40 protein-coding genes, 15 tRNA genes and 1 pseudogene are annotated in these 41,851 nt (G+C 38.5%); 7 read left to right on the top strand and 49 right to left on the bottom strand.

Annotated elements, in window-relative coordinates:
- Positions 1-49: 49 nt before the first annotated feature.
- From CVD27_RS27680 to CVD27_RS27655, 6 genes are all read right to left on the bottom strand, one after another.
- Positions 50-1,264, bottom strand: a complete 1,215-nt coding sequence (locus CVD27_RS27680) for an aminotransferase-like domain-containing protein (RefSeq protein WP_101652519.1) — start codon at positions 1,262-1,264, stop codon at positions 50-52.
- A 69-nt stretch (positions 1,265-1,333) separates the two neighbouring features.
- Complete coding sequence (locus CVD27_RS27675; protein ID WP_374703113.1) at positions 1,334-2,164, bottom strand: ABC transporter ATP-binding protein; 831 nt, start codon at positions 2,162-2,164, stop codon at positions 1,334-1,336.
- Between the two features lies 1 nt (position 2,165).
- Positions 2,166-2,963, bottom strand: a complete 798-nt coding sequence (locus CVD27_RS27670) for an ABC transporter permease (RefSeq protein ID WP_101652517.1) — start codon at positions 2,961-2,963, stop codon at positions 2,166-2,168.
- Between the two features lie 84 nt (positions 2,964-3,047).
- Complete coding sequence (locus CVD27_RS27665) at positions 3,048-4,037, bottom strand: ABC transporter substrate-binding protein (RefSeq protein WP_101652515.1); 990 nt, start codon at positions 4,035-4,037, stop codon at positions 3,048-3,050.
- A 32-nt stretch (positions 4,038-4,069) separates the two neighbouring features.
- Positions 4,070-5,167 (bottom strand): iron-containing alcohol dehydrogenase family protein, encoded by a 1,098-nt coding sequence (locus CVD27_RS27660; RefSeq protein ID WP_101652512.1) that lies wholly within the window; start codon positions 5,165-5,167, stop codon positions 4,070-4,072.
- 303 nt (positions 5,168-5,470) lie between these two features.
- Positions 5,471-6,115 (bottom strand): SDR family oxidoreductase, encoded by a 645-nt coding sequence (locus tag CVD27_RS27655; RefSeq protein ID WP_101652511.1) that lies wholly within the window; start codon positions 6,113-6,115, stop codon positions 5,471-5,473.
- Between the two features lie 380 nt (positions 6,116-6,495).
- Here CVD27_RS27655 and serC point away from each other — a divergent pair, with 380 nt between their 5' ends.
- Complete coding sequence (serC, locus tag CVD27_RS27650) at positions 6,496-7,593, top strand: 3-phosphoserine/phosphohydroxythreonine transaminase (RefSeq protein ID WP_101652509.1); 1,098 nt, start codon at positions 6,496-6,498, stop codon at positions 7,591-7,593.
- A 55-nt stretch (positions 7,594-7,648) separates the two neighbouring features.
- Here the strand turns inward: serC and CVD27_RS27645 are convergent, their stop codons facing one another.
- From CVD27_RS27645 to CVD27_RS27640, 4 genes are all read right to left on the bottom strand, one after another.
- Positions 7,649-8,650 carry an LLM class flavin-dependent oxidoreductase gene (locus CVD27_RS27645; RefSeq protein WP_101652508.1) on the bottom strand — a complete coding sequence of 334 codons (1,002 nt, stop codon included), beginning with the start codon at positions 8,648-8,650 and terminating at the stop codon, positions 7,649-7,651.
- A gap of 150 nt (positions 8,651-8,800) precedes the next feature.
- The gene (locus tag CVD27_RS28465) at positions 8,801-8,944 is read right to left on the bottom strand and encodes a hypothetical protein (protein ID WP_180960479.1); all 144 of its coding nucleotides are present in this window, start codon (positions 8,942-8,944) and stop codon (positions 8,801-8,803) included.
- A 40-nt stretch (positions 8,945-8,984) separates the two neighbouring features.
- Entirely contained in the window at positions 8,985-9,125 is a 141-nt protein-coding gene (locus CVD27_RS28460) for a hypothetical protein (protein WP_180960478.1), read from the bottom strand.
- Between the two features lie 126 nt (positions 9,126-9,251).
- On the bottom strand, positions 9,252-9,911 hold the full coding sequence (locus CVD27_RS27640) for a carbonate dehydratase (protein ID WP_308301842.1): 660 nt from the start codon (positions 9,909-9,911) through the stop codon (positions 9,252-9,254).
- Positions 9,912-10,647: 736 nt separating this feature from the next.
- Here CVD27_RS27640 and CVD27_RS27635 point away from each other — a divergent pair.
- A complete protein-coding gene (locus tag CVD27_RS27635; protein ID WP_101652503.1) occupies positions 10,648-11,088 on the top strand; it encodes a S1 domain-containing RNA-binding protein in 441 nt (146 codons plus the stop codon).
- 105 nt (positions 11,089-11,193) lie between these two features.
- Here the strand turns inward: CVD27_RS27635 and CVD27_RS27630 are convergent, their stop codons facing one another.
- Positions 11,194-12,306, bottom strand: coding sequence for a threonine aldolase family protein (locus CVD27_RS27630; protein ID WP_101652501.1), 1,113 nt, complete (start codon positions 12,304-12,306; stop codon positions 11,194-11,196).
- Positions 12,307-12,479: 173 nt separating this feature from the next.
- Here CVD27_RS27630 and CVD27_RS27625 point away from each other — a divergent pair, with 173 nt between their 5' ends.
- Complete coding sequence (locus CVD27_RS27625; protein WP_101652499.1) at positions 12,480-13,283, top strand: HAD family hydrolase; 804 nt, start codon at positions 12,480-12,482, stop codon at positions 13,281-13,283.
- Positions 13,284-13,369: 86 nt separating this feature from the next.
- Here the strand turns inward: CVD27_RS27625 and CVD27_RS28455 are convergent, their stop codons facing one another.
- The 6 genes from CVD27_RS28455 to CVD27_RS27600 form a co-directional block, all read right to left on the bottom strand.
- The gene (locus tag CVD27_RS28455; RefSeq protein WP_180960477.1) at positions 13,370-13,537 is read right to left on the bottom strand and encodes a hypothetical protein; all 168 of its coding nucleotides are present in this window, start codon (positions 13,535-13,537) and stop codon (positions 13,370-13,372) included.
- Positions 13,538-13,702: 165 nt separating this feature from the next.
- Positions 13,703-14,395, bottom strand: coding sequence for an LrgB family protein (locus tag CVD27_RS27620; RefSeq protein WP_308301843.1), 693 nt, complete (start codon positions 14,393-14,395; stop codon positions 13,703-13,705).
- The gene (locus tag CVD27_RS27615; protein WP_308301841.1) at positions 14,395-14,769 is read right to left on the bottom strand and encodes a CidA/LrgA family protein; all 375 of its coding nucleotides are present in this window, start codon (positions 14,767-14,769) and stop codon (positions 14,395-14,397) included. The genes CVD27_RS27620 and CVD27_RS27615 overlap by 1 nt, the downstream gene beginning before the upstream one ends.
- Before the next feature lie 127 nt (positions 14,770-14,896).
- Positions 14,897-15,775 carry a LysR family transcriptional regulator gene (locus CVD27_RS27610; protein WP_101652495.1) on the bottom strand — a complete coding sequence of 293 codons (879 nt, stop codon included), beginning with the start codon at positions 15,773-15,775 and terminating at the stop codon, positions 14,897-14,899.
- A 188-nt stretch (positions 15,776-15,963) separates the two neighbouring features.
- On the bottom strand, positions 15,964-16,758 hold the full coding sequence (locus CVD27_RS27605) for an HAD family hydrolase (protein WP_101652493.1): 795 nt from the start codon (positions 16,756-16,758) through the stop codon (positions 15,964-15,966).
- Between the two features lie 129 nt (positions 16,759-16,887).
- Positions 16,888-18,081, bottom strand: coding sequence for a glucose-1-phosphate adenylyltransferase (locus CVD27_RS27600; RefSeq protein ID WP_101652491.1), 1,194 nt, complete (start codon positions 18,079-18,081; stop codon positions 16,888-16,890).
- Positions 18,082-18,534: 453 nt separating this feature from the next.
- Here CVD27_RS27600 and CVD27_RS27595 point away from each other — a divergent pair, with 453 nt between their 5' ends.
- The gene (locus tag CVD27_RS27595) at positions 18,535-19,512 is read left to right on the top strand and encodes a ring-cleaving dioxygenase (RefSeq protein ID WP_101652490.1); all 978 of its coding nucleotides are present in this window, start codon (positions 18,535-18,537) and stop codon (positions 19,510-19,512) included.
- 388 nt (positions 19,513-19,900) lie between these two features.
- Here CVD27_RS27595 and CVD27_RS27590 read toward each other — a convergent pair.
- The 6 genes and pseudogenes from CVD27_RS27590 to CVD27_RS27565 all read right to left on the bottom strand — a co-directional run.
- Positions 19,901-20,153, bottom strand: a pseudogene (locus CVD27_RS27590) (AMP-binding protein); the annotation flags it as partial.
- Between the two features lie 105 nt (positions 20,154-20,258).
- Entirely contained in the window at positions 20,259-21,209 is a 951-nt protein-coding gene (locus CVD27_RS27585) for an alpha/beta hydrolase (protein ID WP_101652488.1), read from the bottom strand.
- A gap of 150 nt (positions 21,210-21,359) precedes the next feature.
- The gene (locus CVD27_RS27580) at positions 21,360-22,112 is read right to left on the bottom strand and encodes a GTP cyclohydrolase II (RefSeq protein ID WP_180960476.1); all 753 of its coding nucleotides are present in this window, start codon (positions 22,110-22,112) and stop codon (positions 21,360-21,362) included.
- Positions 22,113-22,263: 151 nt separating this feature from the next.
- Positions 22,264-22,806, bottom strand: coding sequence for an ABC transporter permease subunit (locus CVD27_RS27575; protein ID WP_101652484.1), 543 nt, complete (start codon positions 22,804-22,806; stop codon positions 22,264-22,266).
- A gap of 164 nt (positions 22,807-22,970) precedes the next feature.
- Positions 22,971-23,921 carry a peptide ABC transporter permease gene (locus CVD27_RS27570; protein WP_101652482.1) on the bottom strand — a complete coding sequence of 317 codons (951 nt, stop codon included), beginning with the start codon at positions 23,919-23,921 and terminating at the stop codon, positions 22,971-22,973.
- Position 23,922: 1 nt separating this feature from the next.
- Positions 23,923-24,780: an ABC transporter permease subunit gene (locus tag CVD27_RS27565; protein WP_101652480.1), complete on the bottom strand. Its 858-nt coding sequence runs from the start codon at positions 24,778-24,780 to the stop codon at positions 23,923-23,925.
- A gap of 315 nt (positions 24,781-25,095) precedes the next feature.
- On the opposite strand from CVD27_RS27565, the gene CVD27_RS27560 reads away from it, so the two are divergent.
- The gene (locus CVD27_RS27560; RefSeq protein WP_101652478.1) at positions 25,096-25,383 is read left to right on the top strand and encodes a hypothetical protein; all 288 of its coding nucleotides are present in this window, start codon (positions 25,096-25,098) and stop codon (positions 25,381-25,383) included.
- A gap of 76 nt (positions 25,384-25,459) precedes the next feature.
- On the opposite strand, the gene CVD27_RS27555 is transcribed toward CVD27_RS27560, so the two are convergent.
- The gene (locus CVD27_RS27555; RefSeq protein WP_101652523.1) at positions 25,460-26,182 is read right to left on the bottom strand and encodes a DsbA family oxidoreductase; all 723 of its coding nucleotides are present in this window, start codon (positions 26,180-26,182) and stop codon (positions 25,460-25,462) included.
- A 418-nt stretch (positions 26,183-26,600) separates the two neighbouring features.
- Here CVD27_RS27555 and CVD27_RS27550 point away from each other — a divergent pair, with 418 nt between their 5' ends.
- Entirely contained in the window at positions 26,601-27,314 is a 714-nt protein-coding gene (locus CVD27_RS27550; protein ID WP_101652476.1) for a hypothetical protein, read from the top strand.
- A 123-nt stretch (positions 27,315-27,437) separates the two neighbouring features.
- Here the strand turns inward: CVD27_RS27550 and CVD27_RS27545 are convergent, their stop codons facing one another.
- From CVD27_RS27545 to dacB, 3 genes are all read right to left on the bottom strand, one after another.
- Positions 27,438-28,160 carry a CBS domain-containing protein gene (locus tag CVD27_RS27545; RefSeq protein ID WP_101652474.1) on the bottom strand — a complete coding sequence of 241 codons (723 nt, stop codon included), beginning with the start codon at positions 28,158-28,160 and terminating at the stop codon, positions 27,438-27,440.
- Positions 28,161-28,249: 89 nt separating this feature from the next.
- The gene (locus tag CVD27_RS27540) at positions 28,250-29,089 is read right to left on the bottom strand and encodes a deoxyribonuclease IV (protein WP_101652472.1); all 840 of its coding nucleotides are present in this window, start codon (positions 29,087-29,089) and stop codon (positions 28,250-28,252) included.
- An 81-nt stretch (positions 29,090-29,170) separates the two neighbouring features.
- On the bottom strand, positions 29,171-30,559 hold the full coding sequence (dacB, locus tag CVD27_RS27535; protein WP_101652470.1) for a D-alanyl-D-alanine carboxypeptidase/D-alanyl-D-alanine endopeptidase: 1,389 nt from the start codon (positions 30,557-30,559) through the stop codon (positions 29,171-29,173).
- A 58-nt stretch (positions 30,560-30,617) separates the two neighbouring features.
- Between dacB and CVD27_RS28450 the strand changes: the two genes are divergently transcribed.
- A complete protein-coding gene (locus tag CVD27_RS28450) occupies positions 30,618-30,779 on the top strand; it encodes a hypothetical protein (RefSeq protein WP_180960475.1) in 162 nt (53 codons plus the stop codon).
- Between the two features lie 72 nt (positions 30,780-30,851).
- On the opposite strand, the gene CVD27_RS27530 is transcribed toward CVD27_RS28450, so the two are convergent.
- From CVD27_RS27530 to CVD27_RS27425, 22 genes are all read right to left on the bottom strand, one after another.
- Complete coding sequence (locus tag CVD27_RS27530; RefSeq protein WP_101652468.1) at positions 30,852-33,428, bottom strand: helicase-related protein; 2,577 nt, start codon at positions 33,426-33,428, stop codon at positions 30,852-30,854.
- A 382-nt stretch (positions 33,429-33,810) separates the two neighbouring features.
- On the bottom strand, positions 33,811-34,002 hold the full coding sequence (locus CVD27_RS27525) for a YbxH family protein (protein WP_101652466.1): 192 nt from the start codon (positions 34,000-34,002) through the stop codon (positions 33,811-33,813).
- 113 nt (positions 34,003-34,115) lie between these two features.
- A complete protein-coding gene (gene ppdK, locus CVD27_RS27520) occupies positions 34,116-36,785 on the bottom strand; it encodes a pyruvate, phosphate dikinase (RefSeq protein ID WP_101652464.1) in 2,670 nt (889 codons plus the stop codon).
- A gap of 3 nt (positions 36,786-36,788) precedes the next feature.
- Entirely contained in the window at positions 36,789-37,637 is an 849-nt protein-coding gene (locus CVD27_RS27515; RefSeq protein ID WP_374703112.1) for a pyruvate, water dikinase regulatory protein, read from the bottom strand.
- On the bottom strand, positions 37,621-38,262 hold the full coding sequence (locus tag CVD27_RS27510; protein WP_101652520.1) for a helix-turn-helix transcriptional regulator: 642 nt from the start codon (positions 38,260-38,262) through the stop codon (positions 37,621-37,623). The genes CVD27_RS27515 and CVD27_RS27510 overlap by 17 nt, the downstream gene beginning before the upstream one ends.
- A gap of 213 nt (positions 38,263-38,475) precedes the next feature.
- Positions 38,476-39,285, bottom strand: coding sequence for an Fpg/Nei family DNA glycosylase (locus CVD27_RS27505; RefSeq protein WP_101652460.1), 810 nt, complete (start codon positions 39,283-39,285; stop codon positions 38,476-38,478).
- Between the two features lie 105 nt (positions 39,286-39,390).
- Positions 39,391-39,464 (bottom strand) — tRNA-Ile (locus CVD27_RS27500).
- A gap of 5 nt (positions 39,465-39,469) precedes the next feature.
- A tRNA-Gly gene (locus tag CVD27_RS27495) sits at positions 39,470-39,543 on the bottom strand.
- 80 nt (positions 39,544-39,623) lie between these two features.
- The gene (locus tag CVD27_RS27490; protein WP_101652458.1) at positions 39,624-40,391 is read right to left on the bottom strand and encodes an NUDIX domain-containing protein; all 768 of its coding nucleotides are present in this window, start codon (positions 40,389-40,391) and stop codon (positions 39,624-39,626) included.
- Between the two features lie 133 nt (positions 40,392-40,524).
- Positions 40,525-40,606: transfer RNA gene (locus CVD27_RS27485), tRNA-Leu, on the bottom strand.
- Positions 40,607-40,624: 18 nt separating this feature from the next.
- A tRNA-Trp gene (locus CVD27_RS27480) sits at positions 40,625-40,698 on the bottom strand.
- A gap of 7 nt (positions 40,699-40,705) precedes the next feature.
- Positions 40,706-40,790: transfer RNA gene (locus CVD27_RS27475), tRNA-Tyr, on the bottom strand.
- Positions 40,791-40,817: 27 nt separating this feature from the next.
- Positions 40,818-40,894: transfer RNA gene (locus tag CVD27_RS27470), tRNA-Asp, on the bottom strand.
- 19 nt (positions 40,895-40,913) lie between these two features.
- A tRNA-Ser gene (locus CVD27_RS27465) sits at positions 40,914-41,006 on the bottom strand.
- A 25-nt stretch (positions 41,007-41,031) separates the two neighbouring features.
- A tRNA-Met gene (locus tag CVD27_RS27460) sits at positions 41,032-41,108 on the bottom strand.
- Positions 41,109-41,123: 15 nt separating this feature from the next.
- Positions 41,124-41,199, bottom strand: a tRNA-Ala gene (locus tag CVD27_RS27455).
- A 17-nt stretch (positions 41,200-41,216) separates the two neighbouring features.
- Positions 41,217-41,293 (bottom strand) — tRNA-Pro (locus CVD27_RS27450).
- An 8-nt stretch (positions 41,294-41,301) separates the two neighbouring features.
- Positions 41,302-41,390, bottom strand: a tRNA-Leu gene (locus tag CVD27_RS27445).
- A gap of 4 nt (positions 41,391-41,394) precedes the next feature.
- Positions 41,395-41,469 (bottom strand) — tRNA-Gly (locus CVD27_RS27440).
- A 36-nt stretch (positions 41,470-41,505) separates the two neighbouring features.
- Positions 41,506-41,590, bottom strand: a tRNA-Leu gene (locus CVD27_RS27435).
- Positions 41,591-41,636: 46 nt separating this feature from the next.
- Positions 41,637-41,712, bottom strand: a tRNA-Thr gene (locus CVD27_RS27430).
- A gap of 36 nt (positions 41,713-41,748) precedes the next feature.
- Positions 41,749-41,824: transfer RNA gene (locus CVD27_RS27425), tRNA-Val, on the bottom strand.
- Positions 41,825-41,851 lie beyond the last annotated feature (27 nt).

Genomic DNA, 41,851 nt, shown 5'->3' with positions numbered 1-41,851 from the left:
AATCCACTGCTTTTTTGTTTACGCGCTCGAAAGGAGTCGAACCCATAACCTATTTTAATAATGAAGAAGTAAATTTTAATTGCTCCATAATAATCTGTCCCAAGCGTTTTATCCCTTCGATAATTTCAGCCTCGCCTTCATAACAAAATGAGAGACGGAGAAATTCTGTTCCATCCTGTTGGTTTAAGAAGAAATATTTTCCCGGAATAAATGAAACGCCCTTGCCCAGGGAATGTTCTAAGAGTTCTAAAGTATCTATTCCAGAAATACGCACCCAAACAAAGTAACCTCCGCTCGGCACATACCAGGTAACCGATTCAGGAAAATGATCCCTTAATGCCTTAATTAAAGTATCACACTTCTTATGATATAGCTCTTTTAACATCTTAAGACGTTCTTCAAAAGCAATTCCCTCTAAATACGAGGCCATTGTTGCCTGAGCAAATGGATGATCTAAATCTTTTTTAAACCATGTAAATGCCGATATAAACTCCCGATTTCCAGCAATCCATCCGATACGCATTCCCGGAGCCACTACTTTTGATAATGAACCTACATGAAGCACTCTTCCAGAAGAATCGATTGCTTTTAGTGACTGCGGATCATCTTCAAAAGAGAGCTCACCATATGCATCATCTTCTACGATAAGAAAATTAAATTCTTCAGCTAATTTAACAAGATGCTTCCGACGGTTCCATTCAAGAGTCGTTCCGGTTGGATTCTGTGCAGTTGGAATGGTATATAAAATCCTTGGAAGCGAAAGATTTTTTCGTCTTCTATCCTTTAATATTTCTTCTAATACATTCGTTTGAAGCCCGTTTTCATCAATTGGTATGTTAATAATTTGTTTCGTATAGTTTTGAAATATCTCTAATGCTTCCATATAGGTTGGAGCTTCTACCACAACTAAAGAGCTCTCATCAATCAAGACTCGGGCAATTAAATCAATTGCTTGGCAGGCACCAGAAGTTATTAACAGCTCTTCATCCTGAACATTCATTTTACGCTCTGCCAATCGCTTCTGTATTTGTTGATGTAGTTTTTTAATACGTGGACTTCCGAGATAGTGAAGAGGCAAATCCTGTTCCTCGTCAAGAAGTTTAGATACAGCTTCCTTAATTTTTTGAGATGGAACCAGTGAGGGATCTGGATAACCAGAGCTCAGGCGGATACACTCCTCTGGCAGCTTTGGCATCCATTCTCCCGGAGGATTGTTCTTAAGTGCCTCTTTTATGTTATTTGAAAAAAAAGATTCGATTTTCACCTTAACAGACACCTTTCACTAATCTTAAAAGAAACTGATAGTTTATATTAAATCCAAATTTTAACTGAATTAATTGATCGCCTTTAAACTCTCTTCCCTAATGAGCGATAATAACTCTTCTTTATATTTTGCAAATTCTACCGTACCTTTGACACTAAAATCCCTTGGTCTTTCCAATGTAATAGGAACCTTTTTCTTTAAACGTCCTGGTCTTGCTGTCATTACATACACCGAATCAGCAAGGAAAATCGATTCTTCTACATCATGGGTAATAAACAAAATGGTTTTCTTCGACTCTTCCCATGCTTTCAAAAGAACTTCCTGCATAATATTTCTTGTTTGCGCATCAAGTGCACCAAATGGCTCATCCATTAAAAGGATTTTGGGGTTATTTGCCAACGCACGAGCGATTGCCACCCGCTGTTTCATACCACCTGATAATTGAATAGGATAATGTTTCTCAAATCCTTCGAGTCCGATTAACTGTAAGTAATGACGAGCTACATCGTCACGTTCTTTTTGCGAAACACCTTGTAATTTTAAGCCAAAGGTGATGTTTTCTTTAACAGTTAACCATGGATATAGCGTATAAGATTGAAACACCATCCCACGATCAGGCCCCGGACCATTAATCTTCTGTCCATCAAGCAATACTTCACCAGACGAAGCTTCCTCTAAACCTGCTACAATTCGTAAAACTGTTGATTTCCCACATCCTGACGGCCCCAGTATCGTTACAAATTCGCCTTCTGTCACTGTAAATGAGGTTTTCTCCAAGGCCGTCGTCTCTCCACTTTTCGTTTTAAAAACTTTGCCGACATTTTTAATTTCTAATTTTGGCATTGCCAAATTAGACTGAGTTATATTAATTTCCTCATTTTTCGTTGCCGCCGTGACCATCCTATAAACCATCCTTTCTCATCCATGAAAATGAAGCGCGATAAATGGCCTTAAAGATCATATCTGTTAACAGCCCTAATAAACCAATAATTAAAATACCAACAATAATTTTATCAGGCTGGAGGAAACGGGAGGCCTGCATGATCATATAGCCTAAACCACTTGAAGCACCGACAATTTCAGCTACAACTAAATAAGTCCAAGCCCACCCAAATGTAATTCTGAGCGTATCTACAATCCCTGGCAGAGCCGCGGGTAAAATGACCTTAGTAAATACTTGGCCTCTCTTAGCCCCTAGAGTATAAGAAACTTCAATTAAGTCATTCTGCACATTTTTCGTTACATCCATAATCATAAGCGTTAATTGAAAAAAGGTACCTAGGAAAATCACACTCATCTTTTCTGGCTCTCCAAGGCCGATCCATAATATTAATAATGGAATAAATGCAGATGCTGGCATGTATCGTATAAAGCCAATGATTGGTTCGAACGCACCTTCCATGATTTTTAATGAACCCATTAAGATACCTAGAGGGATTCCAATAATTGCCGCAGCTAAAAATCCAATGAGTACCCTAGAAAAACTTATTCCAATATCAGAAAGCAGGTCTCCATTGATAAATAAATCAACACCAGTTGCCAATACATTGGTCGGTGTTGGTAAAAACAATGGATTAACAATCCCTCCATATGTTAGTACACACCAAACGGCTAAAAATACAAAGAAGGTAACGAATCCGGCGGTCGAATAAAAACCTTTTGGAATCTCCTTATTAGGCGTAAATAATTTTGCCAACATTATACTCACCCACTCTATCAATCTGTTAAAAAGCCTAATATATGAAGACTCATATATTAGGCCGTTTTGTACTACAATTACCTATTACTGAAAACTTGGGTTAATAATCTCTTCTGCTTTAGGTTCATTCTTTATGATACCTTGCTCTTTATAAAACTGAATTGCATTATCAGTTGATTTGTAGATGGATCCCTTGCTGTTGTCAGTACCAAACAGTTCTTTGTTATCCTCTTTTGTAAAGAACTTCAGGCCTGATTCTGTTCCAACAAATTCTTTTGTATCGATTTTTAATCCCTTAGCCATACTTTCATCTGCTTCATCTTTATGATCTTTCCAATATTGCATCGCTTCACCCATTGCTTTTACAAACGCCTTCACATCATCTGGACGATTTTTAATGACGTCTTTTTTAAAGCTAATCGTGTCAACGATAATTCCTGGTAAATCTTTTGTTGATAATAATACTTTTCCATTTGCTTCAGAACCTTTTGATAACCATGGCTCCCAAGTTACCGCTGCATCTACTTTACCTGCTGCAAAAGCTGCACCAGCGTCACCTGCAGACATTTGAACAACTTCTACGTCTTTTTCTGTTAATCCACCTTGTTTTAAAGCTGTTAATGCTAGCATATGACTAGTTGACCCTACTTCAAAAGCAACCTTTTTGCCCTTTAAATCTTTAACACTATTGATGCCATTTTTAACAAGAATACCGTCTCCGCCGTGAGAATCATCTAATACCCAAACAACCTGTACTGGAATCTTTGATGCTGCCAGTGTTACTTGAACGTCAAGTGCAGTTGCCATACCGTCGATTTTCCCACTAGCTAATGCTTGCTTACGCTCTGCTAAACCTTCTACGATTGAAAGATCAACATCAATTCCATTTTTCTTAAAAAAGCCTTTTTCTTTTGCCAAAAATAATGGACCATAACCTGTCCAAGTTGGCAGTGTCACCTTTAATGGCTCCGATGATTTTTTACCTTCAGCACTGCTGGATGCTTGGTCTTTCCCACAAGCTGTTAAAGCAAAAAACAACATCATTGAACAAAATAAAACTAACCACTTTTTCATTAATAAATCCCCCTATTTTTTCTGTGTAATTATTAAACTATTGCCAACATATCAGTACCGATTTTGTCTGCTTGACGGACAGAGGTAATCACCATTTCAGGTGTTACTTCAAATGGCATATTCGCCATATCTTCAATCGTAACCGTAATTTCACCTAACTCTTTCCATTGATCATTAGTTAAACTCTTGATTGCCATCTGTTGTAGAGTGTAAGGCAAACCAACCTGTTGGTAATAGTTTATTAATGCCTTTACTTCTTCCTCTGCCGTACCTTCCATACATAACTGTGCTAATATCCCAAAAGCGACAATTTCTCCATGATAAGTATCGTGAATTTCCGGAAAGATAGTTAAACCTGAATAAATCGCATGGGCAGCTGCTGTTCGGCAATCGTCTCCGCCATAGCCACTCACGCTTCCACTGACTAAAATAATGGCATCGATTATGTCATTAAGTTCATTCGTTAATTTTTGCTCATGAATCGAGCTGACCGCTTTTGTCCCACTTTTGATCAAAGTTTGATATAACTGGCCCGCTATGGCAATCGCAGTTTGATTAATGGCATTTGGACTGGCTTTTTTTATCGAACATTTTGTTTCGAACCATTTAGCTAATGTATCTCCGATCCCAGCTATTAAATAGCGAACAGGTGCATCCAAAATAATATTTGTGTCCACTAAGACTAATTCTGGAACTTTAGAATTTCTCCCGATTTTTAAGAATTCTCCTTCATCACTGTAGAGAATACAAATTGGTGTAGCGGCCGCACAGGTAGCGGCGATAGTTGGGATAGCTACTAACGGCTTATTCAAATAGTAGGCTGCTGCTTTCACTGTATCGAGCGCTTTACCACCGCCGGCAGCAATGAGTACATCAAAGTTTTCATTCTTTAATTGTTCAATCAATCTATTAATATTCGTTTGTGAGGACTCTCCCCCAAACCACAAAGATTGTTTCAATGTTATTCCATGTTCGGATAAGCTTTGCCGGAGTGGTCCTTCAATGACTTGACGGCTCGTATTTCCTCCGATAAGTACGGCAGTCGTTCCAAGCTTTTTTATGTATAACCCAGCATCCGATAATAATCCAGTTTTTCTATGATATTGCCCTGGCCCGACTGTTACGAACATATTCAACAATCCCTCTCTTAAATTATGTATATTTATGTATAATATTCTATTAATATAAATGTTTGTCTTTTTTATGTCAATATATTGTAAAAATATTCTTAATCTTATTTTAATAATTACTTATTGATAATTATCCAACTACTTTCATATAGTAATCAATTAAAGTAATCCAGGGATAATTTTTTCGCTTCAAAATATTATATAAAATTACTTCATATTGAATAGAAATAAACTCAGGGCTATGAATAAGCATATGAAAAACCCAGTAAATATCCGGGTCTTTTTTATTGTTCCAGGTAATTTTTAGATAAGCTTTAATGCTTCAGTAATAGGAATTTCTCCAGAAACAAGGTCAAACGCCTTATAAAAAGTATTGCCTTCTTCTAATGAAGCGATAATTGTTTTCGCTACGTCTTCACGAGAAATCGTCCCACTGGCAATATCCACTGCAGCTGATATATGGCCGGTACCTTTATTGTCCAATAGTCCGCCTGGACGAATGATTGTGTAGGTTAAATTACTTTGCTCGAGTATTTTATCAGCGTAATACTTTGCCACATAATAGGGCTTTATCGCTTCACGCCAGTTTTCTCTTCGATGTGCTTGAAGTGCACTAACCATGATAAAGCGTTTAATTTTTGCCTTTTCCGCTGCTTCTATTGTTTTCACTGCACCATCCAGATCGACTAAAAGTGTCTTATCTGCACCTGTATGTCCTCCAGAGCCAGCGGTAAACACAATCGCATCACATCCCTTGGCCCCGTTTGCAATTTCCTCGACACTATCCTCTAAATTGATTATTGCTGTCTCAATACCTAATGTTTGTAAACCATTGGTCTGTTCTTCTTTGCGAACCATAGCTTTGACTGTATGTTTATTCGTTTGTGATAATAATCCGATGAGTTGATTACCGATTCTCCCATGTGCACCAACGACAAAAACCTTCATGATCAAACTCCTTTTTTGTATATTTTTGTTTATATTATTTCTAATATTAAAGAAAAAACATACTTTAGCTACAAAAATAAATGACTCCGTCTTGAATTATACCGTAGGCATTTTGGAAAACTTTATTTTTAATTTTAAAAATTAATGCTCCTAAAGATTTTCGTCGTTTTCCAAAGTCACTTGAATTAGCCAGACATAAATCTATATAGTAATTCGTGTTAATATTTCACAAAAAATTCACATTCCCCCCTAATAAAACGTTTCCATTTTGCTAATAATAAATTTTTGCAAAATAACTTCCCAGAATAGACTAAAATTTATTTTCCGAAAATTGAATCTATGTTATAGTCGTAATAAACCAAATAGATGGAGTGAGAATAGTGAAATTACAAGTCCAACGTACTTACAATTTTAATGCTGGCCCTTCTGCATTACCTCTTTCAGTCTTAGAAAAAGCTCAGGCGGAACTAATCGATTTCCGTGGTACAGGCATGTCAGTAATGGAACTCAGCCACCGCAGCCGCCCATATGAAGAAGTACATAATCAGGCGATTAGCAGCTTAAAAGAACTGTTAGCCATTCCTAATACCCATGAAGTTCTTTTTCTTCAAGGCGGAGCCAGCCTTCAATTTTCAATGATTCCGATGAATTTTTTACAACCAGGAAAAAAAGCTAGTTATGTAATGACAGGTTCTTGGTCAGAAAAAGCCTTCTCCGAAGCAAAATTATTTGGTGAGGTTTATCATGCTGCTTCTACAAAAGAAGGTAATTACCGCAGCATTCCTACTATTAATGAATTACAGTATGACAAAGAGGATGCATATGTACACTTGACCTCAAATAATACAATTTATGGTACACAGTGGAAGGACTTCCCTGATACGGGAGATGTTCCTCTAATTGCAGATATGTCTAGTGATATTCTTTCTAAGCCAATTGATGTTAGCAAGTTTGCTCTTATTTATGCAGGTGCACAGAAAAACCTAGGTCCATCAGGTGTAACAGTTGTTATTATTCGCAAGGATTTCCTTGAAAGTGCAAACACAAATATTCCAACAATGTTAAAGTACAGCACACATGCGAAAAATAACTCCCTTTATAATACACCTCCAACCTTTGGTATTTACATGCTGGGAGAAGTTCTAAACTGGGCACGTGATTTAGGTGGTTTAGAAGCCATCGCAAAGCGTAACGAGGAAAAGGCAAACCTTATTTACTCAGTAATTGACGGCAGCAACGGTTTCTACATTGGTCACGCGGACCAAGACAGCCGCTCACTGATGAATCTTACTTTTAACCTAAAAACTCCGGAACTGGAGAAGAAATTCTTAGACCAGGCGAAACAAGCAGGTTTTGTCGGAGTAAACGGTCACCGTTCGATCGGCGGATGCCGCGTTTCCGCATACAACGCTGTTCCGGTTGAAGCGTGCCAAGCATTCAGTGAATTTATGACTCAATTTCAAAAAGATAATAACTAAAAAAATCACCCTCTGAACTTTTACAGAGGGTGATTTTTTTATGTTCCAGGTAATGTCATTTCCCGTCAACGATTTCCTTAAAAATCTCATATGAACGCTTTTGTTTATCAGGATCAAAGATATAAGAAACCGCCATAAACTCATCGACGCCATATTTCTCTTGGAAATTCGTTAATTGCTGACGGACCGTTTCCTTGCTTCCTAAAAACGTAACACTCGACATGGATGAAGCCATCTCTTTTTCCATCGGACTCCAAAGTTCATCTAAATTTTCAACTGGCGGACGCAACGGATTTTGTGTACCGCGGACGACGTTTAGGAAAAACTGCTTCATAGTGGTTGACATCAATGAGGCTTCCTCATCCGTTTCTGCCGCAATGACATTTAAACAGACCATCATATACGGTTTGTCCAAGTACTCTGATGGCTGGAATCGTTCACGATAAATGGAAATGGCCTCTTCCATATACCGTGGCGCAAAGTGGGAAGCAAATACATAAGGCAGACCCAAACTTGCGGCGAGATAAGCAGAATCCGTAGAGGAGCCTAAAATGTAAATCGGAACATCTGTACCAACCCCAGGATATGCTTTTACATAACTTTGCTGCTCGATTGCTCCAAAATAAGTAAGCAATGCCTGTACGTCCTCAGGGAAAGTGTAAACAGAGTCATTTTTCGAACGTCTTAAGGCATTTGCCGTCATCATATCAGTTCCAGGTGCACGGCCAAGGCCAAGATCAACTCGGTCTGGAAACATGGTAGCCATCGTTCCGAATTGCTCAGCAACCACAAGCGGTGCATGGTTAGGCAGCATGATTCCTCCGGACCCTACGCGAATTTTATTTGTATGTTCTAACGTATGCTGAATCAAAATAGATGTTGCTGAACTGACCAGTGTTGCCGTATTATGGTGCTCCGCAATCCAATAGCGTTGATAGCCCATGTTTTCGACGGCCTGAGCAAGGTCTACCATTGACTCTATCGCTTGTCTGGAATCTTGGCCCTCGCGGATGGGGGCAAGATTTAACACCGATACAGGTATATGAATTGTTGCCATATCAAAGATTCCTTTCATTTTGAAGATTCATTTCTATAGTAACAATTGATATAAGGGAAACAAATATATATGCTTAGGTTATGCTAAATCAATAATGACAGTCGTTTTTTTTGAAAGATAAAAGACTGCCGCAATGGCAGCCTTCTATCATTATTTATCTTTATTATTTGGGTCTTGAATTGGAACATTTTTTGGCCGTTCAGGATAATCAGCCTTTCCGTCATTAGGACCAGTAAGATCATTTCTTTGATCTAGGACTCTGCCTGTATACTCAACTGGATTGTTTCTTGGCATTTCTTCACCTCCAAGCCGAGATTTAGCCTTCCTGGTTTACTTATTTTTTCTTGCCCCACCCAAGAATCTTTAATTTATACTCTGCCTCACTCATGAAAGGGTTTTTCTTTGGTGGGCTATTTCTAAGTGCGTTTTTTAGTTCCACATTGGCGTCATCATTCGTATTATATTTTCCATCCATAGCACTCGCCTCCTTTTCGTTATTTATTATGTTCGGAATCATTCTGTTCATTCTTTTTATGTATGCTAAAAAACCTCTAGAAAATCTAAAGGTTTGACAAGAAATATTCAGGATAAGACTTCAGAATCAATACCTTAACCCACAAGAACACTTGGTTTTACCGAATAGCACGGAATAGGCCGATGGAAACTCTTGGTTCACCCTTTGTACCTCTTTTGCAAATTCTTCTTCATTTTTAGGCACCTTAACTAGTCTATTTGCTTTTGCTTGTGTATCAATGTGGGCACCGGGTGGTACAAAGCTATTCGGCTTTAGTGTTACCCCGCCTGTAACAACCGCATCCGTGGAAATGAAGCATCCTGCTCCCACAAATGCGTTATATACAGTCGCTTTAAACCCTATAAATACATCTTGACCAATCTCACAAGGCCCATGAATCAGCGAACCATGGGCACATGAAACCCTTTTGCCAAGATAAATAGAGTAGTTTTTTCCATTCACTTCGACATATTTGTTTTTTAAACCGTGCAGGATGACGCCGTCCTGTAAATTACAATCACTTTCAATATAAAAAGGGGTCCCCTCGTCAGCACGTATACTTACAAAAGGGGCGATGTAGGTGTTATCAAGGATCGTCACATCTCCAACAACAAAGGTGAATGGACTAAGAAAAGCGTTTTTTTTTATTTTAGGAAAAATTGGATTAGGATTTATGGAGGTTGGAGGGTTAGTACCTATAAAGTAGCTATAAATATTGTATGGTCCGTATGGATTCGTCAAAAACACTTCCCCTTTCCAATAAAAGTGATTTGATCTTCATACTACTTATACGTTATATCAGTGAAAATCATTACAAAACCAATGGAAAAAGCGAGTCAGCAATTCGGCAGACCCGCCTGTTATTGTAATTATTTCATTGGCATCTCCCTTTTTCATACATTTATGCTGTTTAAGAAGAGGCAAACCATTGGATAAACAGCCATCTGATAAAGTTTGTTTGTCAGTTTCTATGGCAAGCAACATAACTACCTTTAAGACATAACGTTTTGCTATTATGACGAAAACTTATTATTCTAGCTGTGCTCAGCTCCCGCCATAATGAAAATGAAATGCAAAACAATTCGTCTCCAACACTAATTCCGATTTTTAACCGGGTTTATAAAATAATGGTCCTCCTTTCTACCGGCAATTGATCTTTCAATTTTCAGTGAACCAATTCCACCTCCTTGGTAGAAATACTCCCCTAATCGGAATATGCTTGGTTCATTGCATTTCATTACACTACTATTATTTCCGTGGCTTCCCATGTATTTTAGTATAGTTGTTACATTCCTGTGAACCTTTTACGTGATAATAGGAATGATCTGTGAGGTAAGAACAGAGTTGTCAATCTATTTTTTGATACACTGTTACAAACTAGGGATGAATTGGCAAAATAGAAGAGATAGAGTTTATGTTATTTTTCTCAAGTTTTTGATATAATAAAGTGTCTTTAACATTTATGAGGGGGAAACATATTTTTATGTCAGTTGAAGTAGGCAGTAAAGTACAAGGTAAAGTAACCGGTATCACTAATTTTGGAGCATTTGTGGAATTGCCAGGAGGCACGACTGGATTAGTGCATATTAGTGAGGTTGCAGATAGCTATGTAAAGGATGTTAACGATCATCTTAAGATTGGCGATGTAGTGGAAGTAAAAGTAATTAGTGAGAAAGACGGAAAAACTGCCTTATCCATTAAAAAAGCAATCGATCGTCCTGAAGGACAAACAACTCAACGCCCACAACGTCAGGGCAGAGGGGATAGCCGTTCAAAAGACTTCCGTCCAAAAGGAAACTTCAAACCAAAGGAAAGCTTTGAAGACAAAATGGCTAAGTTCTTAAAGTCTAGTGAAGAGAATTTATCAAGCCTCAAACGCAACACCGAAACAAAACGCGGCGGCCGAGGCGGCAGACGCGGCTAAGCTTCGCACCTGCTAATAAATCTCATATAAATCAAAGGGCAAGCTTCATATAAAGAAGCTTGCCTTTCTCTTTATAGTAAAAATGGTGCCTGTCACCATTTTGCACTACTCCACACTGTTTTTAGTGTTAAATTCCTTTAGTTTTTTATCTAGTAAGGCAAAGGCGTTCTTTAGTTTGTCTTTTGGAATTTTAGCAAACATATCGCCAATTCCTAATTCAAAGTAACATGCCCTGCTGTTTAGTTCTTTGAGATAACTGCTAAAGCCAATACCAGTTTCTTGAATAAGTTCAACTAAAATTGGTTCCAATTCCTCTTTTGATAGATCTAAATGGACGTGGAACATATTAGAGACTGGTTCCAAAGGAGTGGTATAAACCGAATGACATTGATTAAAGAAGCCCGCTAGTTCTTTCGCTTCTCCAAAATACTGTTGCATTTTTCCGACTCGCTTCTCAAAATAATAGTCCGCACTAAGAATATAAGGATAGAGGCTGATTAAATCACCGCCATGGCGCCTTTTCCATACTTTTGATTTCTTTGTAAATTCCTTGTCCTCTGCAAGAATTGCTCCAGCAATTCCGCCTAGCCCTTTATAAACGGATACATAAACACTATCAAAGAGTTCCGCTATTTCCTTAGCTGACTTTTGATAATAGGGCAAAATCTCAAACAGCCGGGCACCATCTAAATGCAGTTTAATCCCCTTTTCACGACAATAGGCTGAAATGGCTTTTAAAGTTTGATATTCCTGCAGTTGCCCGCCTATTTCCCGCTGCGGTAATTCCAGTAATAAGCACGCGATTTCTTCCTTTAACCCCATGACATCTTCTAACTGAATAACTCGGTCTTCTTCAGCAAGTAAAATCGGATGAATGTGGTGCAATTCTTTTAATCCGTCTTCTTCATGGATTTCTAAATGACATAATGGATGATAGGCCACCTTTTTAATTCCTTTTTGATCACACCAAATCCGCAAAGCGATTTGCTGGGCCATCGTTCCACTCGGAAAAAACACAGCAGCTTCTTTTCCAAGATAATGGGCCATTTTTGTTTCAAAATCTTCCATTACCTGCCCTTTCCCGTACATATCACTCTCTAGCTGATCATCAAGGTCCATTAATGCCCTTTTTAACATTTGAAGATCTCTCGGGCCGTGCCCGCCTAATCGATACTCTGTTTGTTTAAAAGCCTTTAATAAACTCATACACTCGTTCAATGTTAGCCGCTCCTTCTAAAAACCTTTTAACCATTAATCCCTCACTCATCATACTATTAAAAAAATTTTCTTAAAACCCTTTAATTAAAAAATCACTGTAGGTAATCATGGCAGCGCTAATTTAAATCTGATATAGTAATTTTATGTATAGTGGAAAGGACTAAAAGGCACCCATGAAATGTATTTCAATTGATTTAGACGGTACGTTATTAAATTCTTCGCATGAAATTACCGAAGAGAGTGTGAAAGTTTTAAACGAACTACAAGCACAAGGTCATTGTTTGATATTAAACACTGGCCGTGCGTTTGCGGACGTAATTAAATTAGAAGCGGTCAAGAAGATGAAGATGCCCATTTTTTGCATCAATGGCTCTGTATTATTCTCAGCAGATAGAGAGCTTCTATTTGAAGCTACCTTATCAATCGATGTGTATAAAGACATTTTTTCTATTTTAAAAGAAATGAATGTAGGTATCCTTGTATACACCAACCATGGAGGCTTACCTTCGACTTTGCCACCATTGCATGACAAAAGCAGACAAGAACTTGACCAACTATTTCATGAATTCAACTATGATCAAATTCTCGAAATAGAAGATTTAAAAATTTACAAACTAATTGCTCTCGTTCACCCTGACCAATTAGAGAAAATTGACGAAGTAAAAAAAGCATTAGACGGAAAATTCCCTATTTCCATGGCGTCCTCGCATCCAAATAATGTGGAAATCACTTCAAATGAGGCCCATAAAGGGAAGGCATTATTACGTTACCAAGAAATGATGAACCTTAACTTTGATGAGATTATTGCTTTTGGTGACGGCGGCAATGATATCGCTCAATTTGAAGTAGCGACCACAGCCGTAGCAATGGCGAATGCCCCCATGCAGGTACAACAGGCGGCAGATGTTATAACTAAAAGCAATGACGAAGACGGATTTGCATATGCAGTTCGCCGTCTCTTAGGCTTATTAGACTAAATATTTACTATCGGGGAAATGAGTACTCATAACACTCGTTCCCCTTTTTTTGCAATAAAAAAAGGCATCTCTTTGCCTCTCGTATATTAGAAACTCGTAAGTTTTTTCATAATTTCTCTTTTTCTCTCTTTATCCGTAATTCTTGTTAAATCGAGTGCGACCTCATGCCCCTTATACCTAGACCGTAATATCTCTCTGATGGCATTCTTGACGCTTTCCTCATTATCCCTGACAACAATCACATTTCGGAGCATTGATCTTCCTCCCCCTAAAAGAACAACCCCTTCATTGTATGTTTTCACCTTTTTCTTTAGCCCTTAAAAATCCCATTAGTTATAATTAATTTTAACGATATCCCGCATGACTGGATATTAAAAAATAAAACCGTCATTATCAGAAATGACGGCCATTTGTGTTTTCTATAAAATATGATGGAAATTCATTAAAGAAGGAATTAATAGCGCGCCCCAAACTAAAGTAATTAATGCTGCAAAAATCATCGCTAAGGATGAAAAGGTTGCTTCTTGCTTCCCGTACTCCATAGCTTTGTTCGTCCCAACACCATGGGCTCCCATACCCAAAGCGAGACCTCTGGCTATTGGTGTTTTTATCGACAGTCCTTTAATGACCGAAGGACCGACGATCCCGCCAACAATCCCTGTTATAATGACAAAGACCGTTGTTAATGTTGGCAGACCACCAATTTCCTTCGAAACCTCAATCGCTATAGGAGTCGTAATGGACCTTGGTAAAATGGAAATTAGGAAATCATTATTTAGATGGAACAATTTAGATAACCCATAGGTGGAAAAAATCGCTACCAGGGTACCAAAGGTGATACTAACAAGTATGGTCCCAATGTATTTTTTAATCACAGCTAAGTTTTTATAAATTGGGACGGCAAAGGCAACCGTCGCCGGTCCAAGTAAATGGGTCAGCCACTTTGATGCATGCAAGTATTGATTTGCAGAAACATGAGTAACGGAAATTAGAACAATTAACAAAATCGGTGATAGCAGCAATGGATGAAAAAACGGCATACTCCATTTACTATAAGCCATTTTTGAAAAACGATAGAGAAGATACGTCGCTATGGTAAATACCATCATCATCAATGCTGTTCACTCCTTTTCCGTCCACTTATTTTTTCAGCCGTAACGGCTGTCATTCCCATGACTATAATTGTACTAATCCCAATTAACCCGACAATCTCGGCTCCTTGTAAGCTTAAAATCTCATCATAATTCACAATCCCTACTGCTGATGGGATAAAAAACAGTAACAACTCGGCTAATAACCAGTTGGCCCCTTTTTCTACCCACTCCAGCTTGATAATTTTAAAAAAGAGTGCAAGAAACAGCAGGAATAAACCAAACATCGAAGCCGGAATGGGAAGTGGAAACACTTCTTTAATAGCAGCTCCTAAAAATAAAAAAACATGCAAAAATAATACTTGTATTACAATTACTCCCAGTCTCATCGTCATGATCCTTTCTATATAAAAAAGGAGAAATAATCTCCTTTTGGCTTTACGAAATTAACTATAGAGTAATCCTACGCTCTTAATTATCATTCGTAAAATACATATTAAGAATCATTTCTATAACTAAAAGTTATAATGGATCCTTCAAAATAAAATCAATAAAGGTCCTGCCTGCATTTGAGATATATCTGTCTTTTTTTGTAAGCACTGCCAATCGCCACAAAATTTTTTGCTTTAGGTCAATAACTTCAATCTCATTGTTAAAAACCCGATTGCAAATAGAATGCGGAAGGATCGTGATACCAAGATTTGCCGCCACCATCTCTGCCATCAAATCCCATTGGGAGCTTTTAAACAAGATTTTTGGTTCAAATCCTGCCGCGATACAGTGGTTCCTCATGATTTGATTAAGGGCAAACTCTTCATGGTAGAAAATAAATTCTTCATCTCTTAGTTCTTCCATATCGACCTTTTTTCTCATAGCTAAACGGTGGTCTTGGTAAACCAACAGCTTCATTTCCTCTTCAACGATAGGGTAAATATCAAACTGCTGTTCATCAATTGGCAGGACGGCAACACCTAATTCGAACTCTCCTTCCTCCACACTTTTAACAACCCTTGCACCGCCATATTCCGTAATATTAAGTTCGATATTAGGGAAACTGTGATGAAACTTCGCCATCACCCTTGGAAAAAATAAACTTCCAATAAACGGCGGCAGTCCAATATTAATTTGCCCTCTAGTTAAATTGGTCATATCGTTTAGAGTAGTTTTCATTTCATCTAAAAGACCATTCATCTTTTGGGCATATTCCAGCACAATTTTTCCGGCATCTGTTAAATCGCTCGTTTTATTGGAACGTATGATTAACGTCATGCCCAGTTCTTCCTCCAATGCCATGATGGACTTGCTCAGAGCGGGCTGTGACAAATGCATGGTCTCGGCAGCTTTTGTAATACTTTTATACTTCGCTACTTCAGAAAATAATTTAAGTTGTCGTAATTCCAATCATAAACACCTCATGTCAAAAACTTAGTAACTATTATTATAATGGATTATTAGGGCGAATAAATAAATCCTTCCGCACATTTGTTTTTTCTATATAAAAAACATCCCCACAAAGTGGAGATGCTGATTAATTATTTATAGTGTCAGCAAAAATAGCCGCAGAAAAAAATTCACAAATTATAGATGGTTTATTTTTCCTTTAGCTCCGCTAAGATTGGAAAAAGCTCTTCCAAATGCTTAATTTCATAGGTAGGAATGACTTCATTTCTCTCTTTTTCATGACGGTTAATCCAAACGGTTTTGATTCCGGCACGGTTTGCACCTAAAACATCTGTCATCAGATTATCTCCAACCATAATGACTTCATCTTTCTGCAATTCCATAAGGGACAGTGCATGTTCAAAGATGGACGGATCAGGCTTTCCTCTTCCAAAATCACCGGAGATGACGATTTGGTCAAAATAAGGAACAAGTTCTGGTGTGATTTCTAATTTTGTATTTTGCAGTTCAGGTGAACCATTGGTTAATAGAAGAAGCTGATATTGTCCCTTTAAAGAGTCTAGAATGTCGAATGTTTCTTCGTAAACAAACGGGCTCTTTCTTCGCTCCTGTGGGAAACGCTCTGCTAACTCATAGCCGAAATCAGGATCATCGATGCCCATTTTCTTTAAACCAGCAGTCCAGGCATCTTTTCTGTAGCTAGGTACGGTTACGTTCATTTTTTTAAAATCCTCAAGATTTTCATCAGAAAAGTTCCCCCATAATCCTTCAAACGGATTAATCCCTATCATTTGAGTAAAGGAATAAAATTCATAAGAGGAATAAATGGTCCTCGCTGCTTCCCGAACCGCTTCTTCTAATTTTTCAGCATCTACTCCATATCGTTCCTCGGCCACTTTGCATGTAGCTGTAAAGGCCTCCTTCACACTCTTTTGATCCCAAAGAAGTGTGTCATCTAAATCGAAAAATATCGCTTTTATCATTTTGCTAACTCCTCTAGTAAGATTATTTTTAATAGTTTACCATTTTACGAGCCAAAAACAAAATATTTCTTTAATTTTAAAAAAATAAAGAAGGTATGTGTATATTGTGTCACACACCTTCTGTAAAAGCTAAGAGACAACTGAAATTACCTTGTTTGTACCGGTAAAGTCTTGTATTGCCGGGTCAACAATTTCTTTATGACCAACTACCATTAAATGAGCATCTGCATTCTTTGAAACGATTATGACTCCATCCATAATCTTTGCTTGGCTTCCCACCACGGCATTTTCGATCCAAACATTCTCTCCAATAATAGTCTGAGGCAAAATAACAGCATTAATAATCCTAGAACCTTTCCCTACTTTTACACCGCTAAACAAGACTGAATTTTCTACGGTCCCATAAATCTCACAGCCTTCGCTTACAATGCTTTGATGCATCTTAGCCCGTTCATCAAAATATAAGGGCGGTTCATTATAGTAGGCAGTATGAATTTTCCATTCTGGGTCTTGTAAAAAAATATTTTTTTCACCTGTTAACAAATCCAAGTTCGCTTTCCAATAACTATGGACAGTTCCAACATCCTTCCAATACTTATCAAAACAATAAGCATAAAGTTGTAAACCATCATACAACATGGATGGAATAATATCCTTGCCAAAATCCCTGTGACTAAATTCCTTTCGTTCTTCACGTAACAAATATTCTTTTAAAATTGGCCAATTAAAAATATAAATCCCCATCGATGCCAAGTTAGATGTCGGATTTTTGGGTTTTTCTTCAAAACTGGTTATTTGAAAAGTTTTCGAATCAATCTTCATCAATCCAAAACGGGTGGCCTCTGCCCATGGAACTTCCACTACGGAAATCGTACAATCAGCATGTGTTTCTAAATGCTGTTCTAACATCAAAGAATAATCCATTTTATAGATTTGGTCTCCAGAAACTACTAAGACATGATCTGGTTCATATTGTTCAATAAACTCAATGTTTTGGAATACTGCGTGGGCTGTACCTTCGTACCATTCTACTCCTGAATCATTCCTTGAATAGGGTGGTAAAATCGTAAGACCTCCATAACGGTTATAATTATCCCAATAACTGCAGCGGCCAAGATGGGCATGAAGCTCATACGGCCTATATTGTGTCAAAATCCCCACTGATTCAATTCCTGAATTCCTGCAATTACTTAGAGCAAAATCAATAATACGATACTTCCCGCCAAAAGGTACCGCGGGTTTAACAAGTGTTTTTGTAAGAAGATTTAATCTTGTTCCCTTACCACCAGCCAACAGTAATGCAATCCACTTTTGTTTTTTCATCGTTTACCTCCCCTTTTCATTATTTTTATCCACTGTTCGTCCGTAAAGGTAAATTCTTACTGTTTATACTTTTATTATCTCCGTTTTTTTCCTTTTTTCCGGCCAACCTGTTACAGCTTTGTGAAGGAAGGTAGCTTTTTTATCGACAGAAAAAGATCTCTACCGTCTAGAATTGGCTATTATTGTCACAATTTCATTCAACAGTTCCCTCCTCCAATAAGACCTATTTACATAAAATTAACACTTCAAACGTTTGGAAAATGATTATATTTGCATATTTTAGACCCTGTAAAGTTATTCTAAATTTAGTTAAGGTGATTTAATTTGACAAAAATGATATGTTTATGATAAATTTATCTCGAATTAAAGATAAATTATTTTGAGATTTATCTGCTTGGTTTATTTTTTAATTGGAATTATTATGACTAAATACAAATATAGGAGTGTAATGATATGAATCATTTAAAAGGTATTCACCATGTTACAGCCATAACGAGCAGCGCCGAAAAAAACTATCAATTTTTCACTTATGTACTAGGAATGCGTCTTGTCAAGAAAACCGTTAACCAAGATGATATCCAAACTTACCATCTATTTTTTGCAGATGATTCAGGAAGCCCTGGTACGGATATGACGTTTTTCGATTTTCCAGGGATTCCAAAAGGGGTTCATGGAACAAATGAGATTTATAAAACATCCTTCCGCGTGCCAAGTGACGCTGCGTTAGAATATTGGGTAAAGCGATTCGACCGCTTAGAAGTCAAGCATACTGGCATAAAAGAACAGTTTGGAACAAAGACATTATCCTTTGTTGATTTTGATGACCAACACTATCAATTAATTTCAGATGAAAAAAATGAAGGAGTTGCAAGTGGTACTCCTTGGAAAAAAGGACCGATTCCATTGGAATATGCCATTACAGGATTAGGACCTATCTTTGTCCGTGTGGCAAACTTTGATTATTTTAAAGAAATGATGGAAAAAGTCCTCATGTTTAAAGAAATAGCCCAAGAAGAGTCCTTCCATCTATTTGAAGTCGGTGAAGGTGGGAATGGCGCACAGGTTGTTGTCGAATATAATGCCATTCTTCCTCCTGCTCAGCAAGGTTTTGGAACTGTTCACCATGCGGCCTTTCGAGTGGAGGACCGATCTGTATTGGATGAGTGGACAAGAAGGATAGAAGGCTTCGGTTTCCAGACTTCGGGATTTGTTGACCGGTATTTCTTCGGTTCCTTATATGCTCGTGTGGCCCCGCAAATTTTATTTGAATTTGCGACAGACGGTCCTGGATTTATGGGAGATGAACCTTATGAAACTCTTGGAGAAAAGTTATCCTTACCACCATTCCTTGAGCCAAAACGTGAACAAATTGAAAGATTGGTCCGCCCCATCGATACTGTCAGAAGCACCAAAGAATTCATAAAAGAATAAATAGAAAAAGGCAGTGATTTTTCTAGAAAATCACTGCCTTTTTAATATTGGCTCTGTTATATTTGGCTGTTGATTTCGCTCCAGGCGCTCAGCAAACCCGCGGGCGTGCCGGGGAGCCTCCTTGGCGCATTAGCGCCTGTGGGGTCTCCCCTGCCCCGTACTCCAGCAGGAGTCGAGCGCCTTCCGCTCCAATCAACAGAATATAAAAAACAACAATATCGGTAAACAGAACCTTAGATAAAACCTTAATTAACCTTCTTAGACCCTTTCCAATACATTTCTCGCAGACGATATTTTTGAAGTTTACCCGTTGCTGTTTTTGGTAACGCTTCTGCTTGTGAACGATCCAAAAGCAAAGGAAATTAAAGTAAAGACGCAACCACGCATGGAGACTTCGTAAACAGACATGGGTACCACCTGCTGCCGTAATTGCCCATACCCCGCTCCAGCCATTTGTATGAAACATTGGCAAGGTATGAAGATACACATCATCCTTTTTTACACCCAGGTGATACATGAAATTAGCAGCATTCATGTAATTTCCACGATGGGTCAGCATTACTCCTTTCGGATTGGAAGTCGTTCCACTAGTGTAATTCAATGTAAGCAGCTGGATTTTCATCGATTTCTACCGCAGGAAAATCATCTTTTCCCTTGGCATGCTGAAGAAATTCCTCATAATCTACATTTTAATTTTTTCAAAAAAACATATGCATTCGAAGCATATGTTTTTTTAATAGAGTGATTTATTTTATAGGGCTTTTTATTGGGTAAAAAACAGCTTTCAAAGCTTGGCCAGATTTTTCTAGCGCAGCTTTTCCTAGAGCAATAACCGAAGCCATGCTCATGAATCCATGAATCGTCCCATCAAAGCGGACTAACTCTACCTTCACACCCGCTTCCTCTAGCTTTTTCGCATAAAGCTCCCCTTCGTCCCGAAGTGGATCATATTCTGCCGTAATTACAAGGGCAGGCGGCAGTCCACTGAAATTCTCATAAAAAATCGGTGCTAAGAGTGGATTACCTTTATCCTCCTCTTCCCCATTGGAATAACAGGTAAGAAACCATTCCATCGTCCCTTTAGTTAAAAAATAACCTTCCGCATTCTCAAGCATCGATGGAGTTGGCTCACCCCATATGTTAGTCGCTGGATAAAGAAGTAATTGAAAACAAATAGGAGGCTTTTGTTTGTCTCTTGAAAGATTTGAGATGACTGCAGCAAGATTCCCTCCGGCGCTATCCCCTCCAACAGCAATTCTTGTTGGGTCTACTTGAAACTCTTCCGCATGTTCAAACACATATTCCACAGCTGTAAAGCAATCATAAACTGCCGCAGGGAATTTATGTTCCGGAGCTAGTCGATAACCCACAGAAATGGTTACACAGTTTGCGAGGTTTGTTAAAGCCCTGCAGATATTATCATGCGTTTCTATATCGCCAACCACCCAGCCACCGCCGTGGTAATAAATGAGTGCTGGGAAACTTGTTTGAGGCTCTTTTGGGTAATAGACTCGAACTGGTATATCACACTCTGGTCCCGGTATGGTACGATCTTCCACCTTTCCTACTGGTTCGATTTCTCCTCTAGGAAGCTGGAATGCTTTTCTTGCCAACTGTGGTGTTAAGGTTTCTAATGGCGGAGTACCTAAAGACGCTAAGTAATCTAATAACGCTTTGGTTTGCAGATCAAGAGACATCTATTCGCCCTCTTTCAAATGGAATAAAATTACAATTTTATAATTCGATATAAAATTATAATATCCTCCAAAAATAGTAATCGTTTTCAAAAAAAAAGAACTAATCTAAATCTAGATTAGCTCTGCATTTCAATTATTTACAGTGATCCATTAGTCATTACAACAAGTCCCCTCATCATTCAGGTGTCCAGACTTATTGATTTTCGTCTTCAAATACTTCTCGTTGTATTCCGATATATCCCCCCATAGAGGTTCTCTTCCTGAAACCTCTAGTCCTGCATCTTTTAACGCCTTAAGCTTTTTAGGATTGTTGGTAATTAAGGTGACTGGTTTCGGTCGTAATGCTTTAAGGACACGAATAGCATCCCCATAATTTCTAGAATCATCAACGAAGCCAAGTGCTTCATTTGCCTCCACGGTGTCATAGCCATTCTCTTGCAAAATATAAGCCATGGCCTTACTAAATAGACCGATTCCTCTACCTTCATGGTTTGCAAGATAAAATAATGCACCCGTCCCATGTTCAACAATCATTTTCATGGATTGCTTTAATTGGAAGCCGCAATCACATCGCTTACTTCCAAAAATATCTCCTGTGTGGCAGATGGAATGAAAACGAATAATGGCATCGTCTCCATATTCAAAGTCTCCATATGCCAAAACGCTGGATTGTTGTAGTTCAGCCAAGTTTACTGAAGATAATTTTTCAATAATTCTTTGAAAATCCTCTGTTACTTCATCACAATTAAGCCAACAGTACCATTTAAAAACAACTGTTTCTCCATACAAATTGACAGGTAAACGGATGGGGCCTACCAAATAGATGGCACCTTTATCTGTTTTAATTAATTGGATCTTATCTTCCAAGACAGAAAGTACTTTAGAATCGAGTGTCTGTTTCAAGTTCAAGCACTCCTTTTTATTATAGTGTTAACTACAATTCTTTTGGCATTCTTGGAAGTTTCCACAAAAGAAGAATTAGCTTACCGATTTAAGCTTTTTGTTATTCTTCTTATGTACCTTTGTGTTGTACTGAAAATAAGCCCTTATTGAATCATTTAGTAATAAATTGCTGGCCATATAAAAGGATCCATTTTTCGTAAACATGTGGGAGGATATGTTTAAAAAAGATATAAGGTTTACTCGAGCCAAGTGTTTTTGATGCCTCAATAAATAATTCCTTCTCAACTTGCCTCATTTCACTTGAAATGTGAACCGTTACATTTGGGATGGCAAGTATGACAAGTATAAAGGTTTCAAATACCGCTCGTTGCCAAAAAGGCGTATGAAATCCATCTGAAGGCATCCATAAAATCCTGAACAGGATAAAATAAGCGATGATGGTCTGAGGCACCACCGAAAATGGATCAAATATCGTTTTAATGATATTAAAAATTTTATTGTTAAGTGAGTATATAAACGAACTAATGATAATGGAAAATAGCATTCGAAAAATGACGACAATCAGAGTGATACCAATCGTCCATTTTGCCCCCACAATCATGACATATCCAAGATCATACCCATAACGGTCAGAGCCTAATGCAAATTCAGTCAAAGGCGGATATGGAGCCTTTGACTGAATTTGCTTTTTCATCACTATGAAATCTTACTTGTGGGATACCATCTTTATATATGACAGCGTGTAGGATACTCCATGTAACTAATGTGACCAAAAATAGGGCACTTATCACGAATCGTTTTCTTTTTAATAAAAAGGCCATATTACCTATCCCCTTCTGTTGACAGTTCAAATAAAACTTAATTTGTACTTTTCTTTAATTGAACCATTGTTTTGCTATGAAAATAAGCCTTAATGGAATCGTTGATCAACGCAACACTAACAGCCGTAACGATAAAAAAGCCAATCGGCACTAATATTATCCATGAATCCGTATAAAGATAACTGATATTTCCGCCGATTACTCCGGACCATTCATACGAAACAGAATGTGGCGGTTCATCTGCTGCAGCGCCATAAGGTACATATGTTCCTCCAAAAAAAAGCTCCATAAAACCAAGATGTGCAAGCAGCTGCAAAGATTGGATAAATTGCTGGCCAAATAATAGGATCCATTTTTCATAGACGTGAGGGATAATATGTTTAAAAAAGATATATGGCTTATTAGATCCGAGGATTTTGGAAGCCTCAATGAACGTTTCATTGTTGACTAGCCTCATTTCAGTGGAGAGATGAATGGTTAAAGTTGGGATGGCAATAATAACTAAAATAAAAGTTTCAAATAAGGCGCGCTCCCAAAAAGGATTCTTAAATCCATCGATCGTCATCCATAACACACTGTGTAAAATAAAATAAGCAATAATAGTTTGCGGTACAACTGAAATCGGCTCAAATAGAGTTTTAATATTATTGTAAATTCGATGATTTAATGAATATATGAAAGAACTTAATAAAATGGATATGAGCATCCTAAAAATGACAACAATAATTACAATCCCTATGGTCCACTTTGCACCTTCGACCATTGTGTGCCCTAAACTATAACCATATCGATCGGTACCAGATAAAAATACTGTAAATGGTGGATATGTCGGAGTATCAATAATATTCCCTTTTTTATCACTATGAAATTTTACTTGAGCAATTTCACCATTATTTAATACAGTATTTAATATGCTTAGTGTAAATAAGGTAATTAAAAAAATGGCACTAAATAGGAACCTTTTCTTTTTCAGCAAAAATCTAAGCATTTTATTGAGTATCCTTTCTACCCTCAAAGCTTACCCATTCATATACCCTAAACAGAAAGAAAAATGGGACAAAAATAAGGAGACATCCCACCATAAACGGATCCCTGCCAGTTAACATGATCCTCAGTAAACCGTTCATGTTAAATAGGTAATCGATTACTAATAGTGTGGAAAGCATCGACCAGAATATCGTTTTCGAAGTGCCGAACATGCCTTCGGCAATGTTTCTTAGTACATGTACATTTAAGATATACGTAAATGTAAATCCCTTTGCCCTCGCTAAAATGACATAGGGTTTCTCCAATTCCTCCTCAATATAGTGAATCAGTACTTTTGTTATGTAAAGACTAATCGGAACACTCAGACTAATCACTGGAAGAAGAATAGCCTCATCTCTGATGGTCACGACCTGCGCCAGTTTAATACCTGTTTTTTTATAAACCATAATGACCATAAATTGAAGTAATAAAATCAGCATCAAATCAGGAATCGATTCTGCGACTTCAATAAAATTTTTAATATACTTAATTTTATTATTGAAAAGTATTAATGATAGATAAGCAACTAAAAATGCGATTACACTCGCTGCTAGGACTCCTAATCCAAGCATTTTCATGGAATCAAAGTATTTATAAAAAATAACGGGAAACAGCGAACTCTGTCCATCTGCTGTTAAAAAATGATCAAAAGTTATAATTCTAACATTTAACTCATAAATTGCCCTCAGGTATTCACTTAGATTGAAGGATAAATTCTCAAATAAAACTGGAAAAACAGCAATGAGGGCAAGAACTTCCACACCAACCGCACATTGCAGGATTAATAGCAACATTCTTTTAATAAATTTTATACCCCTCACCCCATCAACCTCCCTATAATTAACCTATATTACCAAAAAGAGGCAATTCATTAGACGCTATCCATTACCAATAAGTTTCAACTAATTACCCCATTTTCAAGAAAAACTTAAACTAATAACTGTGAGAATAGTAGTAATGGTGTCAGGCACCATTTACACTAATGTCACCTTTTTTTCATGTTTTAGGCTTTTGTCCCAAACATGGACAATCTTTGGTACGTAAATTGAAATGAGAAGAGTGAAGTAGGCAGACAAACATTTTTTATCTTTTGAATTGGGTACTTTCTTTTCTAGCTTGTAAGGAGGTGCAACAAAATGAGTGAATTAGCAGGAGAAAATGTAAGACGAGGCGCCTTTGGTGATTTTATGTTTGGAACCCCTATTCATCGGGATGAGTCATCTTCGTCTTCAAGTGAAATGCCGCCAAGGCATAATCACTCAGAAGAATCACCATCAAGTGATCAGAATAATCAATCTGGCGAACATTCAATAGACTGCAGCAAATCTAGATGGCAGAATTCTATTCAGGGTAATACCCAAACCAAAATCTGTTGGGCTGATGGAAACATGTGGGAATTTCGGATGAGGCCAAGACGCAAGTAAATGAGGTATAACTAATAAAAATGGGGAAAGGATCTAATGAGCCTTTCCCATTTTTATCTATTGACTTTAATCTACCTTATTCCTTTTCAGGGATAACACAGCTACCATCTGCACAGCTTACGTCCTGCTCAGTTGACAGATCCTGAAACATCGGTTTAGGTGCTTCTTCCTCCCAAACCTTTTGTAAGGCACCAATAAATGTCTCAAGAGGCTGTGCTCCGGAGATAGCATATTTTGAATTAATAACAAAATAAGGTACCCCGCCAATCTGATATTGCTGTGCAATAGCCTCGTCAGACCGGACTTCATTAGCAAAAGCGGTATTGTCTTGAAGAACATTTAACGCTTCTTGACGGTTCAAGCCCGATTCTTCCGCAATGCCCGCTAATGTGTCATGATTCCCTATATGTTTTCCCTCCATGAAATATGCTTGTAATAGCTTTTCAGAGACGGTGGCTGCTTTACCTTTAGTCTTAGCAAACTTAGCTAAGCGGTGAGCATCAAATGTATTCGTAGGCTTCATTCCATCAAAATTGTATGTTAAGCCAACGGTCTCTGCCTGCAGTCCTACATTTTGATTGGCTTGTTTCGCCTGATCAACACTCATTCCATACTTTTTGGCAAGTACTTCATGAATACTTTCCCCATTAAATGGAAGCGAATTTGGGTCAAGTTCAAAGGCTTTAAGTTCAACCTCAACCTGATCTTTATGTGGAAATTGTTCTAACGCCAGTTCTAAACGGCGTTTTCCTATATAGCAAAATGGACAAACATAGTCCGACCAAACTTCAATTTTCATATTGACACCTCTATTTTCTTTGGTTTCGTACATAGTATCATAAAGAATTGAAAAACCCATTCAATGTGCTCATCGTCTTATACAAGATAAACTTTTCAATTTAATCAAAATTGGTTGTTTTCACCTATAAAAAAGGTAAAATGAACTAGTCTCTCTATATATTAATAATGGGTGTGCAGCACAATTAAATACATATTTAAAGGAATCATTGGTTTTATTATTTTAGATTTATACTTTAATCTTATCCCTGTTCAATTAGGTAATCCATATCTTCAATTGATCTCCCCCCTTCTCTTCTTCTGTTCGCTTGACACAGAAAAATTCACCAACAAGGTGAGTTTTTTGCTGATAAATTAATCATAAATAGTTGAATTCTGGAAATAATAACCTCGATAACCTTGAGAGGATGGGATGTTTGATGTCGTTAGAATGGTTTGACAGAGTTTGTGCTGAGTTGCAAGATCACCTAGAGTCTATTTGTGAAGAATATGATCAAGTTGGTCAGATGACCATTGAAAGAGCTGCCAAACATCCACGAATTGAGTTCTTTGTTGAAACTGAAGATGTTGACACAGAAGAACTAGACCGAGATTTTTTCTGCACACTTTTCTTTGATCCTCAAAACGAGGAGTTTTACGTTGATAGCTTCGATGTTGACAGTGGACACACGGCGAAAATCATCCTTTCAGATATCGAGGAGATTATCGATGAAGTACACACAAGCCTTCATGATTATATCAATGGAGAAGCTCACTACGCCGAGGATGGTGTATACTTGCAATCAGAAGGATTGGACGAAGAAGACTGCGAAACCTATAAAGACGACTTAGAGGAAGAATATTATGAAGCAGAACAAATCAATGAAGATGATATTTTTGAGGAAATTGATGTGGAATGGTCTACACCTGAAGTAACGGCTTTTAAACACGAGGACGAAGTGGAAGTCACCTACCAGTTTGGGGTTGTTCAGGAGACTGGTGATGGTGTACTGCGCAGGGTAAACCGGATTTGGACCACTGATGATGAACTAATCAAGGACGAATCTCACTTTATTTTTAGTAAGGAAGAAGCATCCACTATAATCGCCATGATTGCCAGCCACATGGACCAATTAAGCGAGTTTGATTTTTAAAAAAAGGCTCCTTATAACAAACAAAAAGGAAGCAGCTTTAAAAATAAGAACGAAACGCATGGAATTTTCCATGCGTTTTATTTATAGAATCTAAAAAACATCTTCCATTCTCTCCTTGTTTCTCTACTCAACTGTATAATCAATTTCTATAAGATCCCAAGCTGTGATTATCCCTAATGGAACCTCATTCATTTTCCCATTTTCAGTGATAATCACACCCTCGATTTTTCGTTTCTTTTTATGGGCCTTTTCAAAAATATTTTCTATCTCAAAAATATTTATATCTTTCGCTACAACCTCAATCAGTTGTTCTTTTTCAGAATCCATGATGTCAGCAATGCGGATATTGGAGAAATTCACCGTTCCGTTCTCCATGATTTGTGCCATCCATCTCATGATTTCACCCGCAGTCAAAAGGCCAATACATTTTCTATTTCGATAAATTGGGAACTTAGAGTAATTGTACTCCTTAATCGCCTCGATGACTTTTAAGATGCTGTCCTGATGATCAAAGTAAATGACTTTTCTTGAAGCTATACTTAGGGCGTAATTTGGGCGGCTCAATACATGGGCGATTTTTTCAATATGATGAACCACTTTAGCATTGGGTTCCGCTATATAAAACCCCACCTCCATTTTCTCGTGGACAATGGCATTCCTAAGTCTTGCATATTGTTCTAAATCTTTTTTAAACGTATCAATCATTTGATATTTTTTAGCCCCGGCTTTCACTAAAACTACGAATCTCTCATCATTTATTTGAACAATATCCTTAAGGGCGTCATGAACCTGGTTAAAAGCTACTTCAAAACGCTCCGAAAGTAATGGTCCCTGCTTTTTGTTCATAATCCATTCTCCCGTATAATAAAGCTGATTTATTTTATATACCCATTATTTTTATAGTAAATTCAATATGCTAAATTTTCAAGAAACTCTTATTCCCATTTTTGCTTGAGCATCACGATTTCTTCTTTGTGACTAATCCCTTCATCATCGGGTGTCTCAAGTATCAATGGGATTCCAGACAACATTGGTGACTTTACAAAAGCTTTCAAGTGATCCTCCAAAATATATCCATTATGGCTGTTAAAGATATTGGCATGGCGATCCTTTTTAGAACCAGTTGGATACTTTGAATTATTTAAATGAATGACCTTTAATTGTGGCCAATACCCCAGACTGTCTCCTTTTTCAAATAACTCGTCCGTGTTTTCGCCATTCCAAAGACCACTTGCATATGCATGGCAAGTGTCGAGGCAAAAACCAATCTTTTCAGGAAAATCACATAAATGACGAATTTGAACAAGTTCTTCAATTGTAATACCAAGCGCACCTTTCGTCCCCGCATTATTTTCTAGAAGTATCAGGCAATCCCCATTCCATTGAATAAGTACACTATTAAGTACCTCTAACATGAGATGATAACTGGCTAGCGGGTCTGTTTTACTAATTTGATTGCCATAATGAACAACCACGCCAATAGAGCCACAGGCATCAGCAATTTCTAAATCATTCAGAATAGAAGCAATGGTTAAGTCTTGCTTATCTTTAGAAGGAGTGATGCTAGTAGAATACGGTGTATGAGCGACAGAATAGATCTGATGTTCAAGGCTAAACTCCTTACAGTTATTGGCATCCTCTTGATCGAAATCCTTAATGGAAAGGCTTCTAGGGTTTTTCGGAAAATATTGAAAAGCGGATGCTTGATTTGCAACCGCCTGTTTTGCTGCACCTAAATATCCTTTTCGAATACTAACATGAGTTCCGAAAATCATTGATTCCTTCCCATCCCATCCACACAATAATTTTTATTTTTTCTAAATCATTCATTACTATACGATACCCTCCAGTTAAATTCACTGATTAGCTAGGACAGTCACGAGCTGATCCTCAATTCTTTTCCCTTCTGTTTCATCCAGCATATTATTCAACAGAATAGAAAAGATCAATTTTTGCCCACTTTTCGTTGTGACATATCCTGATAACGAAGTAACCGTTGAAAGTGTCCCTGTCTTCGCTTTTACTTTTCCAGCGGTGCTCGGACCCTTTAAACGTTTCCTTAACGAACCGCCAACCATTTTTTCCGGATTTCCTGCAACAGGAAGAGCATTTAAATACACCGGGAACCATTTTTCCTTCTGGACTAAAAATAATAGCTGAGAAAGTTGATTGGCAGGAATGCAATCAACATGTGAGATGCCGGAACCATCCCTTATGACCATCGTCTCAGGATTTACACCTAACCTTGCTACTTCTGTCTTCAAGACCTCTAATCCCTTATCCCAGCTGCCCTCCCCTTTTTTAACCTTGCCCATTTCTTTAACTAACATTTCGGCATGAACATTATTACTGAGCTTCATAAAGGGTACAAGTATATCTGATAAAGGCATTGACTGATGTATCGTTAATATTTTAGACTTTGCAGGCACAATACCGGTTTTAACCTTCCCTGATACTTTAATCCCATGTTTTTCTAATTCTTGTCTAAAGAGGGTGGCTGCATATCGAGCGGGCTCCCATACACCTATCCATTCCTTTGTTTCTTTAGCCTTAAGAGGAAGAGTCCCATTAATCGTGACAATATTTTTTGAGTGTTTCCGTACAATTTTAATGGTTTTTTTGCCATCCTCAGCAACCGTCCGGGCGTGGTTTATGATACTTACATAATTAGTTTTTGGGGTGACAGAAACACCCACCTTCTCACCAATTTTTGTTCCTGGCTTCACCGTAATTTTAATGGAACCTGAATCATATTCCTTGGTAGGAGACATTGTCAGCGCAGAAATTTGTGCACCGTAGTAGGCGGTTTCATCACTCCACGGCATATCTAGTGAATACCGCACATGATCATAACGGGAATCGTCTGCTATCAAATCTCCTTTTATCCGCTTAATTCCGAGTCTTTCAATGGCCATTGCCATGGTATCGAAATCGGCTTTAAGTAAGGTCGGGTCCCCATTTCCTTTTAAAAAAAGGTTCCCTTGAATCGTTTTCTTTATCTCTGATGCATTTGTATGTACTTCCGTTTTAAATGTATAATCTTCTCCTAAGACATTGAGTGCCGCTGCAGCAGTCAACAGTTTCATGTTAGAGGCGGGACGTAAACGGACATCCCCCTGATAATTATAAAGAATTGCACCATCTACAGCAGACCTGACACTTATTCCGGCGATCGCTCCTTGTAATGCCGGTTCCCTTATAACTATTTGATTGAGCTGCGGAGTCATACTCTCTGACCCGCTCATTGCCTCCACAGGTAAATATGGTAGAGAAAAGGCGCAAGCCACTGTAAATAATATAAGAATGAAAGCTTTACTAAATTTAATCAATCCGGTTCCAGCCTTCCCTTTTTCTTATGAGTTTGTCCCATTCTTTACAGTTTATGACAAAAAAGCTGAAATCGAAAAGAATGCGGGTCCATCAATATCACTACTTTTATTTAATGTCTATTTATTGAATACCTGATTCAGGAGGTGTTCCACTGTCGTCACTACGATAAAAAAGGCCCAAGTTAGGCCTTTCTAAACAAAATCATTATTAAAAATCATCACCATATCGATATCTCTTATACTTTGCTGCATGACAGGCATCACAGGTCGGAAAAGCATGATCCCAAGGCAGTTTCTTTCCACAAGATTTGCATTTTTTAACAAATTTTCTAATATCGGTTTTCAAACGGTCTTGAACCCGGTCACTTACCTCTTCGCGTAGTCGTTCCCAATAGATAGCTTCTGTTCGCTCTTCTAACCGATATAAGAATAAAAGGTGAAGCCCAATGGCTTTATAGCTAAGTTCCAAATCCTCTAGGCTGCGGTCCTTTACAGTCGGTTCCGGCAGCTCCTGTCCGTGGATGAGGGCGTACATCGTATCTTCCCACTGTCTGGTTAACATCGGTTCATTTTTTGAAAAAGGCAGGTGTAAAAATCCATAAAGGTCCATTAATGAAAGGCGTGCTTCCACCTCAGTTCCAGCAATCAGTTGGTAAAGCGACTTTTCTTCTGACAAAGATGCCTTTTTTGTCCCCTTAGGACTTTCAAATTTATCCCAAAGTTCAAAAAAGGTCCCCAAGTCATGAAAATAGCGTTGGAAGCGTTCAAAGACCGAGTTGGTTGGAGCAATGGCAAAGGTATGAACAGGTTTATCCTCCTGCTCCAGCAGCATTCGCATCTTTTTAATATCACTCGTGAAAGCAACTCTACCGATATCATAAATGCCTTTTCGACCCGCACGACCAGCAATTTGTTTCACTTCCTGGGATGTTAACAATCGTCTTCTTGTTCCATCAAACTTGTCATTTTCAAGAAAAACAATCCGGCGGATCGGCAGGTTTAAACCCATACCGATGGCATCTGTTGCCACTATTACCTTGGTCTTGCCACTATTAAATTGCTCAATCTGTTTTTTCCTCGTTTCTGGAGGCATGCTCCCGTATATCATACTGACAGAATGTCCATCATTTTGGAGCCTTGAGGCAGTTTCGAGTACACGTCTCCTCGAAAAACAGATCAAGGCATCCCCTTTTTTAACATGCTTGATGTTGAATTCTTTCTTTTCTACCTCGAGTGGTGTGTCACGGCTATATTCATGAATTTCAATATCAGAATCACCCAGTAACTGCAGTACCATGGTTTTTGAATTTCGGCTGCCAATAATATGAACTTCCCTTGCGTTAGCCTTCGTTATAGCTTTATACCAAGAGAACCCGCGGTCTTTATCTGTTAACATTTGCGCTTCGTCAATAACCACGACCTCATAGGATTCTTTTTCATGAAACATCTCGACGGTACAAGAAATATGCTGGGCATTAGATACGATTTTTTCTTCTTCTCCTGTTTTCAATGAACAAGGGATTCCTTCAGCATTTAATTTATCATAAACTTCAAGCGCTAGAAGACGAAGCGGTGCTAAATATATACCAGTAGCAGCCTCCTTCATTTTTTCAAGTGCATGATGGGTTTTGCCCGTATTGGTTTCGCCAATATGCAAAACATACCGAACATTCCTTCGTAAGGAAGGGTCGTATTCTTCACCAAAGATATCCCTCATCATCCGTTCTTCTGCTTCTTTTTTCCGCTGCAGTTCTTCCTCTTCTGCTTTTTTCTTTATATCACGTTCCTGAAAATCTTTTTCAAAGATCTTCCTATGTTCATCCACATCAAAAGGAATCTCCGCTAATTTAATTAAATCTGTAAGGTATTCTTGTTGTATATCTTCAATAAAATAACTCTCTACATCATATAAAGGCTGTGTGATACTCCCTTTCACAAAGGATACTGATAATTCTTCATGAAAGGTTCCATAAAAATCTTTCTTTAATTCATTTGGGAGTTGTTCCAGTACTTTTTTGGGGATAAGCTCAGATAAGTAATCGGAAATTAGACTTTCATAGACAAAGAAATAGGTTTGATATTCATAAAAGTTCCTTCCCCAGTGGAGGGTTTTATGGATATCACCTGTCAATTCCTCAAAAAAGCTAGCCACTGTTGTATAGGCAGATGGATTAAATGCTCCCTGGCCGACTAATTTTTCCTCAAGAGCAAAGGTATCAACGGATTGAAATTTTATGTTATTTTTTATGTCGGCATCCAGCTGTTTGGCGACAAAATTTCGAACGTATAAATAGAAGATTTCATATTGTTCTTCCAGTATCCCAACGGCAGTATCCTCTATTTCTATTTGGATTAACCGCTTTTGAGCTTCCAGTTTATTCTGTTCTTCCCGTTTTACGAAATTCTCCTTAGCCTCATGATACCGTTGCGTCCATATATCTTTCTTACCTTCGAATTGTTCTCGAATCCATTCCATTGCATCGAATGGCAAATAGGTTCGCATTTCATCTCTGAAAAGTTTATTAAGCAGCTTACGATCAATACCTTGAACTTCATACCCTTGTTCACTTAAAAATTGTTTCTTTTCGTTCTTAGGTACATCGTTTGTTACTTTGTTCAACCAGACATTTATCCATATCTGCTCACTATAATGACCACGGTCAGCTAGATACTCTTCAAAAGATGGCAGTGATTCTTTTGTTTCTAGGTATCGATCAATATCTTCAAATACTTTTACTTTTGTCTGTTCGATGGCTTGAGGGTAAATAGCAGTTAATCTATTCATCATCTTCCCTCCATGATAAATTTGATTTTCTTTTTTCCTTAAAGTTATGTATAATGTGAGTATAGATAATCGTATAGTAAAAAAGACCGAGCAAGGCGAAAAAAATGGCTCGGTCATGCAATAGCTGTTTCCCTTTTTTGGGATCGGCATTACGGGCACTAATCCACCGCTTCTGCTTGCCGGCTCAAGGGTGGATTATTTTTTTTTGTGGAAAGACAGAACCGTGACAATGAGACTAGCAAATGATAAGCTAAACATCAATGCCTGAAAAACTGTCAAAAGCATCACCCCCTTTCCTTGGGAGATGTGCCGTCCACCCTTGAGAAAACTATTCTATTGCATGTTCATTATAGCATTAAATAAAAAATCGAACAAGCGTTCTTTAAATATTGTGTTGATTACAATACTCGTCAACTAATTCCTCAATTTTATCTATTTCAGGAAATTTTCCGGAAAACTGAAATTTAATTTCCTCAATAAAGTTCTCTCTATTATACACATGAATCGCTCCATTTTGTTGAATAACACTAAATTCAGGTACAAATCTGTATCCGCCGCGTTCAATTGCCCCCATAGTAATCCCCTTTTTTAAAATTTTTTTTAGTATTCACTCAAAGTTTTGATACCATCCTTCCATTAGAAAATAAGAGGATGGTGCTTTTAGCACACATCCTCTTATTTTTATATTTAAGCTGTTGTATAGATTTCTTCTTTGTTTAATTCATGACGAATAGTTGCCTGTGCGGCTGCCAGACGGGCAAGCGGTACACGGTATGGAGAACAGCTGACATAATCTAAACCTGTTCGGTAACAGAAGTCAATCGAACTTTTCTCCCCGCCATGTTCACCACAAATCCCCGTTTTTAAGGATGGTTTTGTTAAACGGCCTAGTTTTACTCCTGTTTCCACCAATTTCCCAACGCCCTCTTGATCTAGTACTGCAAACGGATTTTCAGGGAGTACTTTATTTTCGATATAAGCTTGAAGGAATTTTCCTTCCGCGTCATCTCGGCTATAACCGAAAGTGGTTTGGGTTAAATCATTCGTTCCGAATGAGAAGAAGTCTGCCTCCTCTGCAATTTGATCTGCTGTTAAAGCAGCACGAGGAATTTCAATCATAGTACCGATTGTATAGTTGTAACTTTTACCTGTTTCTTCCTGAACAAGAACCGCTGCATCAATCACTAATTGCCTCATTTGCTTTAACTCATTAACATGACCGACTAATGGAATCATAATTTCTGGCTGTACTTCCACCCCTTTTTCAGCTAGTCTGGCAGCTGCATAGAAGATGGCTTTGGCCTGCATTTCGTAAATTTCAGGATGAATCATACCAAGTCGGCAGCCTCGGTGTCCAAGCATCGGGTTAAATTCATCTAGATGTCGGACTTTTTTTAGCAATTTTTCTTTCTTCTTTAATTCAGCTGATTGTGGATCTGTCATTTGAAGCCTTGTCACTTCTACTAACAATTCTTCTTTATCTGGTAAAAATTCATGCAGAGGCGGGTCCAGTAATCGAATCGTTACTGGGAAGCCTTGCATGGCTTCAAATATTCCTTCAAAATCACCTTGTTGCATTGGTAACAGCTGATTGAGAGCTTCCATTCTTTCACTATAATTATCTGCAAGAATCATTTTTTGGACAATGGGAATGCGCTTTTGATCCATAAACATATGCTCGGTACGACATAAACCTATCCCGCCAGCACCGAATTCAAAGGATTTCTTGGCATCTTCTGGATTATCTGCATTGGCACGAACCCCTATTTTCCTCTCTTGATCAGCCCAAGCTAACAGAAGTTGAAATTCATCGGAAAGTTCCGGGGCAATCATTGGAATTTCACCAAGCATTATTTCTCCAGTGGAACCATCAATGGTGATGATATCACCATAATTCACGACAATTTCTCCAACGGTAAATTGCTTTGCTCTTACATCGATTTTAAGCGCTTCACATCCACAGATACATGCCTTCCCCATCCCGCGTGCAACAACGGCGGCATGGCTGGTCATTCCTCCACGGCTTGTTAAAATTGCCTGTGAAGCAACGATACCATGAATATCGTCTGGCGTTGTTTCCGGTCTCACAAGAATCACTTTTTTACCATCATTTCCTAAGCTCTCTGCTTCATCTGCATCGAAAACAACCTGACCTGTCGCTGCCCCAGGTGATGCCGGTAAACCTTTGGCTAAAATTTTCTTATCAAATTTATCATCAATCCTGCTGTGGAGCAGTTGATTTAATTGGTCAGGATCCACGCGCAACAAGGCTGTCTTTTTATCAATGATCCCTTCTTGAACCATTTCAACTGCAATTCGAATGGCTGCTTGCGCTGTTCGTTTCCCATTTCGAGTTTGCAGAATGAAAAGCTTACCGCGTTCCACAGTAAATTCAATATCCTGCATTTCTTGATAATGCTGCTCAAGAATTTTACATGTATCAGTAAATTGCTTATAAACCCCTGGCATTTCGTCTTTTAAGGTTGCAATTGGCTGTGGTGTCCGTATACCTGCAACAACATCTTCACCTTGGGCGTTGATTAAGTATTCACCGTATAAAACATGCTCGCCTGTTGAAGGATTTCGTGTAAAGGCTACACCAGTCCCTGAATCATTCCCCATATTTCCAAACACCATACTTTGAATATTAACTGCTGTCCCAAGGTGGTCTGGAATTTTATTCAGGCGGCGGTACACGATCGCACGCTGATTGTTCCAAGAATTAAAGACGGCGGTAATAGCAAGGAAAAGCTGTTGTTTTGGATCCTGTGGAAATTCCTTTCTTGTATGCTTTTTAACAATCTTCTTATATCCATTAATCACTTCTTGCCAATCTTCTGCTGTCAATTCGGGATCAGATGAATAACCTTTCTCTTCCCTTGTTTCTTCTAAGTATTGCTCGAAGTAAAAAGTATCAATTTCTAAAACTACATTACTAAACATTTGAATAAAACGGCGGTAAGAATCATAAGCAAACCGGGGATTATTTGTTAATTTAGCTAGTCCAATTACTGTTTCGTCGTTCATTCCCAGGTTTAAAATCGTATCCATCATCCCAGGCATGGAAAAAACAGACCCAGATCGAACCGAGACTAATAAAGGATTTTTTGGGTCACCCAGTTTTTTTCCCATTTTTTCTTCTAAGTGATAAAGGGCTTCTAGTGTTTGTTTTTCAACTATTGGTGGAATATTTTTACTAGTTTCATAGTATGCATTACAGGCTTGCGTCGTTATCGTAAAACCATATGGAACCGGGAGTCCAATTCTAGTCATTTCTGCTAGATTTGCCCCTTTTCCCCCAAGTAAATCACGCATATTTCCATTTCCCTCGTGAAATAAATAAACAAATTTCTTCATCTCTTATAAGCTCCTCTCTTTTTTTAGCACATCCAGAATTAAGCCTGCTGTTTCCTCTACTGCTTTATTAGAAACATCAATAATAGGGCATCCTACCCGCTTCATTATTTTTTCTGCATGATCTAATTCTTTTAAAATTCTTTCAAAGCTAGCATAGTTTGCACGTGAGGCTAATCCTAAAGCTCTTAGCCGCTCTTTACGGATTTCGTTTAATTTATCAGGTGAAATAATAAGCCCGATACAATTCTTTCTAGGTATTTGAAATAACTCCTCAGGTGGCTGCACTTCAGGAACCAACGGAACATTGGCAACCTTAAACCGTTGATGCGCCAAATACATCGATAGCGGTGTTTTGGATGTACGTGAAACACCGATTAGGACAATATCAGCCTTTGTTATTCCTCTTGGGTCCCGGCCATCATCGTACTTTACCGCAAATTCAATCGCTTCAATTTTTCGAAAGTATTCCTCATCAAGTTTTCTCATTAGTCCTGGGCGGTGGTGTGGCTCTTTATTAAACTTTGCTTCAAATGCCTTCATTAATGGACTTAATAAGTCAACCGCGATGATGCCCTCCTCCTGGGCACGTCGGTCCAGATATTCCTTTAAAGTTGGAATGACAATCGTATAGGCGATAATCGATTGATCCTTAACGGCTAATAGCAGCACATCTTCAATATCCTCAAAATCTTCCACATAAGAATTACGTCGAATATCAACTTGCCCTCCATTAAATTGTGTTGCTACAGCCTTCACAACAAACCCCGCTGTTTCCCCAACAGAGTCAGAAACCACATAGACCACTTCTTTTTGTCCCAAAATGACAGCCACTCCCTTAGTCTGATTTTTCATCCATAATTTCTAAATATGCGCGTGTAATCGTTGTCTTCGTAATTCGTCCCACTAGCAAATATGTATTCTCTTGTCCATCTGCTTCCCTCACAACCGGAAGGGAATCGATGTGATTTTGGATCATTTTTTTCGCTGCCTCAAATAAAGATTCTTCCGGACTAATCGTAATAATATTTGGCATTCTCGTCATAATGACGCTAACTGGTAACTCTGTGAGATTTTGATTACCTAATGATGCTCGGAGCAAATCCTTTCTAGATATGACTCCTGCTAAATTCCCTACAGAATCAACGGCATATAGTGTTCCAACATCCTCTAAAAATAATTGGACAATCGCATCGTAAACAGACGTGGATTTCCCCACAACAATAGGGTGTGCTTTATAATTATTGACAGTTTGATAAAGTATTGTTTCAGGATTGCGCTTCGCCTTAAATTTATCATTATAAAAATATCCCACACGCGGTCTTGCATCGATATTCCCTGACATGGTTAAGATGGCAAGGTCTGGCCTTAAGGCCGCTCTGGATAACGAGAGCTTTTCCGCAATTTCTTTTCCTGTAATTGGCCCATTTTGTTTCACAATTTCCAAGATTTCATCCTGCCGTTTTGAAAGTTTTATTATAACCACCCCTTTCTCCTATTAATATGGTATAATATTTGTAATCATTTTAAATGTGTTATACTTATTTGTATATAGTATATTACATTTGAAAATAAAACGGAACAATTATTTGATAAAAAATTAACATGTTATTCTAATTGAGAAATTAACACAAAAAAGGCACAAACGATTCCTAATTGGATTCGTTTGTGCCTTTTTTCGTTTTCTAACGGATTATTTCTGGCAATTAGGACAATAATACGTTTTTCTAGAGGAAATCGTTTCAATCACAATGGTTGCCCCACACCGATTACATGCCTGACCTTCACGGTCATACACCTGGCACCGATCATTAAAACCCCCTGTTAGGGTGTCACCCTTGAAAAGGGGATTATCCATATATCCGCCATATTTAATGCCATCTTGAAGTATATATTGCATGGAATTATAGAGTTTGCGTCGGTTCTCGTCATCTATGTCATCAATATCTTTGCTTGGTAATATTCCAGCATGAAAGCAGATCTCTGCTGAGTAGCAATTCCCAATGCCGGAAATAAATGCTTGATCAAGGAGTGTCGTTTTTAGTCGTCCATGTTTAGTGCCTATCCGTTTTAAAAATTCATTTACAGTAAAGTCCGAATTTATTGGCTCTGGGCCAAGGTCTGACAGTTTTTCCACTGTTTGGTTCAAATTATAAAGATGCAAATATCCCAGCCGGAGACCGATGAAATAAAGATGCTCCTGGCCAAAAGATAGTCGGACCTGTATCGTCCGATTAGGTTTTTCCGCCTCCGTACCAAAAAACATCCATCCACCCAGCATTAAATGTAATAAAAGGTTTTGCTCATTTTGCAGCTGGAAAAGAAGATGTTTGCCTCTCTTTTTGATATCGACTATTTTCTGGTACTGAACAGTACTTTTAAAGAGGTCAGAATTGATGTTAATGGATTTCTCACGATTTATTTGAACATCCGTTATGACTTGACTACCAATCTTTTCTTTTAAAAGGTTTTTATAGTTTTCCATTTCCGGGAGCTCAGGCATTCTTAAACTCCTCCCTTTTTCATTTTCTATGTATCTTTCCCAATTACTTTACAGAAAATGAAAAAAAACCGAACAGGGGACTGTTCGGTTAATAATATCTATGAGTGGGCCTAAATGGACTCGAACCATCGACCTCACGCTTATCAGGCGTGCGCTCTAACCAGCTGAGCTATAGGCCCAAAATTGGAGCGGGTGATGGGAATCGAACCCACTACATCAGCTTGGAAGGCTGAGGTTTTACCAGTAAACTACACCCGCAAAGAGTATTTGTTTCAACAACAATATATATGGTAGCATACTTACTTTTTTCTGTCTAGTAAATAATACAGAATATATAACTACTCCAAATTAATATGACCATTTAACCTCTCTAAAAGTTTATATGGCCGTACTTTAAAAGCTTCATAGGGAATGCAATTTCCCTCCATCGCATCTAATACTCTTGGAATGAACTTCTGTCTTTTTATATATTGTAAAACATTTAAGGAATTGAGTTTAACGAAACAGACTTCTTTTGTTTCATGTGAAGTTTTTAACTGGCCTCCAGTACATTTGCCGAGAAATACAATTGAAATTGTACTTCCATTAGAGTATACCCCCGTCACACCATGTAACTTGACTACCATTCCTGTTTCTTCTTGAATTTCTCTACAAAGCGCCCTATCTAAGGTTTCACCATCATCCACACCACCTCCAGGAAGTTCCCATGTATCTTCTCTCCAGAAGGTTCTAACTAGTAATGTTTCATTCTTTTCATTTGTTATAAACCCACTCACCGTCACTGTTTGTTTAGGGGAACTATATACCCCTGTGGAGGTTAAAAAGTCTATGCGCTTCTCTGAAAATAGTGGTCCGACTTTCTGAAGTTGTGTTTGTGCTGCTTGGTGCAACTTATCTTTTAATACTCTCTCCTCAATTTTTATATATTCTTCATAGTTAGGGTATTCCCAAATCGATATGATCTCATTCTGGAACTCTGTTACCCAACGTCCTATTAATTTTGCTCCGTTTTTCACTTGATTTGGGAAAATGTATTCCTGAAAAAGTCTATTGAAACCATCAACCTTTTCAGGAAGAACTCGATATATTTCTCGGATATAAAACATGGTCATCCTCTCTTCATTTGCAAAGTTAATATATTTTACGTCTTACCAACAAATAAGTGCTATTAGCTATATATACGAATAAAACAAAAAAGGCCCATGCTTTGATTTCTCATAAGCATGGACCTTTAATTTATACCGATGGTCGGGGTCGAACCGACACTCCTTGCGGAACACGATTTTGAGTCGTGCGCGTCTGCCAATTCCGCCACATCGGCAAAAAGAAAAATATTTTATGGCAGGGGTAGTAGGAATTGAACCCACACCAAAGGTTTTGGAGACCTTCGTTCTACCTTTAAACTATACCCCTGTATAAATGGTGGAGGGGGACGGATTCGAACCGCCGAACCCTGAGGGAGCGGATTTACAGTCCGCCGCGTTTAGCCACTTCGCTACCCCTCCATGTAAAGAAAGTTTAAATATTTAAGATGGCGGTCTGGACGGGACTCGAACCCGCGACCTCCTGCGTGACAGGCAGGCATTCTAACCAACTGAACTACCAGACCAAAAAATAAAAAGTAATACTGGCGGAGGAAGAGGGATTCGAACCCCCGCGCGGTTTAACCCGCCTGTCGGTTTTCAAGACCGATCCCTTCAGCCGGACTTGGGTATTCCTCCGTTTAAATAGGCTGAAATAAATTTATGGTAGCGGCGGAGGGGATCGAACCCCCGACCTTACGGGTATGAACCGTACGCTCTAGCCAGCTGAGCTACACCGCCATTATATATTAAAAGTGGTGGAGTCTAGGGGGATCGAACCCCTGACCTCCTGCGTGCAAAGCAGGCGCTCTCCCAGCTGAGCTAAGACCCCAGATAATTTTGTATAGATGGTCGGGAAGACAGGATTCGAACCTGCGACCCCTTGGTCCCAAACCAAGTGCTCTACCAAGCTGAGCTACTTCCCGAATTTTTTTGGTGCCGAGGACCGGAATCGAACCGGTACGGTAGTCACCTACCGCAGGATTTTAAGTCCTGTGCGTCTGCCAGTTCCGCCACCCCGGCAATTTGGAGCGGAAGACGGGATTCGAACCCGCGACCCCCACCTTGGCAAGGTGGTGTTCTACCACTGAACTACTTCCGCAAATCTGATAAGTTATTTTACTATCGCAAAAAACTTTGGTGCGGGTGAAGGGAGTCGAACCCCCACGCCTTGCGGCGCCAGATCCTAAGTCTGGTGCGTCTGCCAATTCCGCCACACCCGCATATGAAAATAAAATAATAGCAAACTAGATATAATATAATTGTAAATGGTGCCGGCGAGAGGACTTGAACCCCCAACCTACTGATTACAAGTCAGTTGCTCTACCAATTGAGCTACCCCGGCATAATGACGATTATTTTCACTTTCGTGAAAAAAACATGGTGGAGGATGACGGGATCGAACCGCCGACCCTCTGCTTGTAAGGCAGATGCTCTCCCAGCTGAGCTAATCCTCCATAAATAGCCTGGCAACGTCCTACTCT

Source organism: Neobacillus cucumis, from assembly GCF_002860255.1.
Taxonomy (GTDB): Bacteria; Bacillota; Bacilli; order Bacillales; family Cytobacillaceae; genus Neobacillus; species Neobacillus cucumis_A.
This window is presented reverse-complemented; position numbering and strand designations above follow the sequence as displayed.

Excerpts from the sequence above, each read along its gene's own strand:
- CVD27_RS27675 (WP_374703113.1), bottom strand. The coding sequence starts at position 2,164 with ATGGTCACGGCGGCAACGAAAAATGAGGAAATTAATATAACTCAGTCT.
- CVD27_RS27670 (WP_101652517.1), bottom strand. The coding sequence starts at position 2,963 with ATGTTGGCAAAATTATTTACGCCTAATAAGGAGATTCCAAAAGGTTTT.
- CVD27_RS27665 (WP_101652515.1), bottom strand. The coding sequence starts at position 4,037 with ATGAAAAAGTGGTTAGTTTTATTTTGTTCAATGATGTTGTTTTTTGCT.
- CVD27_RS27660 (WP_101652512.1), bottom strand. The coding sequence starts at position 5,167 with ATGTTCGTAACAGTCGGGCCAGGGCAATATCATAGAAAAACTGGATTA.
- CVD27_RS27655 (WP_101652511.1), bottom strand. The coding sequence starts at position 6,115 with ATGAAGGTTTTTGTCGTTGGTGCACATGGGAGAATCGGTAATCAACTC.
- CVD27_RS27645 (WP_101652508.1), bottom strand. The coding sequence starts at position 8,650 with ATGGCAACAATTCATATACCTGTATCGGTGTTAAATCTTGCCCCCATC.
- CVD27_RS28465 (WP_180960479.1), bottom strand. The coding sequence starts at position 8,944 with ATGCCAAGAAACAATCCAGTTGAGTATACAGGCAGAGTCCTAGATCAA.
- CVD27_RS28460 (WP_180960478.1), bottom strand. The coding sequence starts at position 9,125 with ATGGATGGAAAATATAATACGAATGATGACGCCAATGTGGAACTAAAA.
- CVD27_RS27635 (WP_101652503.1), top strand. The coding sequence starts at position 10,648 with ATGTCAGTTGAAGTAGGCAGTAAAGTACAAGGTAAAGTAACCGGTATC.
- CVD27_RS27625 (WP_101652499.1), top strand. The coding sequence starts at position 12,480 with ATGAAATGTATTTCAATTGATTTAGACGGTACGTTATTAAATTCTTCG.
- CVD27_RS28455 (WP_180960477.1), bottom strand. The coding sequence starts at position 13,537 with ATGCTCCGAAATGTGATTGTTGTCAGGGATAATGAGGAAAGCGTCAAG.
- CVD27_RS27620 (WP_308301843.1), bottom strand. The coding sequence starts at position 14,395 with ATGATGATGGTATTTACCATAGCGACGTATCTTCTCTATCGTTTTTCA.
- CVD27_RS27615 (WP_308301841.1), bottom strand. The coding sequence starts at position 14,769 with ATGACGATGAGACTGGGAGTAATTGTAATACAAGTATTATTTTTGCAT.
- CVD27_RS27605 (WP_101652493.1), bottom strand. The coding sequence starts at position 16,758 with ATGATAAAAGCGATATTTTTCGATTTAGATGACACACTTCTTTGGGAT.
- CVD27_RS27600 (WP_101652491.1), bottom strand. The coding sequence starts at position 18,081 with ATGAAAAAACAAAAGTGGATTGCATTACTGTTGGCTGGTGGTAAGGGA.
- CVD27_RS27595 (WP_101652490.1), top strand. The coding sequence starts at position 18,535 with ATGAATCATTTAAAAGGTATTCACCATGTTACAGCCATAACGAGCAGC.
- CVD27_RS27585 (WP_101652488.1), bottom strand. The coding sequence starts at position 21,209 with ATGTCTCTTGATCTGCAAACCAAAGCGTTATTAGATTACTTAGCGTCT.
- CVD27_RS27575 (WP_101652484.1), bottom strand. The coding sequence starts at position 22,806 with ATGAAAAAGCAAATTCAGTCAAAGGCTCCATATCCGCCTTTGACTGAA.
- CVD27_RS27570 (WP_101652482.1), bottom strand. The coding sequence starts at position 23,921 with ATGCTTAGATTTTTGCTGAAAAAGAAAAGGTTCCTATTTAGTGCCATT.
- CVD27_RS27560 (WP_101652478.1), top strand. The coding sequence starts at position 25,096 with ATGAGTGAATTAGCAGGAGAAAATGTAAGACGAGGCGCCTTTGGTGAT.
- CVD27_RS27555 (WP_101652523.1), bottom strand. The coding sequence starts at position 26,182 with ATGAAAATTGAAGTTTGGTCGGACTATGTTTGTCCATTTTGCTATATA.
- CVD27_RS27550 (WP_101652476.1), top strand. The coding sequence starts at position 26,601 with ATGTCGTTAGAATGGTTTGACAGAGTTTGTGCTGAGTTGCAAGATCAC.
- CVD27_RS27545 (WP_101652474.1), bottom strand. The coding sequence starts at position 28,160 with ATGAACAAAAAGCAGGGACCATTACTTTCGGAGCGTTTTGAAGTAGCT.
- CVD27_RS27540 (WP_101652472.1), bottom strand. The coding sequence starts at position 29,089 with ATGATTTTCGGAACTCATGTTAGTATTCGAAAAGGATATTTAGGTGCA.
- dacB (WP_101652470.1), bottom strand. The coding sequence starts at position 30,559 with ATGAGCGGGTCAGAGAGTATGACTCCGCAGCTCAATCAAATAGTTATA.
- CVD27_RS28450 (WP_180960475.1), top strand. The coding sequence starts at position 30,618 with ATGAAAGCTTTACTAAATTTAATCAATCCGGTTCCAGCCTTCCCTTTT.
- CVD27_RS27530 (WP_101652468.1), bottom strand. The coding sequence starts at position 33,428 with ATGAATAGATTAACTGCTATTTACCCTCAAGCCATCGAACAGACAAAA.
- CVD27_RS27525 (WP_101652466.1), bottom strand. The coding sequence starts at position 34,002 with ATGGGGGCAATTGAACGCGGCGGATACAGATTTGTACCTGAATTTAGT.
- ppdK (WP_101652464.1), bottom strand. The coding sequence starts at position 36,785 with ATGAAGAAATTTGTTTATTTATTTCACGAGGGAAATGGAAATATGCGT.
- CVD27_RS27515 (WP_374703112.1), bottom strand. The coding sequence starts at position 37,637 with ATGAAAAATCAGACTAAGGGAGTGGCTGTCATTTTGGGACAAAAAGAA.
- CVD27_RS27505 (WP_101652460.1), bottom strand. The coding sequence starts at position 39,285 with ATGCCTGAGCTCCCGGAAATGGAAAACTATAAAAACCTTTTAAAAGAA.
- CVD27_RS27490 (WP_101652458.1), bottom strand. The coding sequence starts at position 40,391 with ATGTTTTATATCCGAGAAATATATCGAGTTCTTCCTGAAAAGGTTGAT.